51 protein-coding genes and 2 riboswitches are annotated in these 56,259 nt (G+C 35.0%); of the genes, 42 read left to right on the top strand and 9 right to left on the bottom strand.

Annotation, left to right across the window (positions count from 1 at the left end; all coding sequences use genetic code 11):
* Positions 1–161 precede the first annotated feature (161 nt).
* From J6D32_RS05185 to J6D32_RS05245, 13 genes are all read left to right on the top strand, one after another.
* Entirely contained in the window at positions 162–1,301 is a 1,140-nt protein-coding gene (locus tag J6D32_RS05185) for an exonuclease SbcCD subunit D (RefSeq protein WP_009606510.1), read from the top strand.
* Between the two features lie 2 nt (positions 1,302–1,303).
* The gene (locus tag J6D32_RS05190; RefSeq protein WP_009606511.1) at positions 1,304–4,435 is read left to right on the top strand and encodes an AAA family ATPase; all 3,132 of its coding nucleotides are present in this window, start codon (positions 1,304–1,306) and stop codon (positions 4,433–4,435) included.
* A gap of 178 nt (positions 4,436–4,613) precedes the next feature.
* Complete coding sequence (locus J6D32_RS05195) at positions 4,614–5,315, top strand: DUF969 domain-containing protein (RefSeq protein ID WP_009606649.1); 702 nt, start codon at positions 4,614–4,616, stop codon at positions 5,313–5,315.
* A complete protein-coding gene (locus J6D32_RS05200; RefSeq protein ID WP_147633444.1) occupies positions 5,315–6,229 on the top strand; it encodes a DUF979 domain-containing protein in 915 nt (304 codons plus the stop codon). Before J6D32_RS05195 ends, J6D32_RS05200 begins: the two co-directional genes overlap by 1 nt.
* 41 nt (positions 6,230–6,270) lie before the next feature.
* Entirely contained in the window at positions 6,271–6,915 is a 645-nt protein-coding gene (gene pcp / locus J6D32_RS05205) for a pyroglutamyl-peptidase I (protein ID WP_006785372.1), read from the top strand.
* On the top strand, positions 6,909–7,346 hold the full coding sequence (locus J6D32_RS05210) for a gamma-glutamylcyclotransferase family protein (protein ID WP_006785371.1): 438 nt from the start codon (positions 6,909–6,911) through the stop codon (positions 7,344–7,346). The genes pcp and J6D32_RS05210 overlap by 7 nt, the downstream gene beginning before the upstream one ends.
* Before the next feature lie 112 nt (positions 7,347–7,458).
* Entirely contained in the window at positions 7,459–8,550 is a 1,092-nt protein-coding gene (locus J6D32_RS05215) for an ethanolamine utilization protein EutH (protein WP_006785370.1), read from the top strand.
* Positions 8,551–8,993: 443 nt separating this feature from the next.
* A complete protein-coding gene (locus J6D32_RS05220; RefSeq protein WP_006785369.1) occupies positions 8,994–9,638 on the top strand; it encodes a YesL family protein in 645 nt (214 codons plus the stop codon).
* Positions 9,639–9,648: 10 nt separating this feature from the next.
* Complete coding sequence (locus J6D32_RS05225; RefSeq protein WP_006785368.1) at positions 9,649–10,254, top strand: DUF624 domain-containing protein; 606 nt, start codon at positions 9,649–9,651, stop codon at positions 10,252–10,254.
* 117 nt (positions 10,255–10,371) lie between these two features.
* Complete coding sequence (locus J6D32_RS05230; RefSeq protein WP_155061981.1) at positions 10,372–10,941, top strand: sigma-70 family RNA polymerase sigma factor; 570 nt, start codon at positions 10,372–10,374, stop codon at positions 10,939–10,941.
* Complete coding sequence (locus tag J6D32_RS05235; RefSeq protein ID WP_055163632.1) at positions 10,934–11,977, top strand: DUF4179 domain-containing protein; 1,044 nt, start codon at positions 10,934–10,936, stop codon at positions 11,975–11,977. Before J6D32_RS05230 ends, J6D32_RS05235 begins: the two co-directional genes overlap by 8 nt.
* Before the next feature lie 203 nt (positions 11,978–12,180).
* Entirely contained in the window at positions 12,181–13,317 is a 1,137-nt protein-coding gene (locus tag J6D32_RS05240) for a hypothetical protein (RefSeq protein WP_147633441.1), read from the top strand.
* Positions 13,318–13,520: 203 nt separating this feature from the next.
* The gene (locus J6D32_RS05245) at positions 13,521–14,033 is read left to right on the top strand and encodes a hypothetical protein (protein WP_009606226.1); all 513 of its coding nucleotides are present in this window, start codon (positions 13,521–13,523) and stop codon (positions 14,031–14,033) included.
* A 181-nt stretch (positions 14,034–14,214) separates the two neighbouring features.
* Here the strand turns inward: J6D32_RS05245 and J6D32_RS05250 are convergent, their stop codons facing one another.
* A complete protein-coding gene (locus J6D32_RS05250; RefSeq protein WP_006783840.1) occupies positions 14,215–14,808 on the bottom strand; it encodes a hypothetical protein in 594 nt (197 codons plus the stop codon).
* A gap of 310 nt (positions 14,809–15,118) precedes the next feature.
* Here J6D32_RS05250 and J6D32_RS05255 point away from each other — a divergent pair, with 310 nt between their 5' ends.
* Positions 15,119–15,733 (top strand): hypothetical protein, encoded by a 615-nt coding sequence (locus tag J6D32_RS05255; protein WP_009606223.1) that lies wholly within the window; start codon positions 15,119–15,121, stop codon positions 15,731–15,733.
* A gap of 26 nt (positions 15,734–15,759) precedes the next feature.
* On the opposite strand, the gene J6D32_RS05260 is transcribed toward J6D32_RS05255, so the two are convergent.
* Positions 15,760–16,029 (bottom strand): hypothetical protein, encoded by a 270-nt coding sequence (locus J6D32_RS05260; RefSeq protein ID WP_237701255.1) that lies wholly within the window; start codon positions 16,027–16,029, stop codon positions 15,760–15,762.
* A gap of 150 nt (positions 16,030–16,179) precedes the next feature.
* A riboswitch (cyclic di-GMP riboswitch) is annotated at positions 16,180–16,264 on the top strand.
* Positions 16,265–17,131: 867 nt separating this feature from the next.
* On the opposite strand from J6D32_RS05260, the gene J6D32_RS05265 reads away from it, so the two are divergent.
* Complete coding sequence (locus J6D32_RS05265; protein ID WP_129821293.1) at positions 17,132–18,631, top strand: hypothetical protein; 1,500 nt, start codon at positions 17,132–17,134, stop codon at positions 18,629–18,631.
* Positions 18,632–18,743: 112 nt separating this feature from the next.
* On the opposite strand, the gene J6D32_RS05270 is transcribed toward J6D32_RS05265, so the two are convergent.
* Positions 18,744–21,431, bottom strand: a complete 2,688-nt coding sequence (locus J6D32_RS05270) for an LTA synthase family protein (RefSeq protein WP_009606239.1) — start codon at positions 21,429–21,431, stop codon at positions 18,744–18,746.
* A 751-nt stretch (positions 21,432–22,182) separates the two neighbouring features.
* Here J6D32_RS05270 and J6D32_RS05275 point away from each other — a divergent pair.
* The 15 genes from J6D32_RS05275 to J6D32_RS05345 all read left to right on the top strand — a co-directional run bounded on the left by J6D32_RS05275 (position 22,183) and on the right by J6D32_RS05345 (position 36,528).
* A complete protein-coding gene (locus tag J6D32_RS05275; RefSeq protein ID WP_006783835.1) occupies positions 22,183–23,424 on the top strand; it encodes a glycosyltransferase family 2 protein in 1,242 nt (413 codons plus the stop codon).
* A 2-nt stretch (positions 23,425–23,426) separates the two neighbouring features.
* On the top strand, positions 23,427–24,197 hold the full coding sequence (locus J6D32_RS05280; protein ID WP_006783834.1) for a TMEM164 family acyltransferase: 771 nt from the start codon (positions 23,427–23,429) through the stop codon (positions 24,195–24,197).
* Positions 24,198–24,399: 202 nt separating this feature from the next.
* Positions 24,400–25,020: a hypothetical protein gene (locus J6D32_RS05285; RefSeq protein ID WP_039930635.1), complete on the top strand. Its 621-nt coding sequence runs from the start codon at positions 24,400–24,402 to the stop codon at positions 25,018–25,020.
* Entirely contained in the window at positions 25,004–25,582 is a 579-nt protein-coding gene (locus J6D32_RS05290; RefSeq protein WP_006783833.1) for a GIY-YIG nuclease family protein, read from the top strand. The genes J6D32_RS05285 and J6D32_RS05290 overlap by 17 nt, the downstream gene beginning before the upstream one ends.
* 40 nt (positions 25,583–25,622) lie before the next feature.
* On the top strand, positions 25,623–27,569 hold the full coding sequence (locus J6D32_RS05295; RefSeq protein ID WP_006783832.1) for a DUF2075 domain-containing protein: 1,947 nt from the start codon (positions 25,623–25,625) through the stop codon (positions 27,567–27,569).
* Between the two features lie 253 nt (positions 27,570–27,822).
* Positions 27,823–28,428, top strand: a complete 606-nt coding sequence (locus J6D32_RS05300) for a hypothetical protein (protein WP_006783831.1) — start codon at positions 27,823–27,825, stop codon at positions 28,426–28,428.
* Between the two features lie 71 nt (positions 28,429–28,499).
* Complete coding sequence (locus tag J6D32_RS05305) at positions 28,500–28,844, top strand: LiaF transmembrane domain-containing protein (protein WP_006783830.1); 345 nt, start codon at positions 28,500–28,502, stop codon at positions 28,842–28,844.
* 89 nt (positions 28,845–28,933) lie between these two features.
* Positions 28,934–29,527, top strand: a complete 594-nt coding sequence (locus J6D32_RS05310; protein ID WP_006783829.1) for a hypothetical protein — start codon at positions 28,934–28,936, stop codon at positions 29,525–29,527.
* Between the two features lie 112 nt (positions 29,528–29,639).
* Positions 29,640–30,029: a hypothetical protein gene (locus tag J6D32_RS05315; protein WP_009606234.1), complete on the top strand. Its 390-nt coding sequence runs from the start codon at positions 29,640–29,642 to the stop codon at positions 30,027–30,029.
* A 165-nt stretch (positions 30,030–30,194) separates the two neighbouring features.
* Positions 30,195–30,286, top strand: a riboswitch (glycine riboswitch).
* Between the two features lie 187 nt (positions 30,287–30,473).
* A complete protein-coding gene (locus J6D32_RS05320) occupies positions 30,474–31,868 on the top strand; it encodes an alanine/glycine:cation symporter family protein (protein WP_006783827.1) in 1,395 nt (464 codons plus the stop codon).
* A 149-nt stretch (positions 31,869–32,017) separates the two neighbouring features.
* Entirely contained in the window at positions 32,018–33,181 is a 1,164-nt protein-coding gene (locus J6D32_RS05325; protein WP_006783826.1) for a dicarboxylate/amino acid:cation symporter, read from the top strand.
* A gap of 121 nt (positions 33,182–33,302) precedes the next feature.
* Positions 33,303–33,611, top strand: coding sequence for a hypothetical protein (locus J6D32_RS05330; protein ID WP_229040030.1), 309 nt, complete (start codon positions 33,303–33,305; stop codon positions 33,609–33,611).
* Positions 33,592–33,780, top strand: coding sequence for a hypothetical protein (locus J6D32_RS05335; RefSeq protein ID WP_009606241.1), 189 nt, complete (start codon positions 33,592–33,594; stop codon positions 33,778–33,780). Before J6D32_RS05330 ends, J6D32_RS05335 begins: the two co-directional genes overlap by 20 nt.
* 342 nt (positions 33,781–34,122) lie before the next feature.
* Positions 34,123–34,860: a hypothetical protein gene (locus J6D32_RS05340; protein WP_006783823.1), complete on the top strand. Its 738-nt coding sequence runs from the start codon at positions 34,123–34,125 to the stop codon at positions 34,858–34,860.
* A 267-nt stretch (positions 34,861–35,127) separates the two neighbouring features.
* Positions 35,128–36,528: a cation:dicarboxylate symporter family transporter gene (locus J6D32_RS05345; RefSeq protein WP_006783822.1), complete on the top strand. Its 1,401-nt coding sequence runs from the start codon at positions 35,128–35,130 to the stop codon at positions 36,526–36,528.
* Between the two features lie 29 nt (positions 36,529–36,557).
* On the opposite strand, the gene J6D32_RS05350 is transcribed toward J6D32_RS05345, so the two are convergent.
* From J6D32_RS05350 to J6D32_RS05365, 4 genes are all read right to left on the bottom strand, one after another.
* Positions 36,558–37,040 (bottom strand): hypothetical protein, encoded by a 483-nt coding sequence (locus J6D32_RS05350; RefSeq protein WP_009606236.1) that lies wholly within the window; start codon positions 37,038–37,040, stop codon positions 36,558–36,560.
* A 260-nt stretch (positions 37,041–37,300) separates the two neighbouring features.
* Complete coding sequence (locus tag J6D32_RS05355; RefSeq protein ID WP_006783821.1) at positions 37,301–38,026, bottom strand: hypothetical protein; 726 nt, start codon at positions 38,024–38,026, stop codon at positions 37,301–37,303.
* Position 38,027: 1 nt separating this feature from the next.
* Complete coding sequence (locus J6D32_RS05360) at positions 38,028–38,942, bottom strand: AAA family ATPase (RefSeq protein ID WP_006783820.1); 915 nt, start codon at positions 38,940–38,942, stop codon at positions 38,028–38,030.
* Positions 38,943–39,064: 122 nt separating this feature from the next.
* Entirely contained in the window at positions 39,065–39,808 is a 744-nt protein-coding gene (locus tag J6D32_RS05365; protein WP_006783819.1) for a beta/alpha barrel domain-containing protein, read from the bottom strand.
* A 434-nt stretch (positions 39,809–40,242) separates the two neighbouring features.
* On the opposite strand from J6D32_RS05365, the gene J6D32_RS05370 reads away from it, so the two are divergent.
* The 12 genes from J6D32_RS05370 to J6D32_RS05425 all read left to right on the top strand — a co-directional run bounded on the left by J6D32_RS05370 (position 40,243) and on the right by J6D32_RS05425 (position 54,807).
* Entirely contained in the window at positions 40,243–41,148 is a 906-nt protein-coding gene (locus tag J6D32_RS05370) for a magnesium transporter CorA family protein (protein WP_006783818.1), read from the top strand.
* 55 nt (positions 41,149–41,203) lie between these two features.
* Positions 41,204–42,646, top strand: coding sequence for an aldehyde dehydrogenase (locus J6D32_RS05375; RefSeq protein ID WP_006783817.1), 1,443 nt, complete (start codon positions 41,204–41,206; stop codon positions 42,644–42,646).
* 88 nt (positions 42,647–42,734) lie between these two features.
* Positions 42,735–43,097, top strand: coding sequence for a YccF domain-containing protein (locus J6D32_RS05380; protein WP_006783816.1), 363 nt, complete (start codon positions 42,735–42,737; stop codon positions 43,095–43,097).
* A gap of 61 nt (positions 43,098–43,158) precedes the next feature.
* A complete protein-coding gene (locus tag J6D32_RS05385; protein ID WP_006783815.1) occupies positions 43,159–43,863 on the top strand; it encodes a restriction endonuclease in 705 nt (234 codons plus the stop codon).
* 105 nt (positions 43,864–43,968) lie between these two features.
* A complete protein-coding gene (locus tag J6D32_RS05390) occupies positions 43,969–44,109 on the top strand; it encodes a hypothetical protein (protein ID WP_006783814.1) in 141 nt (46 codons plus the stop codon).
* 54 nt (positions 44,110–44,163) lie between these two features.
* Positions 44,164–45,120, top strand: coding sequence for a UV DNA damage repair endonuclease UvsE (uvsE, locus tag J6D32_RS05395; RefSeq protein WP_006783813.1), 957 nt, complete (start codon positions 44,164–44,166; stop codon positions 45,118–45,120).
* 194 nt (positions 45,121–45,314) lie between these two features.
* The gene (gene smc / locus J6D32_RS05400; protein ID WP_132942615.1) at positions 45,315–48,890 is read left to right on the top strand and encodes a chromosome segregation protein SMC; all 3,576 of its coding nucleotides are present in this window, start codon (positions 45,315–45,317) and stop codon (positions 48,888–48,890) included.
* An 85-nt stretch (positions 48,891–48,975) separates the two neighbouring features.
* Positions 48,976–49,983 carry a signal recognition particle-docking protein FtsY gene (ftsY, locus tag J6D32_RS05405; protein ID WP_006783811.1) on the top strand — a complete coding sequence of 336 codons (1,008 nt, stop codon included), beginning with the start codon at positions 48,976–48,978 and terminating at the stop codon, positions 49,981–49,983.
* A 172-nt stretch (positions 49,984–50,155) separates the two neighbouring features.
* Entirely contained in the window at positions 50,156–50,482 is a 327-nt protein-coding gene (locus J6D32_RS05410) for a putative DNA-binding protein (protein WP_006783810.1), read from the top strand.
* 3 nt (positions 50,483–50,485) lie between these two features.
* Complete coding sequence (ffh, locus tag J6D32_RS05415; RefSeq protein WP_006783809.1) at positions 50,486–51,913, top strand: signal recognition particle protein; 1,428 nt, start codon at positions 50,486–50,488, stop codon at positions 51,911–51,913.
* Between the two features lie 219 nt (positions 51,914–52,132).
* Positions 52,133–53,638: an alkaline phosphatase gene (locus J6D32_RS05420; RefSeq protein ID WP_155228291.1), complete on the top strand. Its 1,506-nt coding sequence runs from the start codon at positions 52,133–52,135 to the stop codon at positions 53,636–53,638.
* 17 nt (positions 53,639–53,655) lie between these two features.
* Complete coding sequence (locus J6D32_RS05425; RefSeq protein WP_006783807.1) at positions 53,656–54,807, top strand: YibE/F family protein; 1,152 nt, start codon at positions 53,656–53,658, stop codon at positions 54,805–54,807.
* Positions 54,808–54,849: 42 nt separating this feature from the next.
* On the opposite strand, the gene J6D32_RS05430 is transcribed toward J6D32_RS05425, so the two are convergent.
* Both J6D32_RS05430 and J6D32_RS05435 read right to left on the bottom strand, forming a co-directional pair.
* Positions 54,850–55,338: an RDD family protein gene (locus tag J6D32_RS05430; protein WP_006783806.1), complete on the bottom strand. Its 489-nt coding sequence runs from the start codon at positions 55,336–55,338 to the stop codon at positions 54,850–54,852.
* Between the two features lie 484 nt (positions 55,339–55,822).
* On the bottom strand, positions 55,823–56,068 hold the full coding sequence (locus tag J6D32_RS05435) for a hypothetical protein (RefSeq protein ID WP_006783805.1): 246 nt from the start codon (positions 56,066–56,068) through the stop codon (positions 55,823–55,825).
* Between the last annotated feature and the right edge of the window lie 191 nt (positions 56,069–56,259).

Consider the following 56,259-nt stretch of genomic DNA (forward strand, 5'->3'; position numbering starts at 1 on the left):
AAAAAAAAGAGGCTGTTTTTTATATTTTTTTAAAAGTCGGAATTTGTAGGAAATGCTTGAAAATTATTTTCTCCTATTTCCTAGGGAATGATTGACGGTGGTAAGTTATAAATCGTATAATTTTTATAGAACATTTATTCGATTTTATAAGGAGCGGTTTGATGAGATTAATGCATTTAGGTGATTTGCATTTTGGAAAAATGGTGAATGGGTTTTTAATGATTGAAGATCAAGAATTTGTATTAGAGCAAATTAAACAGTATATTCAAACGTATCGACCTGATGCTGTGATGTTAGCAGGAGATATTTATGATCGTAGTGTGCCACCGGCAAGAGCGGTCGCACTATATAATCAATTTTTAAAAGATTTATTAATTGAGCTAAAGACACCTGTTTTAGCGATTGCAGGAAATCATGATGGGGCAGAATTGATTGATTTTGGACACGAGTTATTTGAAGCGGCACAGTATTATGTCGCAGGGAATTTTACGAAAATTATCAAAAAAGTTAGACTGCAAGATGATGCGGGTCCTGTTAATTTTTATTTATTGCCGTTTGCAGATTATGCCGTTGTCCGAGAAGCTTTAAATCATCCAGAAATCAAATCACTTAATGACGCCATGAAGGCTATTATGGAAGCCAATCCGATTGATTCTACTGAACGTAATGTTTTAATCACGCATGCGTTTGTTGTGGGTGGAGAAGCGCCAGAACAATCGGAATCAGAGAAAAAATTAGTGGTTGGGGGAAAGGAATCGGTGGATGCAACGCTTTTGGAGCATTTTGATTATGTGGCACTTGGGCATTTACATCGAACACAACGTGTGAATAGTGATAAAATCCGCTATAGCGGATCGCTTTTAAAATATTCATTCTCAGAAGAGCATTACCATAAATCGATGACGATGATTGATTTAGACGCAGAAGGTGAGATTAGTATTGAACTATTACCTTTAAAACCACGTCGTGATATGCGTACCATCACTGGAAAACTTGATGAGCTTTTGACGCTTGAGGATGAGGGACAAGAAGATTATCTACGAGTCATTTTAACAGATGAAGGGGAGTTACTCGAACCGATGGCAAAACTTCGTCAGGTGTATCCTAATGTGATGTTGTTAGAACTTGAACGAAGATTTTCAGAATTTAAAGGAAGTCAGTTGAGTGCGAGTGCTCGCCAGACGAAATCAACGGAGGAGTTGTTTGCAGATTTTTATGAGCATCATCGTGGGGAATCTTTGCATGAAGCAGGAAAACAAGTCATTGAACAAACGATTAAAGTTATGAAGGGTGAGTGCTAGAAGTGAAGCCAATTTCATTAAAAATAACAGCTTTTGGACCGTATGCGAAGCAAACGGAGTTAAATTTTAAAGAGGATTTAAAAAATCAAGATATCTTTGTAATTACAGGTCCAACCGGTGCTGGTAAAACAACGATTTTCGATGCGATTTGTTATGCTTTATATGGTGAGACGAGTGGAAATAAACGAAAAGGCGAAGAACTTCGAAGTGACTTTGCCGCAAGTAGTGACAATAAAACGGAAGTTGAGTTTACGTTTTCAGTGAAAGATAAAGTGTATTGTATTAACCGTGCACCTAAGCAGTGGGTTAAAAAGTTACGTGGTGATGGGTTGCGTGAGATGGCAGCCTCTGTTGAGTTACGAGAACTAGATAGTGATCGTGCGCCATTGACGAAGGATATGGATGTTAGAAATGAAGTTCAGGCGATTCTTGGTCTTAGTGTTGATCAATTTAGAAAGATTGTGATGATTCCACAGGGAGATTTTAAAGAGTTTTTATATGCGAATACGGCAAGTAAAGAAGAATTACTTCGTAAAATTTTTGGAACTGATTTTTATAAAGCGTTGCAAGAACAATTAGTAGAACAGTCTAAATGCTTAAAAGCAGAAGTGGCGGATACAGAAAAAGAGATTGCAGCGAAGTTAAAGGTGATTAAATGTGACCCGAGCTCGATGTTATATCAAATGATTGCTGAAAATAAATTATTGGTTCATATTTTAGAAGAAGTGCAAGTTGAATTGGAGAAATTATCACAAGAACAACTGACGCTTCATGAACAAGTGATTGCTGTGGATCAGGATTTACAGGTTCAAATGCAAAAAAGACAGGACGGTCTTTTACTGAATGAAAAGTTTAAGCAAAAAGAGGAAATAGATGCCCGTTTTCAAATGTTGATGAAATCGCGTGAAGCGATGAATGAGTTAGGAAAAAGGGTTGAGTTTTCAAAAAAAGCAGACGAACTTACAAAGCTTGAAAATGAAGTTTTGAAACAACAAACGTTATATAAAAAAGAAGTTAGCTTGCATCAGGCGGGAGTTGAGAAATTAGCTGATCTTGAGCAGCGTTTTATTATTGTGAAGAAGTGTTTTGAAGGAATTGAAGAGTGGCAAGCGACGGTTTCTAAGTTGACCGATGAGATGAATCAGTTGCAAAACTATGCGGATAGTTTAAAGATTATTGAAGAGCGACGATTTGAACAAGATCGTGTGCAAGAGGTCGTGACTAAAATGACGGCTTCTTTAGAAGATAAAAGCAAGCGTCTTAATGAGATGATAGAGGTGCTCAAAACGTTACCGAGTGCGACGGAGCAACAGCAGTTGTTAAAAGAAGCGTGTTTTAAAGAAGAGTTAGAGATGAATCAGTTGAAAGAACAGCAAGGGATTGTAGGGCAGTTATTGACACGCTATGAGCGTCTATTAAAAAATCAGGCTAATTATCAGTATACGATGAATCAGCTAACGAAAAGTCAGGGGTTATTAGACTCATTAAAAGCTGATTATGAGCATCAGGCCGCGTTGTTTATTCATGCATCGGCGATTCGATTAGCGAATGAATTAAAGGTAGGAGAGGCGTGTCCAGTTTGTGGGTCACTTGAACATCCTAATCCTCGAACAAGCGATGAACCTATTTTAAGTAAGGAGGAGCTTGAAGCAAGACGTTTAATGCTAGAATCAAAACAACAAGAGCATCAGTTACTTGAACAGAAAGTAGCGGGAATTGCAGCCACTTTAAAAGAAGAGCAACGTTCAATTGATGAATTAGTTCAAGTGTTAGTTGGGCATCAGTTAATTAAAGAAGATGAGGAGATAAGTCAGTCATTCATACAGATGTTAATGACGCAGATTCAACAACGTATTCAGTTTAAATCACAGACTTTAAAGGAGATTAAATTGAAAGGGCAAGCATTAGAGCAACAGATTGACAGGTTGATCAGACAAAAAGAAGAACAGGAGCTACTGGAGCAAGATTTGAAAGCCTCTGAACATCAATTAGCAGAGCAAGTGGCAAATTTATCATCGGTTCGCCGAGTTGTGATTGAAATGCTTGATGCCATTCCAAAACCATATCAAGATTATTTGATGGTGAAGTCAAAGTTACATGAGGTAAAGCAAGAGCGAAATCAGTTAGAGCAACATATTCGTGAGGCACAGTCTCAGTATCAGCTGTTAACGTCAGAGATGGCGTCAACAAAGGCCACAATTTTAGAAGTTGAGCGTCAAATGACTCATTATCAAAGTGAGTTAACATTAGCGAAGCAACTTTTTGATACGCAGTTGAGGACTGATTTTACATCGGTTGAAGAATATCAATTATCAAAATGCTCGATGCAAGAAATCATGCAGGCAGAAGCTCAAGTTAAAGCATATGAGCAAGAGTTACAAGGGGTTCAAAGTCAGTTAATCGCGCTTGAGCAATCACTAAAAGATTTGGCACCGGTTGAACTTTCAAGAATAGAAGAGTTAATTCGACATTTAAGTGATCAAAAAGAGTTGCTTCAAAAAGAAATGAATGCCAAAGATTTAATTAAAGCGCATAATAAAGATGTGTTAGAGAGCATTCAGCGTCAGTATCGACTCATTCAAAAACGGGAAGAGGAATACCGTGTCATTGGAGAACTTGCCGATCTTGCAAATGGAAAAAGTGGCGGTAAAATGTCATTTGAAACGTATGTGCTTTCTAGTTATTTTGATGATGTGTTAGAGGCTGCCAATTCTCGCCTTGAAAAAATGACAGCACGTCGATACTATTTATTACGACGAGAAGAGGTCAAAGGTGGAGGTCGTAAAGGACTGGATTTAGATGTTTATGATAGTCATACATGTAAAAAACGTCCCGTTAATACGTTATCTGGAGGAGAAAGTTTTAAAGCTTCATTGGCACTTGCACTCGGATTATCAGATACGGTGCAACAAAATTCAGGGGGCATTCAACTCGATACGATGTTTATCGATGAAGGATTTGGAACATTAGATTCTGAGTCACTTGATCAAGCGATTGATATTTTAATGGAATTACAAGATTATGGCCGTTTAATTGGAGTGATTTCACATGTAAATGAGTTAAAAGAACGGATTCCTGCTAAGCTTGTTGTTGAAATGGATTCCAATGGAAGTCGAGCCTATTTTAAAAAATAATCAGAAAAAAAGTTAAATTATAAAAGATAATTTAACTTTTTTATTGCATTAAAATTAAATTCCAATAAAAGGAATGTCGAAAAAAGGCGTATTTGTGTCATTTTTGTGTTATAATTGAGACATGACAAAAAAACAGAATGTTTTATTTGGATGGCAATGAAGTAAAAGGAGGAAGGTTATGTTTAGTTTAGTAGGTATTTTAATTATTGTCATTGGTTTTATGTTAAAAATTGATACATTAGCTATTGTAGTTATTGCAGGAATCGTGACAGGATTTGTAGGTGGCTTAGATTTTAATGAAATTTTAACGATTTTAGGACAAGCCTTTGTATCGAACCGTTTTATGACGTTATTCGTTATCACATTACCAGTTATTGGGTTAATGGAACGTTACGGTTTAAAAGAGCGCGCCGCTTGGTTAATTGGTCAAATTAAAAATGCAAAAGCAGATGGAGTTTTATCTATTTATTTATTATTCCGCTTAATTATGGCTGCTTTAAGTATTCGTATGTCAGGACATGTGCAGTTTGGTCGTCCATTAGTCTTACCAATGGCAGAGGGAGCTGCAACATCTCAATATAAAGATTTTAAAGAAGAAGATGTTGAATCAATTAAAGGATTAACAGCCGCTTCAGAAAACTATGGAAACTTCTTTGGTCAAAACTTATTCATTGGGGCTCCAGGGGTTATGTTAATTGTTGGATCATTAAATGAGCTTGGGTATACAGTTGATGCTAAGCAAGGACCGATTACCATTGCCCTAACAACGTTACCGATTGCGATTATTGCCTTAGTACTTGGTATTATTCAATTTAGAATGAATGAGAAAAAATTCAAAAACAAATATCAAGTGGTGTCTAAAAAGGGAGGGAATAACTAATGACTAATGTTTTATTAACGATCATTTATGCGATTATCGGTTTAGTTTGTATTTCTTTATCTGTGTTTGCCCTTCGTTCTAACGAGCAACAGGCGAAAGTAGGAACGGCATTATTCTGGTCAATCCTTGGAATTATCTTTATTTTTGGTGATTGGATTCCAGCGAATATCGTTGGGGTATTAATTATTGCGATGGCTGTTTTATCAGCAACGAAACAAGTTAAAGTGGGAAGCTTTAAAACAAGTAGCGAACAGTTTAAATTAGATTCAGCTGAAAAAATTGGAAACAAATTATTTGTTCCAGCATTAGTTTTAGCTGTGTTAGCATTCGTCATTGCACAGTTTACAAATTTAGGATCTTACAATGCGATTGGGTTAAGTGGAATCGGGGCTTTAATCGTGATGTTCTTTATTTCTAAATCAAATGTTAAAGAAGCAAACGATGAGTCAATTCGTTTATTAAGTCAAGTTGGGCCAACAGCTATTTTACCTCAGATTTTAGCAGCGCTTGGAACATTATTTACAGTTGCAGGTGTTGGAGATGTCATTGCAGGTGGAGTAAGTCAAGTCATCCCAGAAGGGAATATTTGGTTGGGTGTAATTGCTTACTGTGTTGGAATGGCAGTGTTCACAGCAGTTATGGGAAATGCTTTTGCAGCCTTTTCAGTTATTACAGCTGGAATTGGGGTTCCATTCGTCTTTGCATTAGGTGCTAATCCATTAATTGCTGGTGCGTTAGCCTTAACAGCAGGATTCTGTGGAACATTATTAACGCCAATGGCTGCAAACTTCAACATTGTGCCGGCTTCTATTTTAGAATTGAAAAATCAATATGGTGTCATTAAAGCTCAAGCACCATTTGCTATCATCATGTTAATTATCCATATTATTTTAATGCGATTCTTGGCATTCTAATAAATACTTGCATCTAGTTGTCGATTAGGAGGATGAATGTTATGAAAAAAGTTTTAGTGACAGGATTTGATCCATTTGGTGGAGAACCCGTTAATCCAGCATTAATGTCTGTGATGCAATTACCAGATGAGATTTTAGGGGTTCAAATTATCAAAAAAGAGATTCCAACAGTATTCGATAAAAGTATTGAGGTTCTTTATCAAACATTAAAAGAGGAACAACCTGATATGGTTATTTGTGTTGGTCAAGCAGGTGGTCGTCCTAATATTACAGTTGAGCGTGTCGCGATTAATCAAGATGATGCGCGTATTCCAGATAACGAGGGAGCACAGCCTATTGACCGTACTATTTTTGCAGAAGGTCCTGCTGCTTACTTCGCAACGTTACCGATTAAAGCAATGGTTCAAAATATGAAAGCAGCCGGGATTCCTGCTGCTGTGTCAAATACAGCTGGTACATTTGTATGTAATCATATCATGTATGGAGCCTTACATTTTGCAGCGACGCAACAACCCTCTTTAAAAGCAGGCTTTGTTCATATTCCTTATGTCCCAATGCAAACAGTTGATAAGCCAACAATGCCATCGATGTCTGTAGCAGATATTGTAACAGGGTTAACGATTTTAATTGAAACAGGAATTAACGTTGATCAAGATGTTAAAGTGACAGGAGGAGCTGTATGCTAAAACATCAAGAAACTGTGTTACCCATCTTTGTTTACGGAACACTAATGGTTGGAGAGCGCAATTATATTGATGTTTTACATGACAACTTAACGCATGTTGAAAATGCCAAAGTAAAAGGCACTTTATATTATTATAAAAAAGAAGATTATCCAGCCTTAATGCCGGGCGAACATTGGATTGAAGGACAACTCTTTTATGTCAACGAACTCCACGAAGTCTTAAAACCATTAGATGAAATTGAAGGATATATCTCAAAAAATAATCCAAGCAACATGTACAATCGAGATATTGTAGAGGTTGTGACGGAAGATGGGAAAATGCTACAAGCTTATGCCTATCGAATTAGTCCAAACTTATTTAAGCAAGAGCGTCAAGAATTTTCAAAAATGCAAGAGCTTAGTTGGAAAAAATTTAATCAAAAAATTTCTTAATTAAAAGGTCTTTGTGAAAGTTCACAAAGACCTTTTTTGTTTCTTTTTGTTACAATTAATGTTAAATTAGTGAAGAAGGAATATAAAAAGTTAAGATAGAAGGTGGATAGATGTGATAACAGATTTAATTTTTTATGTGGTGGCAATCTTTTTTGTGATTGGTGGCCTTGATTTTATGATGGGAAACCGAATGGGTTTAGGCGAATGTTTTGAAAGAGGGATTAAGTCAATAGGTGTTTTAACGCTGAATATGCTTGGAATTTTTTTATTGGCGCCTGTTTTTTCAGATGTATTAAGTCGGGTGTTGACTCCAATTGCGACTCTTTTTCAAATGGATCCCTCTATTTTAATTGGAACTTTTTTAGCTTGTGATATGGGTGGATATCAATTATCAATGGAATTAGCAAATTCCACTTTAATGGGAGAATTTTCAGGAATGGTGATTGCATCAGGTCTGGGTGCAACGATTAGTTTTTCGATTCCGGTGGCATTTGGAATGATTCCTAAAAAAGATATTCCTATCTTTTTAAAAGGAATGGTTCTTGGAATGATTGCCATCCCATTTGGATGCTTTGTTGGTGGAATCATAGCAGGAATTGAGGGTTTAATACTATTTCGTCATATGATTCCGTTATTTGTTGGGGTTATCATTTTATCGACTTTAATTTTAGTGAGGCCCTTATCATTAATTAAATTCTTTAATCTATTAAGTCGGGTTGTGGTTTGGATGAGTTTAATCGGACTGATGATTGCAGGTGCCCAGGCTGTTTCAGGTGTTGAATTTGTAAAAGGAATGGCCTCGCTGGCAGAAGGGGCTCAAATCGTTGTACGCATTGGAATCTTTATTGCGGGTGCGTATTCTTTGCTAGAAATTATTTATCGTTTCTTTAACTCTCAATTAGCGATGATAGGGAGATGGATTGGGGTTAATGATGTGAGCATCAGTGCAATGATTGGTAATCTTGTTAGTAATTTATTGGCCTTTAGTCGTTTTCATGAAATGGATGAATTGGGTAAATTAATTTGTTCGGCTTTATGTATTAGTGGTGCCTTCGTTTTTGGAGGACAGCTTGCTTTTGTAAATTCCATGACTCCCCATATAAGTACAGCCTTCATTGTTTCTAAATTTGTCGGTGGTTTCTTAAGTTTAATTCTTGCTTTATTGTACTGGCAGTTTATAAAAAATAGACAGATGGAATCATAAAAAATATCCGGTGATTAAGCCTCACCGGATATTTTTTTATAGAGTAAAGAAAATCTTATTAAAAGAAAAGGAGAGTTTCAAGTTGAATGAATCAGGGTCTCTGTTCATTCTTTATAGTCTATTCACACGTTGAGAAAAATAGAACAATTTGGTGGAAAATGAAAAAAGTTGAACTGATATCAGTTCAACTTTTCATTCTAGCGTGTTGTGAAAGAGAAATCATTCTTTTGGATGTTTACATTTGAAAAAATCAAATATAAGTGAAAAAGGAGCTCTTTACCTAAGAGACGAATGACGTTTACGAACGATTTCCCTACTTCCTTATTAGTATATGTAAAAATCTCTAATTTAGACTCTTTTTAAACCTAAAATTGGAATAAAAACGATTACAAATTATTTATCTTAAGGTATAATGAAAGAGTAAAAACAGGAGGGGGATTTTTATGGCATCACAATACGATGATAATCTATTCTTTAAAATGATTTATGCGATTAGCGATATCGCTGTTTTATCAATTTTATGGTTTATTGGAAGTTTACCGCTTGTAACGATTGGGGCTTCAACAACGGCTTTATTTTATGTTTGTGGGAAAAAGGTTAAACAAGATGAGCCTAAAATAATTTCTGAATTTATTAAAAGCTATAAAGAGAATTTTAAACAATCTTTTTTGATTACCGGGATTTTAGCCATCTTATGGTATGGGACGTTAACTTACTTTATGATGAGTTTTTCCGCTTTAAAAGAAGGCTTTAATGGGTCAGTTGTGGTCATGTTGGTTTTAGCTTTTGAGGTAGTGATGATGAGTGTTTATATGTGTGCACTTTTAGCTAAATATGAGCTTCGTACAATCCAAATTATTAGAAATTCATTTTTATTTATACATGCTTATTTTATTGAGTCGATTAAAGCGTTTGGTTTAATCATCGCTATCATTTTTTGCTTGCTGCTTGTACCCGGGATTGTGATTGTGTTACCAGGAGCGATTGGATTAACCGGAAGTATTTTTATTCGAAATTCGATTCATAAGTTTTTAGTTCGTCAAAAAGCAGTTGAAGAATTACGTCAAGAACAAGCCATTGAGTGTTAGGGGGATTAGGATGGGAATCTTTAATGCAGATCGGCCTCTTGGAAAAATGTTAGCAGACGCATATGATTTAATGTTATTAAGTGTCTTATGGTTTGTGGGATGTTTACCAATTGTAACAATCGTGACTTCAACAACGGCGCTCTTATTTGTTTGCGGGAAAAAGCTAAGAGGGGAAGAGATTCAAGTAGGTGCTGATTTTTATAAAAGTTATCGTCAAAACTTTAAAATGTCATTCCCGCTTCTTCTTATTCTCGGAATTTTTTGGTTTGGAAGTTTGTTTTATCTATTCATCGGATATCGTTCATTACTGCAAAAAATGACGCTTGCCTGGCTGTTTATCATTATCCTAATTTTTGAACTTGTCGTCTTAACGGCCTTTATTCTCTTATTATTCTCACGTTATGAAACATCAATTTTTCAACTTTTAAAAAATGCTCTCTTTATGTCACATGCTTATCTTCTTCAATCTCTTTTTATTTTCTTGTGGAGTATTGGATTAAGTCTTTTAGTCCTTTTCATGCCTGGATTATTTGTGTTAATGCCAGGCGTCTTAGCTTGCTTAATCAATTATTTTGGTGGAGCTGCGATTGGGCATCATTTAAATCACTCAAAATAATCATTCGGTTTGTGAATGGTTATTTTTTTTATTTTCTTGCAACTTTTTATCCTGTTTATCTCTCTAATAGGTGTCAATTATGATAGCATGGTATCAAAGAAAGGTTAGGCGTAGGATATGGATCGTGTATTAGTAATACCTTGGGTTAAAAAAGTAGAGGAAGTCAGTGAGAGGCAGTTAGCTAAAAAGGCGATAAGAGGAGATCATGATGCTTATGGTGAACTACTTAAGCGTCATAAAGCCTATTTTTATAAAATGGCCTTTAGTTATGTGAAGGAGCAACAAGTAGCCCTTGATATTGTTGGGGAGATGACCTATTTAGGATTGATGAAGATTCATCAATTAAAGAATCCCGATTATTTTAAGACATGGATGACGAAAATTTTGATTCATGTGGCTTTAAAGGAAATCAAGAAGCAGCAGGATGTGATGCCATTATTAGATCAGGTTGATATTCAGGAGGTTAACAAAGGAATTTCGATTGAACAAAAGTTAGATTTGTATGAAGCAATGGATCGATTACGGCCTGATTATAAAATGGTAATTATTTTAAAGTTTTTTAATGATTATAAAGAAAAAGAGATAGCCGATTTGATGGAGTTACCGCTAAATACCGTAAAAAGTCATTTAAGACGCGCGAAAGAGGAGTTAAATGTTTTATTAAAGGGAGGATGTTTTAATGAATAAATATGATGAGATTTCTTTACCCAATCAATTAGACGATGTGATTAATGAAGGAGTTAAGCAGGCGATGATGATGAAACGTACAAAGAAATTAGGACGTGTGAAAAAGGTAGGAGTAGGATTAGCAGCGGGGCTTACGATTACACTAGGACTTGGATTCACGAATCCAGCAGTAGCCTCTAAGTTACCAGTTATTGGTAATGTCTTTGAGTCAATTGAAAAGAATTTGTACTTCCCAGGTAATTATTCAGAGTATGCAACATCAGTGAATGAAACCGCCTATTCGAATGGAATTGCGATGACGTTGTCGGAAATTTTTAGTGATGGACAGTTTTTATATGTAACGTATGTCGTGGAGAGTGAGAAACCATTTGAACATTTATCCTACATCGTTGAAGAAGCAAAGAATCAGGTCATTGAGGTGAATCAACTGCTTGTAGAAGAGGCCTATAGTAAAGTTGATTTTGATGCGGAATTAGAGGTAATCGGAATTTCAGGATTTGAAGGAAAATTTATTGATGAGCATACGTTTGTTGGCGTGGAGCAGTACTATTTAGGATCAGGAGAAATTCCAGAAGAGTTTACCTTCCAAACAAAGAAAATTGTCGTAGAAAATTGTGCCAATCATATTGATGATGAATCACAAACCACATGGGGAACTTGGGCATTTAAAGTGCCAGTTAAGGTTAATCAAGAGTTATCATCAGTGACGGTTGTTGAAGGAGTAAATGCGAATGGAGCCAGTATTGAACAAATATCAATGACTCCATTTGGAGTCATTGTGGATGCGACTATTCCAGAGGAAGATTGGTCACGATATGATATTCGTGTTTTTGATGAAACAGGAGAAGAGCTTCAGATGAGCCAATTAAGATATTTAGGAAATCAAGGCGTAAAGGGAATTTATCGAGCATCAAAGACTAAAACAGGAACGTTCAAAGTTGTGATTGAAAAACAAATTTGGATTCCTACGGGTGAGGATTCTTATGAACATCATGAAAGTGAGACTATTTTAGAAAGTCTGATTACAATTAAATAAATAAGGAGCCTGTGATGGCTCCTTTTAAATCTTAAAGAATCGGTTCTTAGGGGGATTTTTTTAGTTATATTTGAACGGAAAGATCTAAGTTTTGCAATTTATTAAAACTTTAACCAATCATTGCTGATTGATTTTATTTCATGTAGTGAATGAAGGGAATTTAGAATGTTATGTGGTATAATTAGAAAAAATGGAGGGGAATCATGAAAAAAGGGATAAGTATCTTTATTTTAAGTATGTTATTAGCTGGATGTCAGTCTGTGACTTCAATGCCACAGCAAGAAATCGTAGAGGATAATCAAGGGGTTGAAGAAGAAGTCGAAGAGCTTTCTGATGTGCTGTTTAATCTTAATGAGCTAGGCGATGAGTATCTGCAGCCTTTGACGTTTTTAGGACGTCTTGGAGGTCATGATCTTTATTTGACAGTGCCATATACGCTAGATCATCAGGCCATTCTTTATCAGACGAGTGCATCTCGTTTAGATGTCATCAAAGAAGTGATGCTTGGGATGAGTGTTTTTAAGGTAAAGATTCTTGATAATCAATTGTATGTGATAACGGAAGAGGAGTTATTTATTTTTGATGAAGAGTTAGAAGTTGTTCAGGTAGAGGGATTACCTGATGTTATCAACGGAGAGGGGAAAATTTTGGGGTGTGACTTTAATCAGGATTTAACGATGATGAGTTATAGCAATACGGAGGGGCTTTGGTTATGGAATCAGGGGAGTGAACCGGTTTTGTTAGCCAAACCGATTTATTATGATGCTCAAAAGTTACTTGAAGTGTCGTATTATGGAATGCCAACGTTTATTAATAATGGACAACATTTAATAGCAGAAATCGGGGGATATGAAGCGGCAGCAGGATATTTGATCTGTGAATTAGCGTCACAGACTTGTGAAAAATTAGAGGTTCCTGCTCAAGCGAATATGATGGATTTAGCTTATAATGAAGATTACTTACAAATGTTTGTATATGAAGAGGATGATTTTGTCATGCGCTGGTTTGGGTTAAAGGAGCAGCAGTTTTTGGAGGGGGATTTGATTGAGTTTGAACCGGTAGAAGGGGAGACTCGAGAGATTATGGATTATATGCAGCAAGGAAATGAAATGGTAGTGGCGATTGGAATTAAAAATGAGGGACAGTTTTTTCCGAAATGGATTGATATTGAGCGTTATGAGATATTAGAAGATGGAATTTTAGAATTTTTAGAGCAGTTGACGATAATTGAGGACATTAAGGTCGATTTAATTGGATTTACCCAAGAAGGTAAAGTCATTTATTGCCTAGATCATGATGATTTAGGCTATTCGCAGCGAAATTTTTACGTAACGGAATAAAAAAAGTCAACAAATCAGAGGAAGCCGACATATATTGAAAAATATAGAAGGCTACTCTGATTTTTTTAGTTTGAGATTTGCTATGAGCTATTTTGCAAGCAAAAATTAAAAAAAGTTTTAGAGGCTTTCTTGATATAATCGACAAGAGGTCATATAATAGTGATGAAAAGGAAAGGGTTTTCAAATAAATGGGGGAGAATATGATGAAAGATGATAATTTGAAGGTTGTGTTACCAAATCATTTGAGAGGACGAAGTTTGGATACGAAAGTCATCCCCATGCTTTGTCATTTAAAAACAACATTAAATCATTTAGTGGAATTAAAAGGTGATGCTTCTTTATTAAAACAATGGGAGAAACGAAGTTATCGTGCCTATTGTTTAGGTGAAATTCAAGATTTGATTGTGGAGAGTTATCCTGAGGAATGGCCTGAAATTGTAAAAGAGCATATTTTGAGCAAAGATGTGAATGACTTAGGAGCGAGTTGTATCGATATTTATTTAGTCGCTTATGTGACTGAAACATTTGGTGTTGGTAAAGATGTTTTTATTGATTATGTGAAGTCAGCTGGTATTTCGACGAAAGATAATACAGCGAGTGCGATTTGGAAAGTTGGAAAAGCTGATGGGATTTATTTGGGGCTTTTAAATGGTGATGGATCGATTCGAGATATTAATTTTTTTAGACAATGGACTAAAACTGAATTTGTCTTATAAGGTGATGATGATTATTAAAAATTGAAATAAGACATAGGAGTGTAGGGGCCTATGTCTTTTTATTTTATGTAAGATGGTATCACTATTGGTTTGATACCTGTTTAGATAGGGGGCGTTTATCCGTTGCTTTTTTAGAATTGACACCTCAATGTAAAAAGAGGAAACATTAAGTTTCCTCTTTTTAGTGAGCTTCAGTTGTATCAATGGTATGAATGGTAACTTGTGTTCCATCTTGTTCAATGTCACCGATAATATCACCTGTTTCGGAAAGACCGATGAGTGAGAAATTTTCTCCTGTAAAATCAGGAGAATAGGCCATCCAAATATAGGTTCCCTCTATATCAGATTCGATAATTTTAGCGCTATGAGCGATGCTAAAAGACGGCTCTGTAATTAAGACTTCATGTAAGTTTTCATCTGTTGTGATTCCTGCATAAATCGTATAGGGAACATCTTCTGTTTTTTGAAGACTGACATAAGAAAGACCAGCTTGTGCTTCTAAATTTGAGATTTCATAAGCAATGTTGTAATCCATAAATTCATAACCTGAAAAGTTACGATTGACATAGGCGATAGATAAGGAATCCGTTCCGATGGTTCGATACAGTAAAATGCTACCATCTTCTGTTTTTTTCTCATAAAGGATTTCAATGGAATCAGCACCGGCGACAGACATGGCTTCTTCTGCTGTTTTAGAGGCTGTATTATATTGACAGATATAAACGATAGATAAAACAGTGACGAGTAGTGAGATACTAATGACAATTTTTTTCAATGGTTAATCCCTCTCTTCCTTAATATGCTATAGTATACAAAAGAAGAAAGAGATTTACGACGTGATTGACAAATGTTTTCAAAATTAAAAAAAGGAAGTGAACCATTAAAACAAAAAGGGGCAACATCTTACATAAAAAAAGTCTGCATTTTGAAAGATATTCGATTTAAAGGAATATTTGTCTTTTTCCATCCGCCTCATTTTATGAAAAAGTTAGGTCTATTTTGAGATTTTTGTCAATATAATGTAAACATGTAAACGAGCTGTCGGATACACGGCGATATTTTATGGATAAAGGGGACACGGATAGATGAAAATGGAGAAATTTTTGAAGGATGAGAATTGTTTTGAGGCGTTCTATGGAGGACGATATCGTTATGATCATTTAGTGAGATATCAATTAATGGATGCTTCGATTATGATTCCGAGACAGTTAGAGGTATTAATGAATTTGGATGGTTATGACTTAATGGCTATTGAGGGACAATCGAGCGTTGATTCTCCCCTTACTATTTCGATTACACGTCAACAACTCGATGAGGGGATGACACCTGTTATGAAAAATCAACAGTTGTTAATGAGAAAGTCTGCTGAAATTAAAGGAATTAAAGTGGATGGTTATCAGGGGATGATTATTAAAAATGACCTTGGGTTTAAAGGGTGTGAGACCTCTCTTATTGTGGTGGTGAATCAAATCATGATTAAAGTGACGGTTTTATTTAATGAATATTTTGTAAATATGGATGAGGTAACGAATAAAATTTTAAAATCTTTTCACCTTAACTTGCCACAAGATCCGAGTAATGCCTCAGTAAAAGAGATGAAGGCAATACCGATTCATGCAGATGAAGAGAGCTTGTCTCACACATTAAATCGGATGAAGAAATTATTTAAGGGACGTTTTATTGCCAAACAATTAGCCTAAAAAAAGCACTTTTATCAAAAGTGCCTTTAAAAATCTGAACTCATGATACCGCCTACTATCTCAACTAGTTCACTTAAACGTTTTTTGACGGTCTCTAATTCTTTTTTACTTTCATTAAAATCAGCCTGTAAAGACCAGAGATGACGATACAGAGATTGAACTTGCTCTTCTGAAATGAAAGGATCTTGCTCATGAGCTTCGATGTTTTTTTCAACTAAATCCATTTCGTGTTGAAGTTCAAAGAGATGATCTTGCAACGCATATTGCTTATTGGTTAATTCCATGTGAATTTCCACGACACTCAAAATAATTCCTCCTTTTTAAAAGTAGTTTGGCTATTTTTAGATTGATTATAACAAATACGGTGACAAAGTTGACACCCTATTTAGGGTATACAATGGAATTTGTCTTCGTTATAATTAAACATGAAGAAATCGTAGGACATGCAATCAAATAGACAAACTTAAGGAAATTTAAGGACGCCAAGCTACAGGGCTTAACTCAAGATGATGATGCTAGCTAGTTGCCATAGAAGGTAAGATAGATTCTTTTATGTTTAATGACACCTGTTTTTAGATAAAATGGCAATCACCTGTTTGCGGTAGTGTGAGGTTGCAGTCATTGAATCTACGGATTCTTTATTGGACCTGATCATAAAGCATCTCAAAAACGTTATGATCTAGGCTACTCATTCATTTCAATCTAGGACTCAAGCAATGGCACTAAAGTCCTAATTCCTAATCCTTTTTGGATTAGAGTCGTGATCATTTATGAGATGAAAGCATCGTATGGCCTCCCAATCGTATGATATGCCTTTTCATCCATGAATTGAAAATGACTCAGTATTGGCCTGTATCCCAAAATAGGAAAATACTTGTTAAATCATGTGAAGCAAGCAGATGGTTTTTTATTCTCCCAAAGTAGGAAATCATCGCTATCATCCTATTTGTTTATGAAAAAATTACCCAAATTCTTATGGTTTATAAACGAAAAAATACTCTAATAAAACATTACTCAATATCATTTAAAAGCTTTGATAAATGTTTAGTTTAAAAATGTGAATGAAACATTTTAAACTATATTTATCAGAGTTTTTTTTTGTTTAAGTTAAATCCACTCTATTTTAAGTAAGAGATCATGGTTAGCTGAATGAGATGATAACATCATTCAGTATGACGTGAGACTTACGATTGAGTAGGCCAAAAATGTAAAATTTATTATTTTAATAAGAAAAATATTTTAAGGATTGAAAATTTATTAATTATCTGTTTAAAAAAACAATAAAACAAAATCATAAGTTAGGTTTTATGGTTTTAAAGATAGGAAATGAAGGATTAGTATGGTAATATTATGTTATAAACTGTCAAAAAAAGGAATTTGATTCGAGGGAGAATAAACATGTATTTATCAGAAGTTGGGGCTCGTGATTATGAACAGTGGATTAGAGGAATTTTATTTAAATTAGAATATGACAATGGTCAAATTGAGGTTTATGCAAATGGTCATTTTATGGATGAAATGCCGTGTGAACAAGAATCTTATTTTAAATCAGCTGTGAATCATTACTTATGTCTTGTTAGAACTGGCCATGGCATTTATACTGTTCCGAAATTTGCGAGTAATGAAGAAGATTATTTTGTCTATGAGGTGGCATCATCAGAAGGTGAGTTGACGTACCTAGAAGATTATACTCATGTTGGATGGGGCATTGAGAAATTATCAGATGAAGAGTTAGCGTCTGGCGTCTTTTATCTTCCTAAAACGTCAGAAATCCTGCCTTCTTTGATTAAGAATAAGTGGTATACGATTATACACGGGTATTTTGAAGAAGAGACTTATGTTAAAAAGGTTTTGGTGCATCAGACGTTGGAAACGGTTGAATCTTATTTGCAAAGTGAACGTGCCATTAAGTCTTATTTAACGGGACATTTACAAATTTTTGATGAATCACGTGCTAGAAGATTACCGATTCAAGATATGAAGGCGTATATTTCACTAGAATGTAGTGATGGCGTAAATGAAATCTCTTTGTTACCTCGACTCTCTCAAATCGAGGTAAAAGAAAGTGGTCAGTTGTATTCGTTAACGGAACTGTCACAACATTACAGACTAGATGTGGTGGGGCTTGGATTACAACCTGTGGGTGTTTATAAAAAGATGGGGAGCCGTAACCGAAAGAAATGCGTTAAAGAAATTAAAGTATTTCATTTAGATGATATCCCTCAGTCTGCTCTTTGCCAATGTGGAGAGATGACATTAGAGAAGGGGAGATTAGAGGAGCGCCTTTGTTTAACGTGCTTAGAAGTTCGGAAACAAGTTGCACATGAACAAGGAAAATTACGACTCGAGTCGCAGTTTGAAAAATTTTTAAATGACCCAAATGCTTTAATTTTGATGGCATATGGAAATGAATCTAAACATTCTAAGATGATGATGCTCATTGATGTTGCGCTAGTGAATTTAGCGGGAGAAGTCGTGTATCAAACATTAGTTTATTCGAAACAACCACTGAGTGAAAAAGTGCTTGAGATGGGCTATGAAGAATCGATGTTTGAAAAGGCGCCTGATTTTTTAAGTATTAATGAGGAGTTACAAGCTCATTTAGTCGGAAAAAATTTATTATCTCATGTGATGACCAAGCGCGAAGGCGTTTTAATTCATACGTGTCGTCAAAATGGGGTGTGGTTAAATCAGTCTTATGAAACACTTTGCTTATTTCAATTAATTTATTATTGTTTTCATGATTTATATCCAAGTCCTGCAAAACTAGGAATTGAAGGTATTTGTGATTATTTCGATATCCCATATGTCTTTCCACGCAGTGCGAGTCGTGATGCATTAGCTATTTTAGAAATTGTTAAAAAGCTCGCTCAGAAAATGGATAGGGGAAGAAGATAGATGAGATATAAGGGAAAATTGTCAAAATAAAAAGCCAAATGAGGAGATTTCATTTACGGTGGAATAAGAAAAAAAGCGTATCAAGCCATTGCGATCTGATACGCTTTTTAGTTTACTCAGGGACATTGAAGAAAGTAGGAAGTAAGTCTTCTGAACCTTCTAAAATATCGTATTGAATTAATTCAAAGGTTAATAAAAGTTGTTGTTGTTTTGCTGTTAATTCATTAACTTGGTTTTGGTTAGCATCCATTTTAAAGTTGTTATGTAACACACTGAATTCTTCGTATAAATCAGATAAGAACATTTGGAAAGGTGTCAGTGGCAAATTAAGCTCTTTTAAGATTAGGGGAGCAATAAAGATTGGGCTGACATCATAAATGTTTTCAATGTTAAAGTCTTGGATGTTTGACATAATTAATAAAGGTGTTTCATAGAATAATTTAGCTGTCTGTGCATTTGGATCTTTATCAACGTATCCATGAGCAGCATGAATATCGGATGAGAAGTTGACTAAATGGTCTCCAAAGAAGACAACAACCGTTGGTTCATCATAGTTTTCAATTTTGGTAATAAAGTCTTTTAAGGCAGTATCTGTTTCTTTTAGACCCTCTGCATAAGTTTCCATTTCCTTGTTTTCAACTCCAGATGAATCTGTAACGGTTATGGACGTTGGACCGAATTTCTCATCAAAGATAGGGATGTGATTTTGCATGGTTAATCCATACGTGAAGGTAGGACCTTCTGTGTTTAGTAAATGGTCGTACATTTGATTAAATACGTATTCGTCTGTTACATATTTCCCACTATCAATATATTCAGGGGCTGTCATTTTATCAATTGACATAAATTCATCAAATCCAAGAGCTGGATAAACGAGACTTCGTTTATAGAAGGCTGCATTATTTGGATGAATCGCAATTGAAGAGTAACCTAAATCATCAAAGTAAGAGACAATCGATGGAATCTCTGTTTTTTGACTTAAAGCTTGTTGGAATGGGACGGTTCCTTCTAGTAATAAAGAGTTTGTAAAGCCAAGTAAAAATTCAAACTCAATATTTGCGGTACGGTTGCCTTTAAAAGGTGATAACATGTTCCCTGATGAATAAGTTTGCATGTATTGTCTTAAGTTAGGAAGTGGATCTTCACTAAATGTTAATTGATTAAACACAGTTGGATCACTTAATGACTCACTGACAATGACCATCACATTAGGTGTTTGGGTATTCGTTAAGTTTTGATTATATTCTTTTGCTTTTTCAGTATAATAATCAGTGATTTGTTGCATATTGGCTTCACTATAGTTTTCATTTTTAATCATCAAGTCGTTTTGAAGATTGGTGATAAATCCAAATAGGAAGCCATTTTGTTGATAGTTTGAAAGTTGGTTCCATTTTGAGAAATTCACTGTCTTAGTGACGATCGGATTCATGAATGTTTTATCGTAGTAAAAGGTTGAGGCGAGATAAAAAAGTGCTAAAACTAATCCAATGACACGGGATTTGAGTGTTAGTTTTGTTCCTTTACGTGTGAAGACGGAAAGAATAGCTAGACCAATGATGAAAGCCATTAATCCACCAATCAGAGCTGGCGATAAAATTTCTTTAACATAGCCTACGATTTCATCCATTTGCGATAACATAGACATATCTGACGGATAAATTGGTTCTCCAACGACAAGCATTTTATAGTAGTTCGCAATGCCAACGACAATTAATAAGAGGTTTGATAAGCTAATTGCTAAAATTAAGTGATTAAAAAGACAATATAATGCCAAACTAATACTAAAGACAATTGTTGAAGCCAAGAAAATTAAGTTGATATGATGTGCAATCCATGTCATGGTGATATCAAAGTTTGGGAAAAAGTAAATGATTTGCATCACTAAGATGGTCAGAATCGAAGTGAGTATTAAGTAGAAGAAAATACGAATCCACTTGATGAATGAATCATTGTGTTTCATTTTTACTTTTTTAAATAATCCGATTTCACTTCCCGTTATAGAAATGAAGAAGATCATTAATAATAGAGGACGATAAGAGACATTGGCAAGTCCGGTCCATTTAAATAAAGTGATGAGGAGGATAGGCAGTGCAGCATATCCAATGATTTCAGGTGATAAAGCTTCAACATTGAACCTTTGTGTCAGTTTGCCAGCAAAAGCCACCAGATAACTTAAAATGAGATAAAAAGCCATCAGCGAGCCCATATAAGCGAGGTTTAATAAAATAGGATAGTCGGGTGACACTTTAATTTTTAAATCGTTCTCTGTTGTACTATTTAAATGAATGGTTTTAACGAGATGATCGTTACGATAAATAGAAAGAGTTCCAGCTCCACTCGTTTTTAAAAGTTGGATGCCGATTAACTCATTTTTTAGGTTGGATAGAGTTAAAGGAGTACCATTAGAGCTTGCTAATGTTTCTTTAAAAATCCAATCATTGTCTGTCGTTAGAGTACTTAAATCCAAATTTTGATGATTTACATTCATTTGAGAAATTTGAACAGGTCCCTCACTCGCAACAAAACTTAATGAATAAGATTGTGTTAGAAAGGGTAATGGCCTCTCAATCGTAAAATTGAAATATGAGACACTAATTAAGGTGATTAAAAAAACAATAAGGTTTAGATTGGATTTATTTTTGACATTGATTTGCTTGGTTATGAAAAAATAAGCCACGCACCAAAGGGCTGTCACTAGGATACTTAATAGAAGTTGAGACGTTTGACTATTCGTCCAAGTGAGAATACCATAGGCTGTTAAGATTCCAATGCAAATCTTAAATAGATTAAACTGTTTCATTTTAAATCCCTCCTTCATAATCCGTTAATTAGAGTCTTGCATTTTGGCAAGCTTTTTTATTTAGATCATGAATTATAATCAAAGAATCATCCTATATTTTAAAGCATAATTCTTAGAAAAGATAGAAAAATGTCGAAAAAACTTACTGGTTTATTTTAGATTCCGTCAAAATCAAGATTAAAAATAAGAATACTTCATAGAAGATAGGTTAAGTTAAGGATAGAATCTTTTTTATCAATCCAAACTAAATGGACCTAAATTTTAATAAATGTATAAAAAATGTAGCAAAATAGTGAATATAGTAGTGATTTTGTATAGAAATGACGTGAACTATTGATTTGAAAGGCTAAGCTTTCTAAAATAAGTCTAGATGTCAGCAATGACACAAATTGTCGACGAGAATCGAAACTCAAAAATTAACTTATTTTTAAAACAGATTCTAATCTTTTTAATTATAATAATGAATTCTTGCACCAATATTGAAAATAGAAAGCGCTTGTTTATAGAATGTTTAAGTTAATGTGTTGTCAATTCAATAAAATATTGTTATCATGTATGTTTGTCACAATCGCTCGAATTTTAAACAGAAAGAGGATTGTCAAATAGAGTGATTTTGAGATGTCTTTATTTTAATGTGAGATAGAGCCATGTCAAATAAATCTGTTTCAACACCTATTATGATGAAGATTAAAGAGCTAACTTAAACGAATACAAATGACAACCATGTCTAAGTCATATTGAGGAGAGATTTATGGAAAAACTAATAATGATTAACTTTACGGTGGCAGCAATTTTTTTCGTCTGTTATTGTTATCAATTTCTATATGTAGCAACGGCCTTAGTTCAAAAAGATAAACCGCATAAAGAAGAAAAAGCTCATCATTTTGCCGTCTTAATCGCTGCACGAAATGAGGCAGAAGTGATTGGCCATTTGATTGAGAGTATTCAGGCACAAACGTATCAAAAGGGCAACGTAACGGTTTTTGTTGTCGCAGATAATTGTACGGATAATACCGCTCAAATTGCAAGAAATCTAGGAGCCGTCGTCTATGAACGCTTTAATCAAGATAAAATTGGTAAAGGCTATGCGATGGAATATTTACTAGACCAGATGGAAAGAAACAATGAGCGTTTTGACGGATATTTTGTTTTTGATGCGGATAATGTTTTGGATCAAAACTATATTTTAGAAATGAATAAAACGTTCTCCGATGGTTATGACATCATCACGAGTTATCGTAACTCCAAAAACTTTGGTGATAATTGGATTTCAGCGGGATACGCCATCTGGTTTTTATGGGAATCAGAATATTTAAATCGAGGACGTATGTTACTTGGAACAAGTTGCGCTGTCTCTGGAACAGGCTTCTTCTTTAGTCGTCGTATTATTGAAAAATATGACGGATGGAAATTTTTCTTGTTAACAGAAGATATTCAATTCACCGTAGATAATGTTCTTTCAGGCGAAAAAATTGGGTATTGCCGAAATGCCGTCTTATATGATGAGCAACCAATTAAATTCAAACAATCATTTAGACAACGTCTTCGTTGGGCAAAAGGATTTTTCCAAGTCTTTCGTCAATATGGTGGGAATTTAATGAAGGGGGCGCTTCGAAAAAACTCATCATGCTTTGACATGTTTATGGTCATTAGCCCAGCTATCTTCTTAACTATTTTTAGTATTTTATTTAATGGATTGGCTCTGTTATTGGGGGATTTCTCGCGTTATGAAGTGGCTGTTATTATTCGTAGTTTACAGCAAATGATTATTAATATTTACTTTACGTTAGTTGCCATCGGAGCGTTAACAACGTTTACGCAGTGGAATAAAATTCACACGACGAACTTCAAAAAAGTTCTGTATATTTTCACATTCCCATTATTTATGTTAACGTATATTCCTATTACGATTACGGCTTTATTTAAAAAAGTGGAATGGAAACCCATTGAACATAGTAAAGCAAAAACAATAGCTGAAATTAAGGAGGGATAAGGATGCTAAAACAAATGAGTTCGGCATTTTTTGCGCCATTGGATCAATATCCAAGTGCAGGGATGTTTACAAGCGCCCATCTTATCTCATTATTGGTTTGTTTTGTGATAGTAGGTGTGTGTTTACTTGCCTCAAGAAAGATGCAGTGGAAAACAGTGATGAAGTTAACCAAAATCTTAGCGGTTATCATCACCCTTCTCGAGCTCATTAAAATTGGCTATAACTTTTATTTCGGCTATACCTGGTTAGATGCATGGTTCCCATTATCGTATTGCTCATTGTTTATATATGCGTTATGGCTTAGTGGCTATGGAAAAGGCGTGTTTAAAAAACTCGGTGATGCATTTATTATCATGGGTGCTTTACTTGGGGGAATTGGATTTTTAATTTTCCCGACAACGTCACTCATGAGATATCCCATTTGGCATTACTTATGTTTATACAGTCTGTTCTTCCATACGGCTATGATTTATTTAAGCTTTATGTATTTAAAACAGCAAAAAACTTTAGTAAACCGAAAAACTTATGTTTATTTTAGTGTTTATTTTATGATAGGAGCCATGATATCAATTATCTTAAATGTTTTATTTGGATCAAACATTATGTTACTTCGAGAACCCTTTAATGTTCCATTTGCCTTTGTTCATGAAATTCAAAAACATAGTCAAGTCGCTTATACGCTACTGGCTATGCTAGCTTACTTAGTTGGACCTGCCCTATTTTCATTGATTGTCAAAATAATCTTGGCTCGTCAAACAAGAAAATTTAATTAATACAAAAAAACGTCTCACATTGTTGAGACGTTTTTTTTTGTATTCCACACTTTGTTCATGAGAAATAATAAACCAAAGACTTTCTCTAAATAGGAGGAGTCTTTTTGAAAATTGAATTGATAATTACCCGTATAATTCTTTTGCATGTAAAATTATGTGATAAACTATTATTAGAAGAAATCAGAAAAGGGGGAATATGTAGATGGTATTGTCTTATGAACAAGTTATAAATCGACTGAATAAATGGTATTATAATGAGGTTTTTATTGCAGTTTTATACATGGGATGGTTTTTATTTTTTTCATTAATTTTTGCCGTAATATTAAGTTTTAAAAAATCACAACTTTTGAAGATGGTGAATAGATTAAATAAAGAAATTATTAATTATGAAGCACATTTAAGTCATCTAATTTATCAAATAGAAAATAAAGAAGTTATGATTAACGAAATAATAAAAGATGCTGAAAAACAAGCAGTAGAGTCAATAACAGATTTACTTAATGAACAATTAAAACAAAAAGAAGAATTAAAGAAATTAGAAGATGAAATAGAAAATGCCACAGCTAAGGTCGACAAAGTAGAAAAACAAATTAATACTCAAACAAATAAATTAGAAAAAATAAAGAAATTATATAGAGCAGTAGAATACTCTATTAATAATTATCAAGAGTTATCGGAATTAGAGTCACTTGAGTTAGAAGACTTGTGTCCAACAGTTGTGTTGAAAATCCATTCTATGGATGTGAAATCTTTAAGAAAAGCCTATAAAGAAAATGAAAAAACTATTAATGAGTTATTGATTAAATATGAAGCAAGAAGTTGAGGAGAGAAAACAACTTGAACAACAAAGAAAACAGGTTGAAAAGGAAGAGGCTAAATATATTGGAGAGATTAATAAAGTTAAAGAGCTATTGTTAATTACGGATAATCAAGATAAATTATCTCAATTAAATAATAAAATTGAAGAGTTACAAAGACAATTGTTTGATGTTGAGCAGAAGAAAGACGATATTATAAAACGTCAAAATGGAAAAGCTGGAAATGTGTATATAATTAGTAACTTAGGGTCGTTTGGAGAGAATATTTTTAAGGTGGGTATGACAAGAAGGTTAGAGCCTATGGATAGAGTAAAGGAATTAAGTGATGCCAGTGTGCCTTTTATGTTCGATGTACATAGCTTCATTTTTTCAGATGATGCAGTTGCTTTAGAACAAAAATTACATAGTATTCTTGAAAAAAATAGGGTTAATAAAATTAATCTAAGAAAAGAATTTTTTAATGTATCAATTGATGAGTTAGAAAAAATAGTTACAGAAATTGATCCAACGGCAGAATTTAATAAAACTATGATTGCTGAAGAATATAGACAGTCTCAAGTAGTGTAGAATATAATGAGTTAACTATGACATTTAGGAGTAAATATAAATGATAGTATATGAAGCAACAAAAAGTGAATTTTTAAACCATATTTTAAATGATGAATTAACGATGAAAATTTATGAGAATTATCAGAAAAAGATAGGACGTACATCAAAAAATGAAATACGTTCTTGGGATAATTCGATGCAATATATGTATAAGGTTTTAAGTACAGATGACATTCCTAGTGAAGCAGGCGTAGCCATTGAGTATAAGGTGCCAACCACTTCAAAGCGAATTGATTTCATTTTAACTGGAATGGATGAGCAAAAAAATGATTCTGTTGTTATTGTGGAACTCAAGCAGTGGGAAAGTTCTGAATTAGTTGAAATGAAGGATGGAATTATTAAAACTCGATTTGCTCATGGAGTAACTGAAACAGCCCATCCATCGTATCAAGCTTGGTCATATGCAAGTTTAATTGAAAATTATAATGAATCAGTTCAAAATGGGGAGGTAAGTTTATATCCTTGTGCCTATTTACACAATTATGTTCTTGAAGAGAATGATGCTTTAATAAACGAACATTACCAAGATTATATTGACCGTGCCCCTGTCTACGTAAAAGGTGATGTATTAAAACTTAGATCATTTATTCAGAAATATATTAAACTTTCCGATCGAAAGCGTATTTTATATAAAATTGAAAATGGAAAAATTCGTCCTTCAAAGTCTTTACAAGATTCATTAAATTCAATGCTTCAAGGAAATCAAGAATTTATTATGATAGATACTCAAAAAGTGGTGTATGAAGAGGCACTAGAGTTAGCTCGCGATTCTTATCGTAGTAATAAGAAAAATGTGTTAATTGTTGAGGGAGGGCCAGGCACAGGTAAATCTGTTCTTGCTATAAATCTCTTAGTTAAATTGACATCAGAGGAGATGGTAAGTCAGTATATTACGAAAAATAGTGCGCCTCGTTCGATTTATTGTGAGAAACTTCAAGGAAATCATAAAAAATCATACATAAATAATTTATTTAAAGGTTCAGGGTGTTATTATGAATCTGATAAAAATGAGTTTGATGTTTTAATTGTGGATGAAGCACATCGGTTAAATGAAAAGTCTGGGATGTTTAAAAATAAAGGAGAAAATCAAACAAAAGAAATTATTAATGCCGCTAAATTTTCAATCTTCTTTATAGATGAAAATCAAAGGGTAACAGTATCAGATGCGGGGAGTAAAGAGGCCATTAGATTCTTTGCAGGTCAGTTAAATGCGGATGTTTATGAAATGAAATTAGATTCTCAATTTAGATGTAATGGAGCAGATGGATACCTGTCTTGGTTAGATGATGTATTAGAAATTAAACAAACGGCAAACTTTGATGGATTCGAATTTGATTATGATATTAAAGTGGTGGATGATCCGAATGTCATGAGAGACCTAATTGAAAAGAAAAATGTGATTAATAATAAAGCACGAATTGTAGCGGGATATTGTTGGGAATGGAAAAAAGACGGTCGTAATAATACGAATCATAAAGATATCGAAATTAAAGAGCATCATTTCGGAATGAGTTGGAATTTAGGAAACTCATCAACATGGGCCATTGATCCAACCTCAGTGAAAGAAGCAGGATGTATTCATACCTGTCAAGGACTTGAATTCGACTATGTTGGTGTGATTATTGGGGATGATATGCGTTATGAAAATGGTCAAGTTGTAACAGATTTCTTTAAACGAGCTAGCACCGACCAATCCATTAAAGGATTAAAAGGAATGTATAAAAAAAATCCTGAAGAAGCTTTAGAGTTAGCAGACAAAATCATAAAAAATACATACCGAACCTTAATGACTCGTGGACAAAAAGGATGCTATATTTATTGTACCGATCACAACTTAAGTATCTATTTGAAAAAACGTTTAAATCAAACTGATAAAGTAATTCGCTATATTCCAGTAGCGGATACCTATGGATGGTCAATGGCAGCAGAAGATGAGTTAGAATAATAACAGCCAAGGAGTATTTAAAGGGAAATCTTTTGATAAAAAGATTTTGCTCAACTCTTGAGGAATATTTACAATCGGTAAATTTTCTATAAGGAATTAAGATTATTATTGAAAAACTAGGTTTAAAAGAGATTGAATCAAATGAAAGACTTTCAGCTTCTATAAGAAGATGGGAGTCTTTTTTTTAGGTTTAAGTCGAGGGAAAATGGGGGATATTAAGTAGGAATAGTTAGTGAATAGAGGAGGTGATGAAATGGGATGGAAATGTTTAAAACAGGTTTTAATTATGATGATGATCATTCTACTAACGGGGTGTGGTTCATCGAGAGAACCGATTAAAAGCGCGGTTTCAAGTGCTTTAATTGGGGTTCAAAATTATGATGAGAGAACGGTTGAAAAATATTTTGGGGTTAATATTTTAGATCCTAACACGTTTTTAGATGCCAAAATTACGAACGATATCCCGTTTGATCGAATGATGCCTCAAGTGGTTGAACGGTTTAATTTTAGAATTTTAGATGTTGAAGATGAAGGGGATTGCGCTATCGTTTACACGGAAATGACAAATGTAGACATGGACAAAGTCATGCCATTATTTTATATCGAAATCTTCAACCGTTTATTCTCAAATGCAACGTTATATGAAGAGGGGCATCCCAATCAAGAAGAATTAAATGAGGCTTATCATCAAATCATGACGTATCTGATTCATAGCGAGGAGAGGGAAATGATGACAACGACGGTCGAGGTTCATCTTATTTATGAAAAGGATTCGTGGAAGATTGTTCTCGATGAAGCTGTATTAAATGGAATATATGGGGGACTATTAACGTTTTTTGATGAGGATGAAGGAGTTTAATAAAGAAATTAGGTCACTTTTTGACAGTATCTAACATATAGTGTAGTAAATACAAGTTAGGGGCGATTGTTATGAGTTTGAAACTATCGGATTTAATTTGGGGATTAGCACTCATTATTTTAGGAATTGGAGTAGGGGGTGATGTTTTAAGGATTTGGGATTTTAGTGTGTTCTTTAGTGGATTTTGGGCATTTTTTATCATTATTCCGTGTGGAGTTCATATTTTTGAAAACGGTATTCGACGTGGAAATCTCATCGGTCTCGGGATTGGAGTCTCCTTTTTATTATGTCAATGGATTCCGACTATGGAGATGTTACTAGTTCCTATGATATTGGTGGTGATAGGGATGGCATTACTCATTGTTCCATCTCGTAGAGAAGATTTAGATGATCAAGATGAAGAAAAAAGAGATTAGCGTAACTAATCTCTTTTTTACAGGCAATGGCTATAAAATCCTTTAAAAAAGTCTATAATGAATAAAAAGATAGGATAAGGGTGTGAGTCATGAAAAAATGGATTTGGATAATCATTGCCGTCTTAGTGGTCGTTGGCGGGGTTGGATATATAAAATTTCAGCAAGTATTTCCGGAATTAACCGTAAAAGTGATGTTTGATAAAGTTCAAGAAGATGATTATGCTTTAATTTTAAACTCGGATGAGCTTACTTTAACGGATCAAGAGCGGGATTTATTACAATCTGTTTTATCAACGATCAGCTATGAGATAAAAGGATCACGGATTGAAGGACAGGAAGCGTATGTCACAGTCGATTTAACCTTTGTTGATGTACTGCAACTGATTATTAATGAACGCCTGACGATTTTAAAACAAGTCTTGACCAATTTCTTTGGAACAATTGATGATATCTTCAATGGACGAGGCCAAGACATGTTAGTTAATACCATTTTGAGTTTAATGGAAAATGAACAAATTGAAAAGCCTATGATGAGCAAGACCATTGATCTGCCGCTCAAGAAACAAAAAGGATTGTGGGTCCCAGATCTCACCGAAGAATGGTTAAATGAGACGTTTAAAATTCCTACTCAAGAACAGATTTTAGATAAATTAAAACAAGGTATTCTTGGATTCGTATCGTGATGAACGAGTAGAACTTTAAATTAAGGAACAATCAGCTAAAATAAAAGCTTTTTAATGTTTCAAAGATGAGGTTTAGGTTCATCATGCAAAGGATATTAAAAGAGGTGAAAAAATGAATCGACGATTAATCATGGGGATCTTGATTGTCAGTTTTTTAATCGTGGGAAAAGTGGGACGATTAAGAGAGGTTCCATCTCCACGAAAAAGTTTAGATTCACTGATGTATCAAGTCCAGGAATTAGAGATGACGTTGTTAACAAGTACCGATTCAAATTTTGAGAATAAAAATTTTTCTTTAACCTATGATGTTATTGATATCACAGAAGAAGGCGATTTAGCGCAGATTTGGATGGTGGTTCAGCAGGATGGTCAAAAAGCAAAGGAATTAAGGGTGATGTTTAAAAAAGGAGATGACTCATGGATTCCAATGGTTTCAGCTGAAGAAATGATGAGCAAAATCTCAGTTCAGTCAGTTTCTATTTCTGAAAACGATGCTAAATAAAATTTATTAGACTCATTCCTCTTGCAAAATACGACAAGATGAGTTATTCTAATTTTAATTTAATGAAAATACACCGGTTGAAGTTTTATAGAAGAGTTTCCAATTTGGAACACCGAAGGAGTCATACTCTCAGGTACTTGATTAATCAAGTGAGGACTGTAAAGCGGACGGAACTCTGGAGAGACCTATTTGAATAGGCGCCGAAGGGGCAAGGCAATCTCGCTCAATCTCTCAGGCAAAAGGACAGGGATGAATAGTATTTTTTGGGAACGCATTTTTTGTGTTACCCTTCTTTTTACTAACGTCAAACTCCAGAGTCATCTTTAAAAAGGTGACTCTTTTTGTTTGTTGGGGTAAAATAACAGGAATTTCCCAGGAAATCGACATATTATTTCCCTTCTTTTTTAAAACAACCAGTTGGGTGTAAAAAAAGGAGTGTTAGTGATGAATTTTGTACAGTTATTAGATCAAATGAATCGTTTTGTTTGGGGACCTCCACTGCTAACGTTGTTAGTTGGAACGGGGGTCTTATTAACCGTTCGTTTAGGGCTAATTCAATTATTTAAATTACCTCAAGCGGTGAAGTTAATTTTTAAAGCAGATAATAAAGGTGAAGGGGATATTTCTTCTTTTGGTGCGTTATGTACAGCGTTAGCTGCAACGGTTGGAACAGGAAATATTATTGGAGTGGCGACTGCGATTTCAGCGGGAGGACCAGGAGCACTTTTTTGGATGTGGTTAGCTGCGTTCTTTGGCATGGCAACGAAGTATGCAGAAGGCGTATTAGCCATTAAATATCGTGAAGTGGACGAAAATGGAAACGTGGCGGGAGGACCGATGTATTACATTGTAAATGGAATGGGGAAAAAGTTTAAACCATTAGCCATATTCTTTGCTTTTAGTGGGATTTTAGTGGCTTTACTTGGTATTGGAACGTTTACGCAAGTCAATGCGATTTCTTCAAGTATTCAAAGGACATTAAATGTTCCTGCAAAAATCACTGGACTTTTATTAGCTGTCTTAGTTGGGATTATTACGTTTGGTGGGATTACGGCTATCTCAAAAGTTGCAGAAAAAGTGGTGCCTGTGATGGCAGGGGCTTATATTATCATCTGTCTTATTATTTTAATCGTGAATTATCAGTTCATTCTGCCAGCTTTTCAAATGATTTTTGGTGGTGCTTTCACACCATCAGCCGCAATGGGCGGTTTTTCAGGAGCAACGATAGCAATGGCTATTCGAAATGGGGTCGCGCGTGGCGTATTTTCAAATGAGTCAGGTCTTGGAAGTGCACCGATTGCAGCAGCAGCTGCTAAAACTCATTGGCCAGCTGAACAAGGGTTAATTTCGATGACGGGAACTTTTATCGATAGTCTCATTATTTGTACATTAACGGGTTTAAGTTTAATCGTAACAGGTGTCTTTACGGTTGAAGGGATTTCGGGTGGTGCTTTAACAGAAGCTGCATTTAATTCTGTGTTACCGACTGTCTGGGGGATGCCTTTAGGTTCTTTACTTTTAATGGTGTGTTTATCGCTGTTTGCTTTTACCACGATTTTAGGATGGAACTATTATGGCGAGCGTTGCTGTGAATTTTTATTCGGTGTGAAAAGTATTACGCTATATCGTATTCTTTTCATCATCATGATTGGACTTGGAGCTTTCTTACAATTAGATGCAGTTTGGTTAATAGCTGATATTGTGAATGGATTAATGGCTTTACCGAATTTAATTGCGTTAATCGCTTTAAGTGGGGTTGTGGTAGCTGAAACCAAACGTTATTTAGCTTATCTTAAACAAGAGGAGATACATGATCTTCACGTTAAAGTGAGGTCATAACCCAATTTGATAAAAAAAAGAAGGAATCTCAGAGTTAGAGATTCCTTTTAAATTTAAAAAAATATGTTATTTTTGGTAATAAAATGTTGAAAAAATTGTAAATTTTGAGATAATAGTAACAATATTTCAAAAGAAGTGAGGGAAGAAGCATGAAAAAGATGCCATTAATTTTACGTATTTTAATTTGGTTAATCATCGGAATCAGTTTGGGGGTGATGTGTCGCACCACCGAGTTGAGTTTACCGATTGCCATCATGGCGACTTTCCGAAGTCTATTTGGAGCGTTTATTTCGTTTGTGATTCCATTAATTATTATTGGACTGATTGTTCCTGGGATTGCATCGCTTGGAAATCAATCAGGAAGAAGTTTATTTCTAACAACGGTACTGGCCTATGTTTCAACGATTAGTGCAGGATTTTTGGCTTTCGTAATTGGAAAATTATTATTACCTTCTTTAATAGGAGGCATTAGCTTATTTACGGAAGATGGCATCACGATTACCCCGATTTTTACGATTGAAATGCCAGCGATTATGGGAGTGATGAGCGCACTAGTTTTAGCATTTTTACTTGGAATTGGGCTTTCAACTCGTAAAGAAAGTTCTTTATTTAAAGTCTGTCAGGATTTTAGTGAGATTATGATGTCTGTGATTTCAAAAGTGATTGTTCCGATTGTTCCCATCTATATTGGTTCGGTTTTTGCAGAACTCAGTTATAGTGGAACCATTTTCACAACGATTAAATCTTTTTTAATGGTTTATCTTGTCTTATTTGGATTGCAGGTTTTATATCTAATCATTTTATATACGGTAGCTGGGGGAATTAAACGTAAAAATCCATTTCGATTATTAAAAAATATGTTCCCCGCTTATTTAACAGCTGTTGGAACGCAGTCATCGGCTGCAACGATTCCGATTACGCTCGAATGTGCAAAATCGAATGATGTGGATGAAGAAGTTTGTGAATTTGTGATTCCATTGTCTGCAACCATTCATATTGCGGGTGATACCATGACATTAGTGTTAACCTCGATGGCCATTTTGTTATTAAATGGACAATCCCCAACACTAGCGATGTATATTCCGTTTATTTTAATGTTAGGGATTATGATGATTGCGGCACCTGGTGTTCCAGGAGGTGGTGTGATGGCGGCTCTTGGGTTACTCGAATCCATGCTTGGATTTGGAAGTTTTGAGAAGCCATTGATGATTGCTTTGCATGCGGCACAAGATAGTTTCGGAACGGCTACTAATGTCACTGGAGATGGGGCAATGGCCATCTTTGTGGAAAGATTAATTAAACGTAAACGATAGAAGAGCGAATTTTCGCTCTTTTTTTGGTTAAAAAGGGATCGTTTTTCATGAAAATTCATATTTATGTCAAAAAAACAATAAAATTTAGAGAACTGAATTTTAAGATATTGGAGTGATTGAAGTGAGGTGGGAGGGTTTTTCTGAAATAGGTCGCTTTATCTTAATTGTAGGACTTTTGATTTTGATAGTTGTGACGTGTGTTGGGATGGTTATGTGTGAGTTTGAATTGTTGCTCGATAGAGGAAGTACCCTAAGTGCCAAAGAAATGAGAGCATGTCTTCAAGAGCGGGAGGAGATTGTTTTAAAAGGCAGTCAATTAGCGATGGATGAGTACCGAGCGATTTATATTGAAGATAAGAAAGTGGGATATGCACGACTTGAAATGTCATCTTTTTTCGAGGCGAATGTGTATGTGTACCGTGAATCATGAATTGGTGAGTTATTTTGAGAGTGTTCAGAATCAGCTGTTATTTCAGGGGCTTAATGAAGCGGGTTTAGTGTCAGGTTATGTGTTAGAAGATGAGGAGAATTATGTGTTTTATTCACCAAATTTAGAGGTGATTGCAACGAGTGAAAGTAAGGAACCTCGGCAAATTTAAAATTTGTCAGGAGCGTGTTTATTTGAAGTGCAGTATCGTTATAATTTTTGGCGTAATGAACAACAATATGAGATTAAAAGAGGTGAGGATTCAGAATTAGATTTGATGTTTGTCATCTGGATGATTTTTAGGATGGAGGTTGAGTAGCATGAAGAAAGGGAGGGTTAAATTTATGTGTCATCGCATATATTAGTATAAAGGAGGAAAAGAGATGGCAGAATAATAAGCATCGTACTAGGTATTCATGAGGTCTCTTTTAACTAACTTTTATTGTACAATTTAAAAAACCATCCCAAGCGAAAAGGTGATGCTAGTTAATAGATATGGATGGGAGGAATAGCAATGGATTTTTCTAATCTTAAATCGTTAAAATCGTGTTCACTTGAAGAGGTTAAGGAACGGTTAGGAGCTTCAAAGAAAAAAACAGAACTCTATGTTAGTGAAGTTAATCCAGATGAGTTTGCGAAATTTCAATTTTCACCTCAAGTTGAAGTCGATGTCACGATGACGAGTCATATCTTTGAAAAATCGGATTCCTACTTTTATCATTTATTTCATGAAGTTTTATATCGGTCCTTAAAAATTGAGGTTGACTTAGAACGAATTCAATTAGTGAAGGAATTAAAATTTTTAGCGACTCTGATTTTGGTTGGATTGACGCTTGTTTTTTTAATTGTTTCTCTTCGTTTTCCATTTAAAGTCGGACTTTTTGTTTTAATTACGATGGTCTGTGGTGTCTTATATTATTTATGTTGTCAAAAACCTGAGTTATCTGTGACACATATTGAACGACGAACGAATTTTAAAATTATTAATGAGACGTGGCTTGAACAGTTACCTTCTCTTTATGTAGTTGATCAAACAGAAGTCTATCTTGGAGGAAATTTACTCACCGGCAATAGTGAAGATTTAAATCAACCGTTTTATAAGGTAGAATCACAAGAGGAATGTTTAAAGTTAATTGATTTATACCGTATCTGCGTTAAAGAATCTTCTTACATCGATGATACAGTCTTGATTGGGTATTATTTTGAATTATTACAAGGGGTGGAAGGAGAGGTTCTTACCGAAATGGAATAAAACCATGATAATCATGGTTTTTTTATTTGTTATCAATCACAATTTGGATTAAAGTATCAGATTGGGGTATTCTATATAAAGCACGCTAGGAAGGTTAAGATGCTATTTTGATTCGTTTAAAATGAAGTTTGTATTGAATCAGATGACTTAATGATTGTGAATGTTAATCATTATTATGAAAAATAGTTATTATATTAGTTGCTAAATTAAAAGCATCATTGTAAAATAAAAGACACTTGACAAATTGAATAGGAGGGAAGTGAACGGATGACAAGTTCATTTTTTACAGATTTCTTATATTTAACCGATATTCGAACGGTTATTTTTATTGCGATTTTAATTGCTTTATTCTTTGTGATGAAGCAATTTGAAAAAAAGAAAGTTAAATTTTCAACACGTATGTTATCGGCAACTGCGATTGGTCTTGTACTTGGATTATTAATTCAAGTTGTAGGCGGATTCCCAGATGTTCCGATGGATGTTCCATTTATTGCAGAAATTAATAAGTGGTATGGATTAGTGGCAAACGGATTCATGGATTTATTAAAAATGTTAGTTGTCCCACTTATTTTCTTCTCAATTATTCGTGTTATTATTAACATGAAAGAGGGAGAAAATTTAGGAGCGATGACAGCTAGAACCTTGTTGACGTTAGTTGGAACAACAACGATTGCGGCGATTATTGGATTAATCATTGGAAACTTATTTAAGTTAGGGGTTAGCACAACGTTAATGGAGGGTGATGTTTCTATTCGTGAAGTGAGTTCAATTGTTGATACACTTCGTGGGCTAATTCCATCTAATCCAATTGCAGCGATGGCAGAAGGAAATGTGGTAGCAGTTGTTATTTTTGCGGCTTTTTTAGGAATTGCGACGAAACGTCAAACGAAAAAGTATTATGATGTGGTGAAGCCATTTATTGATTTTGTAGAAGCTTTCTATAAAATCATTTTAAGTGTTGCGATGACAATCATCAAATGGATGCCATATGCCGTGATTGCCCTACTAGCAAATACGATTGCGGGACGTGGAATGTCAGCTTTAGGACAAGTGTTTGACTTTATTATTGCCCTGTATGTTGGAGTCGCTGTGATGTTTGTGGTGCAATTAATCTTAATTGCAATGAATGGATTAAATCCATTCCGTTACGTTAAAAATGTATTAGATGCCTTAGTATTAGCCTTTACTTCACGTTCAAGTCTTGGAACATTACCTGTAAGTATTGAAAAGCTAACCGATAATGTTGGACTTGATAACGGAACGGCTACTTTTGTTGGAAGTTTAGGATCTAATGCTGGAATGAATGGATGTGCGGGACTTTATCCTGCATTAGTCGCGGTCATGGTAGCTAACATGACGGGAACACCGATTGATTTAAGCTTTATTGCGATGTTAGTCTTAGTGATTGCGTTAGCTTCATTTGGAATTGCTGGAATTCCTGGGTCTGCAACGATGGCGATTTCAGTTGTGTTATCAGGAATGGGAATGGGAGCTTATTTCCCACTGATTGCAGGAGTTATTGCGGTTGATCCGATTTTAGATATGGGACGTACGATGTTAAATGTAAACGGAACATTAACAACAGCTGTTTTAATTGGAAAAAAATATAATCATATTGATAAAGATGTGTTCTATGGACGCAAAACATTAACTGAAGATGAAGAATAGAAAAAAGACGGGGACTCACCCCGTCTTTTTTATGCCTTTAATTCATGAATCCCTAAATCTAATAGTTGAAGTTTAATGGATCCAATTTTAGAATCTTTTGCAATTTCATATTTGGTTACACTGATACTTTCAATCTCACCCACAAGATCGATGATTTCCTGATTTTTGATCCCTTGCGTCGTGTTGACTTTAAAGCAAGCCACGATTTTTTTATTCTCTTGATGCTCAATTTTTAAATATTCTGTATAGCTATTAGGCGCTACTTCATTCCAACAATGGAAGAATTCTGGTGTGAAATTTAAAGCCATTAGATGTTCTCTAAAAATATCTAATCGTTCGATTAAATAAGCATCTTTTAATTCTTCTAAGTCAATTTGAATGAGGCGATTTAAAAAGTCTATTTGTTCTTCATCAGTCGCGTATCGAGCATTGTCTTCTTCGCAAATTAATAAGGATGTATTGAAACAACCGTAGAGATGGGTGTCTAATTGAATGGTCCATTGTGCTTGCATGTTCTTCCCTCGCTTTTATAGTCTTTGTTGTCATTTTACTATATTTTTATTTTTTATCCTATATCAGTGACGATAAGTTTTCTTGATTTTTAGAAAACTTTGATTGATTTAAAATTTAGATTACCTATAAGTATCGCGAGGAAAGTACGATGTTAAGTAACCTGATTGACTTCGGCCTAATCCTTTCTCTTGAGATGAAAGGATTAGAATCATGAAGACTCATCTCTCGTACGGTCTAAAGATGAGCGTTAAAAAGCCCGTCACTGGCCGTTAGGGGCTAAAGTCGTGTCATTTAGTTTTTGGATGAACTCAAAAAATTCTTTTAAACTTCGTAAGTCATCTGTTTCAAAAACTCTTTTTTGAAGGCCTTCAATGAACTCAAGACTATACATCACAGGATGAGCCCGAGATTTCATGTAGTGAAGACCGACTTCTTGCATCATTTGTCTTAAGTATCGTTCATGATATAGAGCATTTGTACTGACGAGGCCACGATTATCTTTTTCCATGAGTTCAGGGTCCTGGATTGCCACATTATAATGATTAGCAAAAGGGGCAAAGGCTTTACTGTAACTGGTTGGGAAGTAGTCACGATTACCGAGTAACCAGGTTTCAATGCATTTATTTTGAACGAATATTTGATAGGGACAAGATAAGGCATGTGGATAGTTTTTGATTTTATTAATTGTTATCTGTTTACGAGCCATGACGCCTTCATCATCTCCATCTAAGAAGATGAGAAGGTAGTTGAATTTATGACTTCGATTGATGGTTTCAATGGTTTGTCCTAGAATATTTCGAGAAGGTGAGCTAGGATCTGTTCCAAGAAGACGTGGATAACCGAGCCCACTAAAGATGACATAATTTTGGTCAGTCACCTCATTAACAGTGGCAACTCGTGTGAGAGAAGGCATTAAATTGCCAATCCAGTTATCGATGATTTTATGACCAGATTTTCCGTCTTCAACGAGAATGTAGAGATTCATGTTAGAAGACTCCTTCGTATTCAAGTCGGTTCATGAGTTCAAAAAAGGCATCGTATTTGGTTTGACCAATGCCGAGTTCGATTGCTGTTTTATTTGAAACGATAGAGTCGATTCGATGAACAATGACCCAACAAGAAGGTGTAATGTTATTAATGATATAGGGATGATGGCTGGTTAAAATCATTTGAATTCCTTGTTTTTGAATCATCTCTTCTAGAATGAGTCCTAAGCAATTAAGGCCTAAACCATTTTCAAATTCATCAATTAATAAGACTGTTCCGGGTTTAGCTAAGGTTACTTCACTTAAGTAGATAAGTGTTTTAAGCATCCCATCTGATAAGTTGTGGTGCGTCAGCGTAGCACCTGATTTATCTTTTAGACGTAGAACATATTGATTTTCAATTGTTTCAAAGGTCAAGTCTTCGACTTCTTCAAATATCAGTTGGTATAAGGCTTTTAGAATATCGAAACGCTCTTTTTGAAATTGATAAATATAGGCTAGTCTTTCTAAGGTGTTATCACTTAAGAAGTTTAGTGAGTTTTCTTTAATTTGTTGTTGTCTGATGAGTGAAACAGGAAGAACATAACGAATTTTTTCGTTGATGTTTTTAATTTGTAGTGGAATGGATAAGGCACCTTCTCTAGAACTTAAATCTTGATTGATGATATGATAGTTATCAAGTGTCACTTCATAAGTATATAGGTGCTCATTGTATTCAAAATCAAGGACGTAGTGCCCAGATTCGAGTGTCTTGGTTTGTCCAGTTTGTAACAGTTGGGTTAACTCTTTAATATAATGAAGAACTTGACTTTTTCCTGATCCTGAGACTCCAACGAGGAGTGTTAGTGAATGGAAATCGATTGGTTCAATGCTCAAACTATTTGTACTATTTACGATTAATCTATGGATCTTCACAAATTTCCCCCCTTATTTGATGCCTAATATAAATTACTCAAAGGAAAGGAGAAATGGCACGGTTTAAGAAGGAGGAGAGGGACATTTATAAAAAAAACTCTGAGATTATCAGAGCTTTTTTCTTATTCAGCTAATGCTTCTTTTTCAGTGGGTGTTAATTGATAAGTTTGACCACTGTTTTCAATTTCACGGTATTGTTCCATTTTAACACGGAATAATTCTCCATTTGTTGGAGGTGTATAAGTAATGGCATTTGCTCCTGCCGCAATGGTTTCTAAGATTGATTCATTTGTTGGTCCACCCGTTGCCATAATTGGGATAGTTGGGAATTTTTGACGAATAGAACGAACAATGGCCGCGGTATTGGCACCTCCACTGACATTAATGATGTCAGCTCCCGCTTCAATTTTAGATTGAACATCTGTTGATTCCGAAACAACGGTTACAACAACTGGAATATCGATACTTTCTTTAACGTACCTAATGGTTTCGTGTGGGGTTGGTGCATTTAAGACAACGGCAATTGCACCTTGGAATTCAGCGTGAAGCGCAATGTTTCCAGAACGTGTTCCGTGAGTTAATCCTCCACCAACTCCGCAGATAACAGGGATGTCAGAGACTGTTAAGATGGCTTGGGTAATAGTAGGTTGTGGGGTAAATGGATAAACAGCAATAACAGCATCAGCATTTGTATTTTTTATGATTGCAACATCAGTTGTAAAAATAAATGATTTTAATCGTTTACCAAAAATACGGATTCCACTGCAATTACGAATCACTTCAGGAACGCGAACAAAATTTTTACGCAAGTTACTAGTAACCTCAGGAACTAATTTTTCGGGTGTATGAACTTTTTCAGAAGTCATTTAAATAGTCACGTCCTTTCAAATCAACAAAATTGTAATATAACCATTATATCCGACTTAATGTCAAAAGTTAAGAAAATCTCCGTATCTTTTCGGATTTCCTTTCGCAGTCTTCCAATTATAGGGAGTTTGAGGGTAAGGTATCGTGTCGAAAATAATTAAAATGTCGAAACGTGAAAAAACTTCCGCTTCAAGGTGGTTATTTTATGAAAATAGTTGTATACTTTAAAAGGAAAAAAATTATCCTGTTATATTTAGTCTAGCGTGTGCAAACACTAATTACGATCGAGTAGTTTATGTTTTTAAAACGTTAGCATCATGCTTTTGGAGGTGAACATAAGTGGAAGATTCCATTCCCATACGGACAATTAAATTAATCACACTTATGTTTGCGGTGAAACGTTCTTAGGTGTGAAAATGTAAGAGGTGATTCGATGAGAAATGAAGTGAATTTTGTTAATTCACTGACGAATAGTGGGTTTCAATGGATTAATTTAATTAATCCAACGCATCAAGAGGTTGAGGCTATGTGTAAAGAGCATGACCTTGAGTTTGAAACAGTTATTACGGCACTCGATGAGGAGGAACGTTCTCGTGTTCAAATCGAAGATAACTTCACGATGATCATTGTTGACGTCCCTGTTTCATATGAGTCTGATACATATTATTCAACGGTTCCTTTAGGAATTGTAAAAACAGATAAATTATTATTAACACTGTGTACACAAGAGTTAAGTGTCTTTAGTAAGCGATTAAAGACCCAAACGAAAAGTATTAATGGTCATATTTATCAAATTCTTTATACGATTTCGATTCAATATTTAGGATACTTACGTGTCATTGAACGAAAAAGTAGTCAAGTTGAGCGTGCCCTTCGCCAAACGCCTCAAAACGAAGATTTAATTGAAATGCTAGACTTACAAAAATCATTAGTATACATGTCATCCTCACTTCGCTCAAACCAAATCGTCCTTGAACGTCTAGTTAAGCTTGAAAAATCAGATACGCCAGAAGCTGAGATGCTTGAAGATGTGATTATCGAAAATAAGCAGGCCATAGACATGTCAAAGATTTATGGAAATATCTTAAATAGCAACTTAAATGTCTTTGAAACGATTATCTCAAATAACTTGAATATGGTCATGAAGTTTTTGACAGTTGTTTCTGTGATTATTGCGGTTCCAACGGTTGTATCAAGTTTCTGGGGGATGAACGTCCCGGTGCCATTTCAAGAAAATCAATATGGCTTTTTAATTGTAACGATTATTTCAATTATTATTACCGGGTTAGCGGGTGTTTATATTAATAAAAAGGAAAACCGACGTTATAAAAGAAAATAAAAAAATGATTACCCTTCTATTTAGAAGGGTTTTTTCAAATGAAAGGTCGACAAAGATGAAAGCATTAAATTCTAATTTAACGAACCATCAAACTCATCGTGAGAAACAAGAATCAATGAAGACAGAATTAAATCATATTTTGACTCAGCATCAAGATTATCTTGAGCAACGAGGAGGAAATATTCCACTTTCTGTACGAATCGAAGGATTAAAACGATTAAAAGAAACGATTAAAAAATATGAAGTGGACTTACAAGAAGCCTTAAAGATTGATTTAGGAAAAAATGAATTTGAAGCTTATTCAACCGAGATAGGTTTTATTTACGCTTCTATTGATTATACGTTAAAAAGATTAAAGAAGTGGGCGCGTCCTAAACGTGTGAAATCAGAAGCGGCACAATTAATTGGAACGTCTTTGATTATTCCAAGTGCCTATGGTGTTGTTTTAATTATTGGTCCCTTTAATTATCCAGTGCAACTGTTATTAGAACCTTTAATCGGGGCTATTGCAGGTGGAAATGTTGCGGTTTTAAAACCGTCTGAGTTTACACCACATGTTGAATCAGTTATGGTTCGTTTAATAAAGGAAGCCTTTGATTCTCGATATGTCTCAGTGGTGACAGGTGATTACCAAGTGAATCAGGCTTTGCTTGATTTACGATTTGATTATATTTTCTTTACCGGAAGTGTGAATGTTGGAAAGATTGTGATGGAAAAAGCAAGCCATCATTTAACACCTCTTACACTTGAACTTGGAGGAAAATCACCTGTAATTGTAGATGAAACAGCGAATTTAAAGTTGGCTGCTAAGCGTATTGCATGGGGAAAATTTATGAACGCTGGTCAAACCTGTGTTGCCCCTGATTACGTGATGGTTCATCATTCCGTTTATGAAGCTTTTTTAAAAGAGTTACAGACGGTCATTAAGTCATTTTACGGAGATAACATTCAATCAAATCCTGAGTTTGGACGTATTGTAACGACCCGTCATGCGTCGCGTTTAGCTGATTTAATAGAAGGAAATCGTGATCAGGTTGTGATGGGTGGAGCTGTTGATTTAGAAGATCGTTTTATTGAACCTACTGTATTCAAAGAGGTGACCTTAACTTCTTCTTTAATGGAGGATGAGTTATTTGGTCCTCTTCTTCCGACGATGTCTTATCAATCAATGGATGAGATTAAGCGTTGTTTAAAAGCTCATCCTAATCCATTAGCTTTTTATGTTTTTTCTGAAAATAAAGCCTTTAGTCATCAATTAATCACGCAGTTTTCGTTTGGTGGAGGTTGTATCAACGATACCATTACGCATGTTGCGTCTTCAAGACTGCCTTTTGGAGGGGTTGGAAGTTCTGGAATGGGTCGTTATCATGGAGAGGCAAGTTTTAAGACGTTCACTTACGAAAAAAGCATGGTGAATCGCTCGACGAAAATTCACTTAAATCTTGTGTTCCCTCCGTACAAAGACAAGTTAAAATTAATTAAAAAGATTATGAAATAACAAATGATTTACAATTTCTAGTAATATCCTACACGACTTCCTATCAAATCTCTCATATGATATAGTAAATAGGAAGGGAGAGATGCTTATGTCATGTCTTGGAAATCTAGTATGGCTACTTTTTGGCGGGTTATGGGCCTCATTAATTTGGTGTTTGTTTGGCGTTCTCTGGTGTCTAACGATTGTTGGCATTCCGGTTGGTCTGCAATGCTTTAAGTTAGCTAAATTACAATTAGCTCCATTTGGTAAAGAGGTTGTGACAGTCAACAATGGAAGTGGGACTTTTGTTTTAAATATTTTATGGTTACTTTTTGGTGGGTTAGAAATGGCTTTAGTGAATTTAGTGAGTGCTTTAATGTTAGCTATTTCTATTGTTGGAATTCCATTCGCTTTTCAGGCCATTAAAATGGCAAAGTTATCTCTAATGCCGTTTGGTAAAGAAGTTATTTGATTTATTGGGACGATTTTGTTTAAAATCGTTCCATTTTTTTCATAATAAAATTGGTGATGTTATGGAAAAAAGAATCGTTTATATTGCATATTTAATTATTGCATTTGTTGTTTTTGATTTCTTTTATGGATTTACGGATTGGATTGCAAAGTGGCAGATGTGGAATTGGTATCTTATTATTTTACTCTTAACCATTGCTGCTTTATTGTTGATTAAATATAAACAAAATCAACGTAAATTAGCATTAGATGAGTATAGTAAGCAAAATGAAAGACGTCGACTACAGCTAAGCCAACTCGTTTTATTTGAGCAACTAGAGCATTTAAGTGATGAATCCTTTAACCAATTATTAAAATTATTTTATGAACTGAAGGGATATGAATCGGTTGAAGTAGCGACTAATCCGGCGACGCAAGGTTATGATTTGTTAATGTGGTCACAAGGTGAAAAAATCATTGTCAAGTGGTTTAAATGTGTTCCCTTAATCAAAGATTTATATACCGATCCAGCAGGATTAGAAATGTCAGTCGGTGATATCGTTGGGGTTAGTGACATTCGAGGTGTTTTAGGAGCGATGCAAGATTTTGATGTTCAAGCAGATCAAGCTATTGTCATTACAACAAGTGATTTTAATGATGAAGCGAAAGATTTTGCAAATCGGAATCACATTGAATTGCTAACCGGATATGAGTTTTACCATGAAATTGAAAACTTAAGGGAAAACGGAACGAGTCTCGTTTTAAATGTCAGTGAAATGGAACTCTAGGTCTGATTCATCCGCGATAGATTAGATATTTTGGGGATCGTCGTCTCACAAGAAGGGCTTAGTAAACATAGAAAATAACAACTAGAGGTAAAAGGAGGTGACGCCATGTTTTTAGCGGGTGTCGTCGTCGGAAGTTTGGTGACGTTAGTGATGGTTGCATTATATAGTTGTTTAGTCGTAGCGGGACGCGCCGATCGTCAGATGGAACAAATGATCAAACAAGATGAAAGATTTAAGGATAAATAATTTAAAGAGGACCTGGGTAAACTAGAATGATTCTAGAAAACCGAGGTCTTTTTTATGAAAATTCGTTTAGGTTATGTAGCTATTGCGCTAAAGTTAGATAAGGTTACAAGTTCATCACCTGTGACCTATAAAAAATATTCATCACTTTCTTCAAAGCGTGAGCAACTTAGTTTATTAACGCGCGTAACTAAATCAAATTTGCACGATTTGATTAAAATTTTAAATTATAACGCGAAACAAGAGATTCATTTTTACCGAATGACATCAAAATTAATTCCATTGGCCACCCATCAAGAGGTTCTATGGGATTATTCCAAAGTCATTCAGGAGGAATGTCAAGAAGTTGCAGATCTAATTAAGAAATATGACATGCGAGTCGATGCACACCCCGATCAGTTTAATGTTTTAAATAGTATCAATGAAGCAGTGATTGAAGCGTCGATTCAATCCCTTTTACATCAGTTGCATTTATTTGAGTTATTTGATATTAAGTCTCCTCAACTTGTTTTACATGTGGGGGGGAAAGCCGGTGGGAAAGAGGCGGCATTAGAGCGATTTATTCAAACATTTCATCGGCTACCACCAAATATTCAAAAGGCTTTAATCATTGAAAATGATGATAAAGTTTATTCAGCCGATGATGTTCTTAAGCTATGTCAAACCTTAAATATCCCCATGGTTCTTGATATTCATCATCATCGTTGCTATAACGAAGGGATAGAGCTTCAACCCCTTTTAGAATCCATTTTTAAAACGTGGGATCAAAATCCTTGGCCTCCTAAAGTTCATATTTCAAGTCCGAAAGAATTTGACACGGATCGTCGTCATTCAGATTATATTGAAATTGAGGATTTGCTTCGATTTATTGAGTTGGTTCAACCCCTTAATCAAGATCTAGATATTATGATTGAAGCAAAACAAAAAGATTTAGCCTTATATCGCCTCATACAGGATATAAAAGTTGCAAGACCACATTGGAAGTGGTTAGATGGGACAACCTTTGAAGTTTAATGGTGAAAACAGCACGAAAAGAAGTGCTGTTTTTTTGTATAAGCATCACAAGAGGGGATAGCTTTGGAAAATGATATGTGATTTAGAAGATAATCTTAGAACTAATGTTTGATAAACGTAGAAGTCCCTTTATTTTACGTATGACTTTTTGGTATAATAAAATAGATAAAGAATGTAGATAAAGGATGAAACATATGTATTTAAAAAGAATTGAAACAATTGGTTTTAAATCCTTTGCCGATAAAACTGTAGTCGAGTTTGAACGAGGCGTAACGGCTGTCGTAGGACCGAATGGATCAGGGAAGAGTAATATTTCAGATTCGATTCGTTGGGTACTCGGAGAGCAGTCGGCAAAAAGTTTACGTGGTGGGAAAATGGAAGATATTATCTTCGCCGGGACATCAACTCGTAAACCACTTAACTTTGCTGAAGTGACACTCGTTTTAGATAATAGTTGTCAAAGCTTACCGATTGATTATGATGAAGTAAGTATTACCCGTCGTGTTTATCGAACGGGGGATAGTGAATACTTAATTAATAAACAAAAAGTTCGTTTAAAAGATGTCATTGATTTGATTATGGATTCAGGGATTGGCCATGATTCGTTATCCATTATTTCTCAGGATAAAGTTAAAGCCATTGTCGAGGCAAGGGTTGAAGATCGCCGTGTGATTATTGAAGAGGCAGCAGGTGTTTTAAAGTATAAGATGCGTAAAAAAGAAGCAACGCGCAAACTTGAATCGACTAGTGATAATTTAAGTCGTGTTCAAGATATTATTTTTGAGTTAGAAGACCAAGTTGAACCCTTACGTAAGCAATCAGAAAAAGCTGAAAAGTACATGGTCTTAAAAAAGGAATGTAGTGAGTCAGAAATCAGTGTGTTAGCTTATGATATTAAAACGTTAAATGACCAAATGGAACGTTCAAAAAAAGAACGTAAAGAAGTGGAGTTTGAACATTTAAGTATTAATGGAAAGATTGCGACGGATGAGCGTCGAATGGATAATTTAAAGCAAACGCAACAAGCTCAAGAACAACAGTTAGAAGCCTTACAAACTGAGTTAGTTGAAACGTCAGAGTTAATTCAAAAATTACAAGGTCAACGAGATGTTTTAAAAGAACGTCATAAAAATGCCTCTTCAAATAAAGAGCAACTGACGGAACAACAGGTCGAACTTGAACAGCAGTTAGAACTAGCGACGAAGCAATTAGAACTAGCGACCAGTTCGATGAAAGAAACCGAATCCCGTTTATTAGCCAAACAAACACAGTTAAATCAAGTGACGGAAGAATATCAACACTTGGAGGAAAATTTAAAAACAGAATTAGAGTCCACGCGAGAGGCTTACTTTGAAGATGTTAATGAACTAGCTAGTGTTAAAAATCAATACATTTCGATTAATCAGCAAATTAAAAAGACAGAGGTGACGCTTGAACGCATTAGTGGTGATGAAAATAAATCGCTTATTGATCGTGAGACGTTGCGTCGTGAGCAAGAAGGATTTAAGCAAGAGTATGATAAATTAAGTGCACAATTAAAGGAGAAGCGTGAAGAGTATCAAACATTACAAAAAACGCATCAACATTCGTTAAAGCAATTAGAAATGGAGACAAATCGTTTTAGACAGTTAACGCATCAAGTCGATAAAATGATGAATCGTTTACAATGGCTAGAGGATGCTCAAAAAGATTTCTCAGGATTTAACGAAGGGGTAAAAAAAATCTTAAAGGCTCGTGAGCAAAATCAAATTAATGGGATTGAGGGAGCCGTTGCTGAACTAGTGTCTGTTCCTAAAGAACTTGAGTTGGCGATGGATGTGGTACTAGGTCCTGTTATGCAACAAATTGTGACAACAAGTGACGATGCTGCTAAAAATGCTATTGATTTCTTAAAGCGTCATCATGCGGGGCGTGCGACATTCTTACCTTTAAATGTTATTAAGTCTCGTGTGTTGCCAATGGATGTTTTAAATCGTATTCAAAATAATCAAGATGTTGTAGGTGTGGCTTCACAATTAGTGGGTTATGAAGAACGATATCGACAAATTGTTGAGAATATTTTAGGAAGTATTATTGTTACGAAAGATTTAAATGTGGCTAAAAATTTAGCAAAGCAATTGAATTATCGTTATCGTATTGTCACGCTTGAAGGAGACGTTATTAATGCAGGAGGAGCGATGACCGGAGGGGCTGTTAAACGTCAAGGTTCATCGTTATTACGTCAAAAAAATGAAATTGAAGATTGTCAAAAGAAAATTGCAGAGTTAAATGAAGAAGTCGAACAATCAAAAGGACTTCAACAAGAGTTACAAGAAGTCGTTAAAAATTCTGAAAAACAATTATCAAAACTTCAATCGGCTGGCGAACGTTTAAAAGATAAAATGTCGGAGACGAATCAACAAAAATTAGCGTTTGAATATCGTGAAAAAGCACAAAATGAACGTGACGAATTACTTCGAATTGAACGTCGTGAACATGAATCGGAGTATAAGCAATTAGTTGAAAAGAATAATGATTTAGCCGAATCGCGTTTAAGACTTGAAAATCGAATTGAATCAGCTAAAGGAATCATTGATACACTAGAAGAGCAACTTGAACAACAAGAAGAAATGAAAACTCAGTTGATGGAAGTTATGACGGAGTTAAAAGTTGAAGTGGCTAAACTTGAGACGGCTCTAACAAGTGAAATTGCGACTCATTATCGTTTGCAAGAGGAATCAGGCCAAGCAAAAGAACGTTTAGCAGAATTAATCAATCGATTAGAGCAAAGCGAACAAGAAATGCTTGGAAATGATGATGAAGTTATTTCACTTGAAACACAAATTGAGCAACAGAAAGAATCTCGTGAATCGATTGTTGAAAAAATTCAAGAACAACGTTTGACTTTAACAAAAGTCAGTCAAGAACTTGAGATTTTAGAGCGTGAAGTAAGAGAAAGTCATAAAATTCATCAAAAAATGACGGAGTCAATTAATCAACTCGATGTTGCGATTGGAAAAGTTGATGTTGAGATGGATTTAATGATTAAAAAACTTGAAGAAGAACATCAAATGACGTTTGACTATGCGAATGAACATTATCCTTTAAAGGGAAGTATTGAAGAAGTTAAACAAAAAATTCGTAGCTTAAAAGGTCAAATTGCTTCACTCGGTGAGATCAATGTGGCTGCAATTGCCGAGTACCAACGAGTGAAAGAACGATACGAATTCTTAACGACACAACGCGATGATTTAATTGAAGCGAAAGCTAATTTAGAGGAAACGATTAATGAAATGGACCAAGAGATGACCATTAAATTTAAAGAAACCTTTGACTTGGTTCGTGTTGAGTACATTGAAATCTTTAAAAAATTATTCGGTGGTGGAACCGCTGATTTAGTGTTAACTGATCCTCACGATTTATTAAATACTGGGGTTGAAATCATTGCACAGCCACCTGGAACAAAGTTAAAAACTTCAAATTTATTATCAGGTGGACAAAAAGCCTTAACATCGATTGCCTTATTATTTGCCATTTTAAAAGTTCGTACGGTTCCGTTTTGTGTGCTCGATGAGGTTGAGGCTGCACTTGATGAAGCCAATGTTTCTCGTTATGCCAATTATTTAAAGGCATTTAGTAAAGAAACACAGTTCATCGTTATTACTCACCGTAAAGGAACGATGGAAAAAGCTGATGTATTATACGGAGTGACGATGCAAGAACGAGGGGTAACGAAACTCGTGTCAGTTCGTATGGATAATGTTTCAGATTATCTAGATGATGAAAAATAATAGTCATAGACCGTAAAATATGATAGAGTAGCATTAAAGTCATTTTGTATGACACGATATTATTAATTAATTGAGGTGAAGCCTGATGGGTTTATTTGATCGTCTAAAGTCGATGGTACTTGGAAAAAAAGAAGTCTCTGAGACAGAAATTCGTGCTCAGCAACATTATAAAGAAGGTATGAAAAAAACACGTGGTAACCTTTTAAAACAGTTACAGTCTGTTTTTTCAAGCTATAATGACATTAATGAAGAGATGTTTGAAGAGTTAGAAGAAATCTTCATTATGGCTGATATTGGTGTTAATACCGTGGTAGATTTCATTGATCAATTAAAAGAGACTGTACGCGAACATAATGTTACGGATCCAAAAGAATTACAGCGTATTATGGTCGATAAACTATTTGAAATTTACGTTAAAGGTGAGTTTGTGAACTCAAACTTACGTCTGAATAAAGAAGGATTAACTGTTATTTTATTTGTTGGGGTAAATGGGGTTGGAAAAACAACCTCAATTGCAAAAATTGCTCATCAATTAAAAGGAAAAGGAAAGTCTGTTTTATTAGCCGCAGGAGATACGTTCCGTGCAGGTGCAATTGAACAATTACAGGTTTGGGGAGACCGCATTGGGGTCGATGTGGTGTCATTAAGTGAAGGTTCAGACCCATCAGCCGTTATGTTTGATGCGATTAAAGAAGCGAAGGCTCGTAATGTTGATGTGTTATTATGTGATACGGCAGGACGTTTACAAAATAAAGTTAACTTAATGAAAGAGTTAGAAAAAATTAAACGCGTGATTGAACGTGAAGTTCCAGGAGCGCCTCATGATACATTATTAGTCATTGATGCAACAACAGGACAAAACGGAATGAATCAAGCGAAGGCGTTTTTAGAAGCGACAGATGTATCTGGAATTGTTTTAACAAAATTAGATGGAACAGCAAAAGGTGGAATTGTTTTAGCCATTCGAAATGAAATTGGGATTCCGATTAAATTTGTTGGTTTAGGAGAAAAAGCCGAAGATTTAGTTCACTTTGATATTGAACAATATATTTATGGATTATTTGCAGATTTATTTGAAAATGAAGCAGAGTAATTAGGTTTTTAGGTAGGGCTGAATAGATGGGTCTTGATAAGTTTGATGCAGTTGAAAACTTTTATCGGGACTATAGGTCTCTTTAGTATCAAAAGAGCTTAACGATTAAGTCTGATTATGAAATTATAAATTATCGTTTAGTTTGTATATAGAAGCTAGTGGGGGCATTGTGATGTTAGAAAAAGTCAATCGAATGAATGAACTGTATGATGCATATCAAGTATTATTAACATCAAAGCAGAAGACTTATCTTGAGCTTTATTACCAAGAAGATTTATCGTTGAGTGAAATTGCTGAACAATTTGAGGTAAGTCGTAATGCCGTGTTTGATAACATTAAACGAACAGAGAAATTGTTAGAAGATTATGAAACGAAGTTACAATTATTAAAAAAGCGTGAAATACGTGAAGAAATTTTAGATCAGATGCAAGTTCATACACAGGATGAGCAGATGATGAAGTGGATTAATGAGTTGCAACAACTCGATTTGGAGGTTTAATTTATGGCATTTGAAACATTATCAGAACGACTACAATCGGCCTTAAAAAGTGTCACACGTAAAGGAAAATTAACTGAAAAAGATGTTGACGTGATGATGCGTGAAGTACGCTTAGCGTTACTTGAAGCCGATGTTAATATTAAAGTTGTACGTGAATTTATTAATGAAGTTAAGGAAAAAGCTGTCGGAGAAGCTGTTTTAAAAAGCTTAACGCCAGGGCAGCAAGTGATTAAGATTGTTAATGAAGAGTTAACGAAATTAATGGGGGATAGCGCGGCTGAGTTAAACTTTGGTCATGCTAAACCAGCTGTTTTTATGATGGTCGGATTACAAGGAGCCGGGAAAACGACACACACAGGAAAAATTTCAAGTTATTTACGTAAAAAAGAAAAGAAAAATCCATTATTAGTTGCCTGTGACGTGTATCGTCCTGCTGCCGTTGATCAGTTAAAAACAATCGGTAAGCAATTAAATATTCCGGTTTATGAAAAAGGAACATCAATGAACCCAGTTGATATCGCAAAAGAAGCGATGACTTATGCTCGTGAAAATGGTCATGATTTAGTCATTATCGATACAGCTGGACGTCTACATATTGATGAGCAATTAATGGATGAGTTAAAAAATATTAAAGAGCTTGTTAATCCTCAAGAAATCTTATTAGTCGTTGATGCGATGACTGGACAAGATGCGGTTAATGTCGCTCAATCATTCCATGATCAATTGGATTTAACAGGGGTTGTGTTAACGAAGTTAGATGGTGATACTCGTGGTGGTGCTGCTTTATCAATTCGTAAAATTACTAATGTTCCAATTAAATTCATCGGTCTTGGTGAAAAATTAGATACATTAGAAGTCTTCCATCCAGAGCGTATGGCATCTCGTATTTTAGGAATGGGAGATGTTATGACCTTAATCGAACGTGCTCAAGAAAACTTCGATGAAGAAGAAAGCATGAAGTTAGCGGACAAAATGATGAATGCTACTTATGACTTTAATGATTTCTTAAAGCAAATGAAACAAATGAAAAAACTTGGAGCATTTGAAGATATTTTAAAAATGATTCCGGGTGTCGGAAACCAATTAAAAGATATTAATATTGATCCAAAACAAATGGCACGTGTTGAAGCGATTATTTACTCAATGACAGAGCAAGAGCGTAAAAATCCTGATTTAATTAATGCAAGTCGTAAGCAACGTATTGCAAAAGGTTGCGGATGTGATATTGCAGAAGTTAATCGTATGATTAAACAATTTACAGATATGCGTAAAATGATGAAGAAATTCTCAAGCATGGATCCACGACAGATGGAACGTATGGCCAATGCCTTGCAACGCGGAGGTAATCCAGGTGCAATGGGTGGCTTTGGAGGCATGATGGGACAAGGTAAAAAAGGAAAAGGTAAAGGTCGCGGTGGCTTCCGTTTCTAATATCGTTAAAAGAGAGTACTGAATTAGTGCTCTCTTTTTTGACATAAAAATTTAGATTTTACGAAAAATAAAAAATACGATTGATAAAGATAAGTCAGATTAATAAGAGAATATCATGTCGTCTAGATATTCCTCATATTCTCTAAAGTTAGATTTTTTGATGAAAAATCTATCATTTGGTTATCATAAGTTTATTGGTTAAAAACAGGAGGATGGATGATGAATAAAAAATGGTTAAACATCCTATTATCAATGGCAACTGCTTTAACGGTTGTGATGGGGTGTTCAAATGAAGAAGAAAAATCAGTATCAGTTGCTGAAACAATTGAAGTGACGGTGGTGCCTAAGTATGTATTTATGTTCATTGGAGATGGAATGTCACAGGTTCAGGTAAATGCTGCCCAAGTCTATACAGGAAATGATGGAGAGGGTGAAATCACAACTAATAATTTAAATTTTACAGCTTTTCCTACGGTTGGATTGGTCACGACACATAATTCAACGTCTTTCGTTCCAGACTCAGCCTCTACAGCTACAGCTTTATCTTCTGGTGTGAAAACGCATAGCGGAGTCATTGGGTTAGAAGCAAATAAAACGAAGGTAACAGAAAGCATCACTGAAAAATTAAAATTAGCAGGAAAAAAAATTGGAATTGTGACAACAGTCACGATTAATCATGCAACCCCTGCAGCGTATTATGCTCATGTTCCATCTCGAGGTGATTATTACGAGATTGCCACACAATTAGCAACATCTAACTTTGATTATTTTGGCGGAGGAAGCATTGCACAGCCAACGGGAAAAAATGAAGATGAACGAAATGTGTATGAGATCATTGAAGAAAATGGATATCAAGTAGCTAAGACGAAGGAAGATATTTTGGCGCTTGACTCCTCATCAGGTAAGGTATATGCTCAAAGTCCTGTGTTACAAGATTCAGGAGCCATGCCTTATGCCATTGATGCCAAAGAAGACGATTTAATGTTGGCTGATTTTGTCGAGAAAGGGATTAAAGTCCTAGATAACGAACAAGGATTTTTTATGATGGTAGAGTCAGGGAAAGTCGATTGGGCTTGTCATGCAAATGATGCCATGACGGCCATTGCTGAAGTGTTAGCTTTTGAAGATGCCGTTCAAGTGGCAATTGATTTTGCAAATGAGCATCCTGAAGAAACGTTAATTTTGGTGACCGGTGATCATGAAACAGGAGGAATGAGTATTGGATATGCTAAAACAGGTTATCATACAGCGTTTGAGTTGTTAAAGGCACAAAAAATGTCTTATGTTGCGTTTGATGAATTAATTAAAGATTTAAAAGCAAGCAACCCAAATTTAACGTTTGAGGATGTATATCCGATTATTAAAGAAAACTTTGGATTGATATCATCAGAAGATGAAGAGGCTACTCATGGAGAAAAGGCATTGTTTGTCATGTCGGATGATGAGTTGAAGAAATTAAAGGCTGGCTTTGAAGAGTCGATGAAAAATAAGGATGATCGGGATCAAACTGAGGAGGCTCAAATTTTATATGGCGGATATGATCCACTATCGGTTAGCTTAACTCATCTTTTAAATAATAAAGCAGGTATTGGTTGGACATCTTATGCGCATACGGGAGCACCGGTTGCGATTTATGCGAGAGGTGTTGGAGCTGAATTGTTTAGTGGATTTTACGATAATGTGGATGTCTTTCATAAATTAGTTGAAATTTGTCAGGTAGATTAAGTGAAGGAGTCAGCAGTGTGAAGCGTAAAGAGATAGTATTTGTTAGTGTTTTTGTTTTGTTGTTAGCGATTCTTTGGTTTTTACCAACAGGTTATGAACAGCAGATTTATATTAATTCATCAGGCGTTAAAGCAACCGTGAGATCTGTCAATAACAGTGGGGTTTACACGACTGGATTACTTAATCAGGGGGATCAGCGATGCGAAATTGAAATTTTAAGTGGAGCACATAAAGGTGAAATCGTTGAAGGAATGAATCTTTTAACGGGAAAACTAGAAGTCGATAAGTTATATGAAGTCGGAGATAAGGTATGGACGTTGATTGAGCAAAATTCATCAGGTCAAGTCATATTTGCTAATTTAATTGATTATTATCGATTGGACGAACAACTGATTTTAGTTGGTTGTTTTATCTTCTTACTCATTATGGTTTCTGGATTTACCGGGGTTCGGACGTTATTGTCTTTTGCTTTTGCATTACTGAGCATTTGTAAAATCTTAATTCCGTCCTTATTAAGAGGTTGGAATCCACTTTTTATGGCTTTAATGGTGGGGAATTTATTAACCATCGTGACGTTGTTATTAGTAGCAGGCTGGACCAAAAAGGCTTATACAGCCATAGCAAGTTCGATGATTTGTTCTTTTTTGACTTGTTTATTAGCGGTATGGTTTGGAAGATTATTTAATATTGATGGAGCGGTAATGGATTGGTCAGAATCGCTTTTGTATGCAGGTTATCAAAATTTGGATTTAGACGGTATTTTTCAAGCGGGTATTTATTTAGCATGTTCGGGTGCCGTTCTAGATTTAGCCATTGATATTTCAGCGGCACTTGAGGAGGTGTTAAAGCATCATCCGACCATCAAACGCACTGCCTTAATTAAATCGGGACTTACAATTGGAAAGTCAGTTATTGGGAGTCAAATGACGACCTTGCTGTTGGCTTATATGGGAAGTTACATTACGATTTTAATGGTTTATTTAGCACAAGGAACGCCTTTGTTATCCATTTTAAATTCTCAAAAGATTTCAGCTGAAATTTTGCACACGTTTATTGGATGTATGGGACTGGTGCTGGTTTCTCCTTTAACTGCTTTGATTTGTGGAGTTTTTTATTGTCCTATATCAAGAAAGAAACAAGAAGAATTAGTGATGGAACTAACTCAATAAAAAAGTATCGAATCCTTCTTGAGGACTCGATACTTTTCATTTTTAGCGGATGCTTCGTTGGGAATTATAATGGTTATAGTAATCGTCTTCAGCTGCTTGATCGCGTTGTGCATATAATAATTGAGGGTCTAAGTCTACGACACGTGTTTTGAAAATTAAATCATGTATCGTTCGTTTATCCTTTCGTTCGCTGATCATATAAAAGCTAGCCAAATGGGTGATACCGAAAGAAAAGTATAGGGATAAGTATTTAAAAAGTTCTCGAAGATGAATTTGCCACCAAGTGAGTTCTTTCTCATCTTTTATCATAACCGGTTTAATTTTCATTAATTTTTTTCCAATCGTTTGTCCATGATTTAAGCTAGGAAATAAGATGGCCATGACATAAAAGACAATGATAACCACAGGGTATTGAATCGGCCCTGTTAGTGCCAAAATAAGAATAAACATAAGACCAATCGTCATCGATAAATCCAAAGCATGGGCATTCATTCGTTTTTTAAATGGAGCAAGATAATAACTTTCTTTCATTACAATCACTCTCTTTTTACCAATTTTTAGATATTATAACACGCTTTCATTGGGTAGTAAAGATAAAAAAATAAGCCGCCTAGGGGGGGGGCGGCTTATTCATTCATACTTTGACCATATGTGAAAGGGAGAGGAGAAGTATGATAGAAGAATAGGGGGGATTATTTTACTGTAACCTCTCGGCTACACTAATAATATTGACCATCTTTTTATTTTCTATACGTTTATTTTAAAAATAGATAAGAGTTTTTGTCGTTCCTTTAAGGGATTATAAGATAATTTACAAAACAGAGTGTTTTATAAGTTATTCTCTAGCTTCAAAGATCGATGACATTGTAGAAGATACTTAATTTTGGAGAAATAATCATTGGAGGGGAGTAGATTAGGGAGGTGTTAGGAAATTATATTTGTTGATTGAAAAAGAAAAAAGATATTAGAAATTCATCTAACATCTTTTGGTTATAATATTAATTTTTAATTTAGATTATCCAAGCCCGACAAATAAAATAGCCATATAAGCTAAAGGAATTAGATTTAAGACAAGTCCGGCAATTCCAATCCATTTTTTTTCTGGCTTTAAAGATAAAGAGAAGGCAGCTAGAGCAACCCCCATAACTGCTAATAGGATAACAGCGATCATTGAATTAATTAAAGAAGTGAATAACACTACGTTTAATGAACATCCGATAATAAGACTTGATAGTCCGATAATTTGAGAATAAGCTTTCATCGTTTAGTAACCTCCTTGTTGATGATATAAAAGATTTAGATAAATCAAATATGAGAGTAAATATACATTTGCTAAAAATCTTTAATAGATGCATTAAAGGGGAAATAAAAGCACATAAATTAACATTCTTGTTGGATAGACTAATCAGTCTTTGGTATAGAAAGGTTAATTGGTCCAGTTTTTTATTTATT

The sequence above is a fragment of the Turicibacter sp. genome, from assembly GCF_017941855.1.
Taxonomy (GTDB): Bacteria; Bacillota_I; Bacilli_A; order MOL361; family Turicibacteraceae; genus Turicibacter; species Turicibacter sanguinis.

Coding starts and splice junctions, on each gene's coding strand:
- J6D32_RS05185 (WP_009606510.1), top strand. CDS start 162: ATGAGATTAATGCATTTAGGTGATTTGCATTTTGGAAAAATGGTGAAT.
- J6D32_RS05195 (WP_009606649.1), top strand. CDS start 4,614: ATGTTTAGTTTAGTAGGTATTTTAATTATTGTCATTGGTTTTATGTTA.
- J6D32_RS05200 (WP_147633444.1), top strand. CDS start 5,315: ATGACTAATGTTTTATTAACGATCATTTATGCGATTATCGGTTTAGTT.
- pcp (WP_006785372.1), top strand. CDS start 6,271: ATGAAAAAAGTTTTAGTGACAGGATTTGATCCATTTGGTGGAGAACCC.
- J6D32_RS05210 (WP_006785371.1), top strand. CDS start 6,909: ATGCTAAAACATCAAGAAACTGTGTTACCCATCTTTGTTTACGGAACA.
- J6D32_RS05220 (WP_006785369.1), top strand. CDS start 8,994: ATGGCATCACAATACGATGATAATCTATTCTTTAAAATGATTTATGCG.
- J6D32_RS05225 (WP_006785368.1), top strand. CDS start 9,649: ATGGGAATCTTTAATGCAGATCGGCCTCTTGGAAAAATGTTAGCAGAC.
- J6D32_RS05230 (WP_155061981.1), top strand. CDS start 10,372: ATGGATCGTGTATTAGTAATACCTTGGGTTAAAAAAGTAGAGGAAGTC.
- J6D32_RS05235 (WP_055163632.1), top strand. CDS start 10,934: ATGAATAAATATGATGAGATTTCTTTACCCAATCAATTAGACGATGTG.
- J6D32_RS05240 (WP_147633441.1), top strand. CDS start 12,181: ATGAAAAAAGGGATAAGTATCTTTATTTTAAGTATGTTATTAGCTGGA.
- J6D32_RS05245 (WP_009606226.1), top strand. CDS start 13,521: ATGAAAGATGATAATTTGAAGGTTGTGTTACCAAATCATTTGAGAGGA.
- J6D32_RS05255 (WP_009606223.1), top strand. CDS start 15,119: ATGAAAATGGAGAAATTTTTGAAGGATGAGAATTGTTTTGAGGCGTTC.
- J6D32_RS05265 (WP_129821293.1), top strand. CDS start 17,132: ATGTATTTATCAGAAGTTGGGGCTCGTGATTATGAACAGTGGATTAGA.
- J6D32_RS05270 (WP_009606239.1), bottom strand. CDS start 21,431: ATGAAACAGTTTAATCTATTTAAGATTTGCATTGGAATCTTAACAGCC.
- J6D32_RS05275 (WP_006783835.1), top strand. CDS start 22,183: ATGGAAAAACTAATAATGATTAACTTTACGGTGGCAGCAATTTTTTTC.
- J6D32_RS05280 (WP_006783834.1), top strand. CDS start 23,427: ATGCTAAAACAAATGAGTTCGGCATTTTTTGCGCCATTGGATCAATAT.
- J6D32_RS05285 (WP_039930635.1), top strand. CDS start 24,400: ATGGTATTGTCTTATGAACAAGTTATAAATCGACTGAATAAATGGTAT.
- J6D32_RS05290 (WP_006783833.1), top strand. CDS start 25,004: ATGAAGCAAGAAGTTGAGGAGAGAAAACAACTTGAACAACAAAGAAAA.
- J6D32_RS05295 (WP_006783832.1), top strand. CDS start 25,623: ATGATAGTATATGAAGCAACAAAAAGTGAATTTTTAAACCATATTTTA.
- J6D32_RS05300 (WP_006783831.1), top strand. CDS start 27,823: ATGGGATGGAAATGTTTAAAACAGGTTTTAATTATGATGATGATCATT.
- J6D32_RS05305 (WP_006783830.1), top strand. CDS start 28,500: ATGAGTTTGAAACTATCGGATTTAATTTGGGGATTAGCACTCATTATT.
- J6D32_RS05310 (WP_006783829.1), top strand. CDS start 28,934: ATGAAAAAATGGATTTGGATAATCATTGCCGTCTTAGTGGTCGTTGGC.
- J6D32_RS05315 (WP_009606234.1), top strand. CDS start 29,640: ATGAATCGACGATTAATCATGGGGATCTTGATTGTCAGTTTTTTAATC.
- J6D32_RS05320 (WP_006783827.1), top strand. CDS start 30,474: ATGAATTTTGTACAGTTATTAGATCAAATGAATCGTTTTGTTTGGGGA.
- J6D32_RS05325 (WP_006783826.1), top strand. CDS start 32,018: ATGAAAAAGATGCCATTAATTTTACGTATTTTAATTTGGTTAATCATC.
- J6D32_RS05335 (WP_009606241.1), top strand. CDS start 33,592: ATGTGTACCGTGAATCATGAATTGGTGAGTTATTTTGAGAGTGTTCAG.
- J6D32_RS05340 (WP_006783823.1), top strand. CDS start 34,123: ATGGATTTTTCTAATCTTAAATCGTTAAAATCGTGTTCACTTGAAGAG.
- J6D32_RS05345 (WP_006783822.1), top strand. CDS start 35,128: ATGACAAGTTCATTTTTTACAGATTTCTTATATTTAACCGATATTCGA.
- J6D32_RS05350 (WP_009606236.1), bottom strand. CDS start 37,040: ATGCAAGCACAATGGACCATTCAATTAGACACCCATCTCTACGGTTGT.
- J6D32_RS05355 (WP_006783821.1), bottom strand. CDS start 38,026: ATGAATCTCTACATTCTCGTTGAAGACGGAAAATCTGGTCATAAAATC.
- J6D32_RS05365 (WP_006783819.1), bottom strand. CDS start 39,808: ATGACTTCTGAAAAAGTTCATACACCCGAAAAATTAGTTCCTGAGGTT.
- J6D32_RS05370 (WP_006783818.1), top strand. CDS start 40,243: ATGAGAAATGAAGTGAATTTTGTTAATTCACTGACGAATAGTGGGTTT.
- J6D32_RS05375 (WP_006783817.1), top strand. CDS start 41,204: ATGAAAGCATTAAATTCTAATTTAACGAACCATCAAACTCATCGTGAG.
- J6D32_RS05380 (WP_006783816.1), top strand. CDS start 42,735: ATGTCATGTCTTGGAAATCTAGTATGGCTACTTTTTGGCGGGTTATGG.
- J6D32_RS05385 (WP_006783815.1), top strand. CDS start 43,159: ATGGAAAAAAGAATCGTTTATATTGCATATTTAATTATTGCATTTGTT.
- J6D32_RS05390 (WP_006783814.1), top strand. CDS start 43,969: ATGTTTTTAGCGGGTGTCGTCGTCGGAAGTTTGGTGACGTTAGTGATG.
- uvsE (WP_006783813.1), top strand. CDS start 44,164: ATGAAAATTCGTTTAGGTTATGTAGCTATTGCGCTAAAGTTAGATAAG.
- smc (WP_132942615.1), top strand. CDS start 45,315: ATGTATTTAAAAAGAATTGAAACAATTGGTTTTAAATCCTTTGCCGAT.
- ftsY (WP_006783811.1), top strand. CDS start 48,976: ATGGGTTTATTTGATCGTCTAAAGTCGATGGTACTTGGAAAAAAAGAA.
- J6D32_RS05410 (WP_006783810.1), top strand. CDS start 50,156: ATGTTAGAAAAAGTCAATCGAATGAATGAACTGTATGATGCATATCAA.
- ffh (WP_006783809.1), top strand. CDS start 50,486: ATGGCATTTGAAACATTATCAGAACGACTACAATCGGCCTTAAAAAGT.
- J6D32_RS05420 (WP_155228291.1), top strand. CDS start 52,133: ATGAATAAAAAATGGTTAAACATCCTATTATCAATGGCAACTGCTTTA.
- J6D32_RS05430 (WP_006783806.1), bottom strand. CDS start 55,338: ATGAAAGAAAGTTATTATCTTGCTCCATTTAAAAAACGAATGAATGCC.
- J6D32_RS05435 (WP_006783805.1), bottom strand. CDS start 56,068: ATGAAAGCTTATTCTCAAATTATCGGACTATCAAGTCTTATTATCGGA.